Annotated in this window: 53 protein-coding genes, 1 tRNA gene and 1 pseudogene (2 of these 55 running past the window's edge); 41 read left to right on the plus strand and 14 right to left on the minus strand. The window is 73.0% G+C overall.

Annotated elements, in window-relative coordinates; translation table 11 throughout:
- Nucleotides 1-564 carry the 5' portion of a TetR family transcriptional regulator gene (locus ACVCAH_RS06380; protein ID WP_447135100.1) on the minus strand. It extends 126 nt beyond the left edge of the window, so the window shows 564 of its 690 coding nt (coding positions 1-564); its start codon is at nt 562-564; the stop codon falls past the left edge of the window.
- A gap of 226 nt (nt 565-790) precedes the next feature.
- Nucleotides 791-1,753 (minus strand): acyl-CoA desaturase, encoded by a 963-nt coding sequence (locus ACVCAH_RS06385; RefSeq protein WP_447135101.1) that lies wholly within the window; start codon nt 1,751-1,753, stop codon nt 791-793.
- Between the two features lie 136 nt (nt 1,754-1,889).
- On the opposite strand from ACVCAH_RS06385, the gene ACVCAH_RS06390 reads away from it, so the two are divergent.
- The 9 genes from ACVCAH_RS06390 (at nt 1,890) to cysN (ending at nt 10,479) form a co-directional block, all read left to right on the plus strand.
- Nucleotides 1,890-2,723: a helix-turn-helix domain-containing protein gene (locus ACVCAH_RS06390; protein WP_447135102.1), complete on the plus strand. Its 834-nt coding sequence runs from the start codon at nt 1,890-1,892 to the stop codon at nt 2,721-2,723.
- A 47-nt stretch (nt 2,724-2,770) separates the two neighbouring features.
- Nucleotides 2,771-2,842, plus strand: a tRNA-Gln gene (locus ACVCAH_RS06395).
- Nucleotides 2,843-2,946: 104 nt separating this feature from the next.
- Nucleotides 2,947-4,473 carry a bifunctional UDP-N-acetylglucosamine diphosphorylase/glucosamine-1-phosphate N-acetyltransferase GlmU gene (glmU, locus tag ACVCAH_RS06400; RefSeq protein WP_447135103.1) on the plus strand — a complete coding sequence of 509 codons (1,527 nt, stop codon included), beginning with the start codon at nt 2,947-2,949 and terminating at the stop codon, nt 4,471-4,473.
- Between the two features lie 60 nt (nt 4,474-4,533).
- Nucleotides 4,534-5,514 (plus strand): ribose-phosphate diphosphokinase, encoded by a 981-nt coding sequence (locus ACVCAH_RS06405; protein WP_447135104.1) that lies wholly within the window; start codon nt 4,534-4,536, stop codon nt 5,512-5,514.
- Nucleotides 5,515-5,832: 318 nt separating this feature from the next.
- On the plus strand, nt 5,833-6,522 hold the full coding sequence (locus tag ACVCAH_RS06410) for a 50S ribosomal protein L25/general stress protein Ctc (protein ID WP_447135105.1): 690 nt from the start codon (nt 5,833-5,835) through the stop codon (nt 6,520-6,522).
- A 92-nt stretch (nt 6,523-6,614) separates the two neighbouring features.
- Complete coding sequence (gene pth / locus ACVCAH_RS06415; protein WP_447135106.1) at nt 6,615-7,205, plus strand: aminoacyl-tRNA hydrolase; 591 nt, start codon at nt 6,615-6,617, stop codon at nt 7,203-7,205.
- Nucleotides 7,206-7,338: 133 nt separating this feature from the next.
- Complete coding sequence (locus ACVCAH_RS06420) at nt 7,339-8,172, plus strand: inositol monophosphatase family protein (protein ID WP_447135107.1); 834 nt, start codon at nt 7,339-7,341, stop codon at nt 8,170-8,172.
- 73 nt (nt 8,173-8,245) lie between these two features.
- Nucleotides 8,246-9,154 carry a sulfate adenylyltransferase subunit CysD gene (gene cysD / locus ACVCAH_RS06425; RefSeq protein WP_447135108.1) on the plus strand — a complete coding sequence of 303 codons (909 nt, stop codon included), beginning with the start codon at nt 8,246-8,248 and terminating at the stop codon, nt 9,152-9,154.
- Entirely contained in the window at nt 9,154-10,479 is a 1,326-nt protein-coding gene (cysN, locus tag ACVCAH_RS06430) for a sulfate adenylyltransferase subunit CysN (RefSeq protein ID WP_447135109.1), read from the plus strand. The genes cysD and cysN overlap by 1 nt, the downstream gene beginning before the upstream one ends.
- Nucleotides 10,480-10,798: 319 nt before the next feature.
- Here cysN and galK read toward each other — a convergent pair.
- Both galK and galE read right to left on the minus strand, forming a co-directional pair.
- A pseudogene (gene galK, locus ACVCAH_RS06435) lies at nt 10,799-11,916 on the minus strand (galactokinase).
- Nucleotides 11,913-12,935 carry a UDP-glucose 4-epimerase GalE gene (galE, locus tag ACVCAH_RS06440; RefSeq protein WP_447135110.1) on the minus strand — a complete coding sequence of 341 codons (1,023 nt, stop codon included), beginning with the start codon at nt 12,933-12,935 and terminating at the stop codon, nt 11,913-11,915. The pseudogene galK and the gene galE overlap by 4 nt, the downstream one beginning before the upstream one ends.
- Nucleotides 12,936-13,115: 180 nt before the next feature.
- On the opposite strand from galE, the gene ACVCAH_RS06445 reads away from it, so the two are divergent.
- From ACVCAH_RS06445 to ACVCAH_RS06475, 7 genes are all read left to right on the plus strand, one after another.
- On the plus strand, nt 13,116-14,099 hold the full coding sequence (locus tag ACVCAH_RS06445) for a hemolysin family protein (RefSeq protein ID WP_447135335.1): 984 nt from the start codon (nt 13,116-13,118) through the stop codon (nt 14,097-14,099).
- 33 nt (nt 14,100-14,132) lie between these two features.
- Entirely contained in the window at nt 14,133-15,158 is a 1,026-nt protein-coding gene (gene trpS / locus ACVCAH_RS06450) for a tryptophan--tRNA ligase (RefSeq protein ID WP_447135111.1), read from the plus strand.
- A 46-nt stretch (nt 15,159-15,204) separates the two neighbouring features.
- Entirely contained in the window at nt 15,205-15,768 is a 564-nt protein-coding gene (locus ACVCAH_RS06455; RefSeq protein WP_447135112.1) for a 2'-5' RNA ligase family protein, read from the plus strand.
- 78 nt (nt 15,769-15,846) lie between these two features.
- Complete coding sequence (locus ACVCAH_RS06460) at nt 15,847-16,773, plus strand: YihY/virulence factor BrkB family protein (protein WP_447135113.1); 927 nt, start codon at nt 15,847-15,849, stop codon at nt 16,771-16,773.
- Nucleotides 16,770-17,159, plus strand: a complete 390-nt coding sequence (locus tag ACVCAH_RS06465) for a GntR family transcriptional regulator (protein WP_447135114.1) — start codon at nt 16,770-16,772, stop codon at nt 17,157-17,159. Before ACVCAH_RS06460 ends, ACVCAH_RS06465 begins: the two co-directional genes overlap by 4 nt.
- Nucleotides 17,160-17,178: 19 nt before the next feature.
- Complete coding sequence (locus tag ACVCAH_RS06470; RefSeq protein ID WP_447135115.1) at nt 17,179-17,820, plus strand: SRPBCC family protein; 642 nt, start codon at nt 17,179-17,181, stop codon at nt 17,818-17,820.
- Nucleotides 17,821-17,877: 57 nt separating this feature from the next.
- Complete coding sequence (locus ACVCAH_RS06475) at nt 17,878-18,315, plus strand: hypothetical protein (RefSeq protein ID WP_447135116.1); 438 nt, start codon at nt 17,878-17,880, stop codon at nt 18,313-18,315.
- A 69-nt stretch (nt 18,316-18,384) separates the two neighbouring features.
- Here ACVCAH_RS06475 and ACVCAH_RS06480 read toward each other — a convergent pair whose 3' ends face one another.
- The 3 genes from ACVCAH_RS06480 to ACVCAH_RS06490 all read right to left on the minus strand — a co-directional run bounded on the left by ACVCAH_RS06480 (nt 18,385) and on the right by ACVCAH_RS06490 (nt 21,811).
- Nucleotides 18,385-18,753 (minus strand): VOC family protein, encoded by a 369-nt coding sequence (locus ACVCAH_RS06480; protein WP_447135117.1) that lies wholly within the window; start codon nt 18,751-18,753, stop codon nt 18,385-18,387.
- Nucleotides 18,754-18,956: 203 nt separating this feature from the next.
- The gene (locus tag ACVCAH_RS06485) at nt 18,957-20,591 is read right to left on the minus strand and encodes a glycoside hydrolase family 13 protein (RefSeq protein WP_447135118.1); all 1,635 of its coding nucleotides are present in this window, start codon (nt 20,589-20,591) and stop codon (nt 18,957-18,959) included.
- A gap of 128 nt (nt 20,592-20,719) precedes the next feature.
- On the minus strand, nt 20,720-21,811 hold the full coding sequence (locus ACVCAH_RS06490; RefSeq protein ID WP_447135119.1) for a LacI family DNA-binding transcriptional regulator: 1,092 nt from the start codon (nt 21,809-21,811) through the stop codon (nt 20,720-20,722).
- Between the two features lie 199 nt (nt 21,812-22,010).
- On the opposite strand from ACVCAH_RS06490, the gene ACVCAH_RS06495 reads away from it, so the two are divergent.
- The 7 genes from ACVCAH_RS06495 to ACVCAH_RS06525 all read left to right on the plus strand — a co-directional run bounded on the left by ACVCAH_RS06495 (nt 22,011) and on the right by ACVCAH_RS06525 (nt 30,517).
- Nucleotides 22,011-23,261 carry a sugar ABC transporter substrate-binding protein gene (locus ACVCAH_RS06495; protein WP_447135120.1) on the plus strand — a complete coding sequence of 417 codons (1,251 nt, stop codon included), beginning with the start codon at nt 22,011-22,013 and terminating at the stop codon, nt 23,259-23,261.
- Nucleotides 23,261-24,901 (plus strand): ABC transporter permease subunit, encoded by a 1,641-nt coding sequence (locus ACVCAH_RS06500; protein ID WP_447135121.1) that lies wholly within the window; start codon nt 23,261-23,263, stop codon nt 24,899-24,901. Before ACVCAH_RS06495 ends, ACVCAH_RS06500 begins: the two co-directional genes overlap by 1 nt.
- Nucleotides 24,902-25,014: 113 nt before the next feature.
- The gene (locus ACVCAH_RS06505) at nt 25,015-25,827 is read left to right on the plus strand and encodes a sugar ABC transporter permease (protein ID WP_447135336.1); all 813 of its coding nucleotides are present in this window, start codon (nt 25,015-25,017) and stop codon (nt 25,825-25,827) included.
- Between the two features lie 97 nt (nt 25,828-25,924).
- Complete coding sequence (locus ACVCAH_RS06510) at nt 25,925-27,733, plus strand: glycoside hydrolase family 13 protein (RefSeq protein ID WP_447135122.1); 1,809 nt, start codon at nt 25,925-25,927, stop codon at nt 27,731-27,733.
- Between the two features lie 238 nt (nt 27,734-27,971).
- The gene (locus ACVCAH_RS06515) at nt 27,972-28,679 is read left to right on the plus strand and encodes a glycosyltransferase family 2 protein (RefSeq protein WP_447135123.1); all 708 of its coding nucleotides are present in this window, start codon (nt 27,972-27,974) and stop codon (nt 28,677-28,679) included.
- Nucleotides 28,680-28,742: 63 nt separating this feature from the next.
- Nucleotides 28,743-29,114 (plus strand): hypothetical protein, encoded by a 372-nt coding sequence (locus tag ACVCAH_RS06520; protein ID WP_447135124.1) that lies wholly within the window; start codon nt 28,743-28,745, stop codon nt 29,112-29,114.
- Nucleotides 29,111-30,517 (plus strand): hypothetical protein, encoded by a 1,407-nt coding sequence (locus ACVCAH_RS06525; protein ID WP_447135125.1) that lies wholly within the window; start codon nt 29,111-29,113, stop codon nt 30,515-30,517. The genes ACVCAH_RS06520 and ACVCAH_RS06525 overlap by 4 nt, the downstream gene beginning before the upstream one ends.
- A 55-nt stretch (nt 30,518-30,572) precedes the next feature.
- Here the strand turns inward: ACVCAH_RS06525 and ACVCAH_RS06530 are convergent, their stop codons facing one another.
- Nucleotides 30,573-31,178 (minus strand): TetR/AcrR family transcriptional regulator, encoded by a 606-nt coding sequence (locus ACVCAH_RS06530; RefSeq protein WP_447135126.1) that lies wholly within the window; start codon nt 31,176-31,178, stop codon nt 30,573-30,575.
- 99 nt (nt 31,179-31,277) lie between these two features.
- On the opposite strand from ACVCAH_RS06530, the gene ACVCAH_RS06535 reads away from it, so the two are divergent.
- The 9 genes from ACVCAH_RS06535 to ACVCAH_RS06575 all read left to right on the plus strand — a co-directional run bounded on the left by ACVCAH_RS06535 (nt 31,278) and on the right by ACVCAH_RS06575 (nt 41,324).
- A complete protein-coding gene (locus ACVCAH_RS06535; protein WP_447135127.1) occupies nt 31,278-32,270 on the plus strand; it encodes a hypothetical protein in 993 nt (330 codons plus the stop codon).
- Nucleotides 32,271-32,335: 65 nt separating this feature from the next.
- Nucleotides 32,336-32,677: a hypothetical protein gene (locus tag ACVCAH_RS06540; RefSeq protein ID WP_447135128.1), complete on the plus strand. Its 342-nt coding sequence runs from the start codon at nt 32,336-32,338 to the stop codon at nt 32,675-32,677.
- Between the two features lie 277 nt (nt 32,678-32,954).
- Nucleotides 32,955-34,019: a BMP family lipoprotein gene (locus ACVCAH_RS06545; RefSeq protein WP_447135337.1), complete on the plus strand. Its 1,065-nt coding sequence runs from the start codon at nt 32,955-32,957 to the stop codon at nt 34,017-34,019.
- Nucleotides 34,020-34,280: 261 nt separating this feature from the next.
- A complete protein-coding gene (locus ACVCAH_RS06550; RefSeq protein ID WP_447135338.1) occupies nt 34,281-35,819 on the plus strand; it encodes an ABC transporter ATP-binding protein in 1,539 nt (512 codons plus the stop codon).
- Complete coding sequence (locus ACVCAH_RS06555) at nt 35,816-37,171, plus strand: ABC transporter permease (RefSeq protein ID WP_447135129.1); 1,356 nt, start codon at nt 35,816-35,818, stop codon at nt 37,169-37,171. The genes ACVCAH_RS06550 and ACVCAH_RS06555 overlap by 4 nt, the downstream gene beginning before the upstream one ends.
- Nucleotides 37,172-37,174: 3 nt before the next feature.
- A complete protein-coding gene (locus tag ACVCAH_RS06560) occupies nt 37,175-38,455 on the plus strand; it encodes an ABC transporter permease (RefSeq protein WP_447135130.1) in 1,281 nt (426 codons plus the stop codon).
- Nucleotides 38,456-38,469: 14 nt separating this feature from the next.
- Entirely contained in the window at nt 38,470-39,177 is a 708-nt protein-coding gene (locus ACVCAH_RS06565) for a cytidine deaminase (RefSeq protein ID WP_447135131.1), read from the plus strand.
- Between the two features lie 78 nt (nt 39,178-39,255).
- Complete coding sequence (locus tag ACVCAH_RS06570) at nt 39,256-40,536, plus strand: thymidine phosphorylase (protein WP_447135132.1); 1,281 nt, start codon at nt 39,256-39,258, stop codon at nt 40,534-40,536.
- 107 nt (nt 40,537-40,643) lie between these two features.
- Nucleotides 40,644-41,324, plus strand: coding sequence for a DUF4272 domain-containing protein (locus tag ACVCAH_RS06575; protein WP_447135133.1), 681 nt, complete (start codon nt 40,644-40,646; stop codon nt 41,322-41,324).
- 36 nt (nt 41,325-41,360) lie between these two features.
- Here the strand turns inward: ACVCAH_RS06575 and ACVCAH_RS06580 are convergent, their stop codons facing one another.
- Both ACVCAH_RS06580 and ACVCAH_RS06585 read right to left on the minus strand, forming a co-directional pair.
- The gene (locus ACVCAH_RS06580; RefSeq protein ID WP_447135134.1) at nt 41,361-42,233 is read right to left on the minus strand and encodes a putative RNA methyltransferase; all 873 of its coding nucleotides are present in this window, start codon (nt 42,231-42,233) and stop codon (nt 41,361-41,363) included.
- A gap of 1 nt (nt 42,234) precedes the next feature.
- Complete coding sequence (locus ACVCAH_RS06585) at nt 42,235-42,726, minus strand: MarR family winged helix-turn-helix transcriptional regulator (RefSeq protein ID WP_447135135.1); 492 nt, start codon at nt 42,724-42,726, stop codon at nt 42,235-42,237.
- A 58-nt stretch (nt 42,727-42,784) separates the two neighbouring features.
- Between ACVCAH_RS06585 and yczE the strand changes: the two genes are divergently transcribed.
- The 4 genes from yczE to ACVCAH_RS06605 are packed head-to-tail and all read left to right on the plus strand — an operon-like array spanning nt 42,785 to nt 45,514.
- Nucleotides 42,785-43,414 carry a membrane protein YczE gene (gene yczE / locus ACVCAH_RS06590; protein WP_447135136.1) on the plus strand — a complete coding sequence of 210 codons (630 nt, stop codon included), beginning with the start codon at nt 42,785-42,787 and terminating at the stop codon, nt 43,412-43,414.
- Complete coding sequence (locus ACVCAH_RS06595; RefSeq protein ID WP_447135137.1) at nt 43,402-43,971, plus strand: NADPH-dependent FMN reductase; 570 nt, start codon at nt 43,402-43,404, stop codon at nt 43,969-43,971. The genes yczE and ACVCAH_RS06595 overlap by 13 nt, the downstream gene beginning before the upstream one ends.
- Nucleotides 43,968-44,381 carry a PPOX class F420-dependent oxidoreductase gene (locus ACVCAH_RS06600; protein ID WP_447135138.1) on the plus strand — a complete coding sequence of 138 codons (414 nt, stop codon included), beginning with the start codon at nt 43,968-43,970 and terminating at the stop codon, nt 44,379-44,381. The genes ACVCAH_RS06595 and ACVCAH_RS06600 overlap by 4 nt, the downstream gene beginning before the upstream one ends.
- A 53-nt stretch (nt 44,382-44,434) precedes the next feature.
- On the plus strand, nt 44,435-45,514 hold the full coding sequence (locus tag ACVCAH_RS06605; RefSeq protein WP_447135139.1) for an adenosine deaminase: 1,080 nt from the start codon (nt 44,435-44,437) through the stop codon (nt 45,512-45,514).
- On the opposite strand, the gene ACVCAH_RS06610 is transcribed toward ACVCAH_RS06605, so the two are convergent.
- Nucleotides 45,515-45,970 (minus strand): ATP-binding protein, encoded by a 456-nt coding sequence (locus tag ACVCAH_RS06610; RefSeq protein ID WP_447135140.1) that lies wholly within the window; start codon nt 45,968-45,970, stop codon nt 45,515-45,517.
- A 342-nt stretch (nt 45,971-46,312) separates the two neighbouring features.
- On the opposite strand from ACVCAH_RS06610, the gene ACVCAH_RS06615 reads away from it, so the two are divergent.
- From ACVCAH_RS06615 to ACVCAH_RS06630, 4 genes are all read left to right on the plus strand, one after another.
- Nucleotides 46,313-49,921, plus strand: a complete 3,609-nt coding sequence (locus ACVCAH_RS06615; protein ID WP_447135141.1) for a nitrate- and nitrite sensing domain-containing protein — start codon at nt 46,313-46,315, stop codon at nt 49,919-49,921.
- Entirely contained in the window at nt 49,918-50,322 is a 405-nt protein-coding gene (locus ACVCAH_RS06620; protein ID WP_067370442.1) for a roadblock/LC7 domain-containing protein, read from the plus strand. Before ACVCAH_RS06615 ends, ACVCAH_RS06620 begins: the two co-directional genes overlap by 4 nt.
- 98 nt (nt 50,323-50,420) lie before the next feature.
- Nucleotides 50,421-50,798 carry a DUF742 domain-containing protein gene (locus tag ACVCAH_RS06625; RefSeq protein WP_447135142.1) on the plus strand — a complete coding sequence of 126 codons (378 nt, stop codon included), beginning with the start codon at nt 50,421-50,423 and terminating at the stop codon, nt 50,796-50,798.
- Nucleotide 50,799: 1 nt separating this feature from the next.
- Nucleotides 50,800-51,393 carry a GTP-binding protein gene (locus tag ACVCAH_RS06630; RefSeq protein WP_089011241.1) on the plus strand — a complete coding sequence of 198 codons (594 nt, stop codon included), beginning with the start codon at nt 50,800-50,802 and terminating at the stop codon, nt 51,391-51,393.
- Nucleotides 51,394-52,263: 870 nt separating this feature from the next.
- Here ACVCAH_RS06630 and ACVCAH_RS06635 read toward each other — a convergent pair.
- Nucleotides 52,264-54,627, minus strand: a complete 2,364-nt coding sequence (locus ACVCAH_RS06635; protein WP_447135143.1) for a transposase — start codon at nt 54,625-54,627, stop codon at nt 52,264-52,266.
- A gap of 40 nt (nt 54,628-54,667) precedes the next feature.
- On the minus strand, nt 54,668-55,609 hold the full coding sequence (locus ACVCAH_RS06640; RefSeq protein ID WP_447135144.1) for a DNA primase: 942 nt from the start codon (nt 55,607-55,609) through the stop codon (nt 54,668-54,670).
- A gap of 117 nt (nt 55,610-55,726) precedes the next feature.
- Here ACVCAH_RS06640 and ACVCAH_RS06645 point away from each other — a divergent pair, with 117 nt between their 5' ends.
- A complete protein-coding gene (locus tag ACVCAH_RS06645; RefSeq protein WP_447135145.1) occupies nt 55,727-56,068 on the plus strand; it encodes a PadR family transcriptional regulator in 342 nt (113 codons plus the stop codon).
- 28 nt (nt 56,069-56,096) lie between these two features.
- Here the strand turns inward: ACVCAH_RS06645 and ACVCAH_RS06650 are convergent, their stop codons facing one another.
- On the minus strand, nt 56,097-56,179 hold the end of the coding sequence (locus ACVCAH_RS06650; RefSeq protein ID WP_447135146.1) for a permease prefix domain 1-containing protein. 589 nt of this gene lie beyond the right edge of the window; only the last 83 of its 672 coding nucleotides appear in the window; its start codon lies beyond the right edge, outside the window; it ends in the stop codon at nt 56,097-56,099.

The following is a 56,179-nucleotide window of genomic DNA, read 5'->3' on the forward strand; positions in this document are numbered from 1 at the left end:
GCCGGTCAACGCCACCATGCCCACCAGCGCCTGGGAGTAGAGCTCGGCCAGCTTCGGGTCGTACCCCCGGCTGGAGAACTCGGCGCCCAGGATGTGCTCCACCTGGTGCGCCACGTCGTTCAACACGCTGCTGAAGTTGCCGGTCGCCGACATCAGCGGCGACTCGCGCACCAGCACCCGGAACCCGCTGGTCTCCTCCTCGATGTAGGCCAGCAGGGCCAGCGCCGCCTGCTCCAGCAACTCCCGCGGGTGCCCGGCGGTCAGCGCGGTGGTGACCCGGTCCAGCAGGGCGCGGACCTCCCGGTCCACCACCACCGCGTAGAGCCCCTCCTTGCCGCCGAAGTGCTCGTAGACCACCGGCTTGGAGACCTTGGCGCGGGCCGCCACCTCCTCGATCGAGGTGGCGTCGAACCCGCGCTCGGCGAAGAGTTGCCGGCCGATCAGGATCAGCTGCTCGCGGCGCTGGGCCGCCGACATGCGTACCCGCGAGGTGGGTTTGCCGGCGGCGGCGGGCACCGCCCGCCGCCGGCCGGTATCGCCGCCCTTGCCCGGGGCGTCCGCCATGTCGTCACCTCGCCGGCGCTCGGGGACGCCCTGTCGTGGAATGGAGCCTCCGCCGTGCGGGTTCACGCCGCCGCCCCCTCGGCCGGCGGCCCGCCGGCGCCGGTGCGCCGCTCGACCGTACCCGCGCCGGGCCCGGCCCCCCTGCCGCCATGCCGCCCGACATCTCCCGCGCTCAGCTCGGTCACCCGGCAATACTGCCAGGTAACCTGCACCGGCACTGCCCGGTTTACCGCTCCGCGGCCGGCTTCACGAGCTTCGCCGCGACCCGCTCGGGCTTCGGCCACCGCACGTCGTACGCCGCGCCGAGCTTCTCGAACAGCCAGATCACCCGGGCCGAGATGTCCACCTGACCGCGCAGCACACCGTGCCGGGCGCTGGTCGGGTCGGCGTGGTGCAGGTTGTGCCAGCTCTCGCCGAACGACAGGATGGCCAGCGGCCAGAAGTTCGACGCCCGGTCGCCTTGGCGCACCGCGAACGGGCGCTCGCCGTAGACGTGGCAGACCGAGTTGATCGACCAGGTCACGTGGTGCAGCAGGGCGATCCGCACCAGGCCGCCCCAGAAGAGCGCGGTCAGCGCGCCCTGCCAGGACCAGGTGAGCAGGCCGCCCAGCAGCGCCGGACCGAGCACCGAGGTGGTCACCAGCAGCGGGAAGAGCCGGTCCACCCGGTTGATGTCCCGGTCGGCGAGCAGGTCCGGCGCGAACCGTTCCCGGTTGGAGAGTTCGCGGCCGAAGAGCCAGCCCACGTGGGCGTGGAACATGCCGCGGGCCAGGCCGCCGAGGCTCTCGCCGAACCGCCACGGCGAGTGCGGGTCACCCTCCTGGTCGGAGAAGGCGTGGTGGCGCCGGTGGTCGGCGACCCACTGGATGATCTCGCCCTGCACCGCCAGCGAACCGGAGACCGCCAGCGCGACCCGCAGCCAGCGCCTGGCCTTGAACGAGCCGTGCGTGAAGTAGCGGTGGTAGCCGACCGTGATGCCGAGCCCGGACACCACGTACCAGACCAGCGCGATGGCGACGTCGGTCCAGCTCAGCCAGCCACCCCAGGCGACCGGGACGGCGGCGATCAGGGCCGCGAAGGGGATCACCACGAAGGCCCAGAGGGCGATCAGGATGCCCGGGGACTGGGTCCCCTGGGTGAGTGGTTTCGGGCCGGCGCTGTTGTTCGGTTCGAGCAGAGCGGTCGACATGGCACCTCGCAGAGGGGACGGGCAAGATCGCAAAGTTACGCCTACGTCACCGTAACTTGCGGGGTTGTGGTTCGCACGGGAGAGTTTCGCGAATGAATGCCTGAGAACGTCGTACGCGCGTTCTAACCTGCTGCTCATGGTCGATCCGCTCGCCGCCGAGGTGCGTCGCCTGCGCACCGTCGAACAGCTCTCCGTCCGCGAGATCCGGGCCCGCACCGGCCTCGGCCGGAACAGGGTGTACGAGTTGCTCCGCGGCGTGCCGGCACCGGAGCGGACCCGCCGCCCCAACGCCAAGGACGAGTTGCGTGCCGAGGCGGTCGAGCTGCGCGGGCTCGGCCGCTCGGTGAACGACATCGCAAGCCAGCTCGGGGTGGCCAAGTCCACCGCCTACCAGTGGGTGAAACACCTGCCGCTCGACCCCGACGAAAAGGTCGCCGAACGCCGCCGCGCCGACGTGGCACGGATGACCCAGGCGCGTTGGGCGGCTCATCGGGAGGCCCGCGACGCCGCGCAGGCGGTCGCCCGGCAGCGCGCGGCCGACACGGTGGGCACACTCGACGAACGCGATCTCCTGCTGCTGGGCGCGGCGATCTACTGGTGCGAGGGCACCAAGTCGAAACCGTGGCGGCGCGACGACCGCGTGCAGTTCATCAACAGCGATGTTCGGCTGCTCCGCCTTTTCCTGCGCTTTCTGGAGATTTCCGGCGTGGACCGCGGCGTTCCGACCTACCGGGTCAGCATCCACGAGTCCGCCGATGTGGTGGCCGCCCAGCAGTGGTGGGCGCGAGCGCTCGATCTGCCGGCCGAGCGATTCCGGCGGGCGACGCTGAAGGCGCACCGCCCTACCACGGTCCGACGCAACACTCAGGGCGACTATCACGGATGTCTGATCATCGACGTGCCGCAGAGTCGAGAGTTGTACTGGCGCATCGAAGGGCTCGTCGCGGGACTTCACGACATGATCACGTAGGGGATGGGGCGGTCACCGCAGAGGCGCTAAGCTGTCTTGCGTCACGATCGGCCGTGGTGTAATTGGCAACACCCAAGATTTTGGCTCTTGAGTTTCAGGTTCGAATCCTGGCGGCCGAGCTTTCCTCGATGCCCCGCGTGAGAGCAAGGTATCGGGCAATCCACCCACTCCGTCTGGTTAGCATGACCGCGAGACTGTCCGTCGTCCCGACTGGAGCCGCGTCGTGTCCCAGCCCCACACCCGCACCGTCGTCGTGCTCGCCGCCGGTGAGGGCAAGCGGATGAAGTCGGCGCTGCCCAAGGTGCTGCATCCGCTGCTCGGCCGTACGCTGCTCGGCCACGTGCTGACCGCCGCCGCGCCGCTGGCCGCGGAGCGCACGGTGGTCGTGGTCGGCCACGGCGCCGACCAGGTGCGCGGGCACCTGACCGAGATCGCGCCCGAGGCCACCCCGGTGCTCCAGGCGGAGCAGCTCGGCACCGGCCACGCGGTCCGGATCGCGCTGGACGCGGTGCCGGACGCCACCGGCACCGTCGTCGTGATCAACGGGGACGTGCCGCTGCTCCGCCCCGAGACGGTCGCCGCGCTGGTGGCGGCGCACGAGGACGCGCGGGCCGCGGCCACCGTGCTCGCCGCCGAGGTGCCCGACCCGACCGGCCTGGGCCGGATCGTCCGGAACTCCGACGGCCGGTTGGAGCAGATCGTCGAGGAGCGCGACGCCACCCCGGCGCAGCGCGCGATCCGCGAGATCAACGCCGGGATCTACGCGTTCGACGTGGTCCGGCTGCGGGACGCGCTGGGCAAGCTCTCCACCGACAACGACCAGGGCGAGGAGTACCTCACCGACGTCTTCGCCCTGCTGGGCTCCGCCGGCGAGCCGGTGGCGGTGCACGTCGCCGCCGACCACGTCGAGACGCTGGGTTGCAACGACCGGGTCGAGCTGGCCGCGCTGCGCCGGCTGCTCCGTGACCGGGTGAACGAGGCGTGGATGCGGACCGGCGTCACCCTGCTGGACCCGGACACCACCTGGATCGACGTGACCGTCGCGCTGGACCGGGACGCCGTGGTGGACCAGAACACCCAGCTGCGTGGCGGCACGGTGGTCGGCACCGGCGCGGTGGTCGGGCCGGACGTCACCCTGATCGACACCGTGGTCGGCCCGGGCGCCACCGTGCTGCGCAGCCACGCGGTGGGCGCCGAGGTCGGTCCCGGGGCCAGCGTCGGCCCGTACGCGTACCTGCGGCCGGCCGCGCGGCTGGCGGAGAAGTCGAAGGTCGGCACGTTCGTCGAGGTGAAGAACTCCGAGGTCGGCGAGGGCGCCAAGGTGCCGCACCTGTCGTACGTGGGTGACGCGACGATCGGGGCGAAGGCCAACATCGGCGCGGCGACGATCTTCGTGAACTACGACGGGGTGAACAAGAACCGGACGATCGTCGGCGAGGGGGCCTTCGTCGGCTGCGACACCAGCCTGATCGCCCCGGTCGAGGTGGGTGCCGGGGCGTACGTGGCGGCGGGCAGCGCGATCGCCCAGGACGTGCCGCCCGGCGCGCTCGGGGTCACCCGGGCGCCGCAGCGCAACATCGAGGGCTGGGTGGCCCGCAAGCGGCCCGGCACGGTCTCCGCGGCGGCGGCCGAGCGGGCGGCCGAGGGTGCGTCGGGCGAGCCGGCAGCCGCAAGCGAAGGTGAGGCAATCCACGGGGAGGCCGATGCGGTGGGCCCCGCGTCTGGCAGGGGAGATACTGCAACCGAATAGCCCCCGGCCCACCACCACCGCGTGCCGGGTACCACCGACCACAACGGGAGCAGACGGGCCATGGGCAGCATCGTCGCCGAAAACCGCAAGAGCCTGATGCTCTTCTCCGGACGGGCCTTTCCGGAGCTGGCCAGGGAGATCGGCGAGGTGCTCGGCGTCGCGCCGACGCCGGCCGACGCGTACGACTTCGCCAACGGCGAGATCTTCGTACGGTTCAAGGACTCGGTACGTGGTTCGGACGCCTTCGTGGTGCAGTCCGTCACGCACGGGGTCAACACCTGGGTCATGGAGACCCTGATCATGATCGACGCGCTGAAGCGGGGCTCGGCGAAGCGGATCACGGTCGTCCTGCCGTTCTACCCCTACTCGCGGCAGGACAAGAAGCACCGGGGTCGGGAGCCGATCTCGGCCCGGCTGATCGCCGACCTGCTGAAGACCGCGGGTGCGAACCGGATCCTCACCGTCGACCTGCACACCGCGCAGATCCAGGGCTTCTTCGACGGCCCGGTGGACCACCTCTTCGCGATGGACGTGCTCGCCGAGTACGTGCAGCACCGGTACGCCGGCCGGCCGATGACCGTGGTCGCGCCGGACTCGGGCCGGGTGCGGGTGGCCGAGCGGTGGACGGACCGGCTGGGCGGCTGCCCGCTGGCCTTCATCCACAAGACCCGGGACCCGTTGAAGCCGAACCAGGTGGTGGCGAACCGGGTGGTCGGCGAGGTCGAGGGTCGGGTCTGTCTGATCGTTGACGACATGATCGACACCGGTGGCACGATCTGTCGGGCGGCGGACATCCTCAAGGAGTCCGGCGCGGCGGACGTGGTGGTCGCCTCCACCCACGCCCTGCTCTCCGACCCGGCGACCGAGCGGCTGAAGAACAGCCCGATCAGCGAGGTCGTGGTGACCAACACGCTGCCGCTGCCGCCGGAGAAGCAGCTCGACAAGCTCACCGTGCTGTCGATCGCGCCGCTGCTGGCGCGGGCGATCCGTGAGGTGTTCGACGACGGTTCGGTGACCACCCTCTTCGGTGGCCTGAGCTGAGCGACCGGCGGGGGTCGGGCGCCGCCCGACCCCCGCCGCGAGCGCCGTCGCGGCTGTGGCCGGGCGGCGACGGACGGGCCGCTGGAGGCGGCCCGGGTGCGGACCTGGGGACTGCCGGAGAGCACGGATTCCGCTCGGGTAGACTGGTGCGGTTGCCACGGCGAGGGTGCCCGGCGGGCCGCTGACAAGCGCCGCACGGAGGCACCGTGATCGACGCGGTGCTCCGGGCAGTCGTTCATGACGCATGAGCCCCAGCGAGCCCCTCGCCCCAGCACCGCAAGACGACAAGCCGCCGCGCGAAGCATCAGGAGTTTCCCCGTGTCCGAGGTAAAGATCAGCGCCGAGCCCCGCACCGAGTTCGGCAAGGGTGGTGCCCGTCGTACCCGCCGGGCCGGCAAGGTGCCCGCCGTGCTGTACGGCCACGGCGAGAAGCCCAAGCACATCGCGCTGCCCGCCCGCGAGTTCGCCGCGGCGATCCGCAAGGGTGGCGCCAACCAGCTCTTCGCGATCGAGGTGAGCGACGGCACCCAGGCGCTGGCGCTGCCCAAGGCGATCCAGCGTGACGCGATCAAGGACACCTTCGAGCACGTCGACCTGCTGCTGGTCCGTCGCGGCGAGAAGGTCACCGTCGACGTCCCGGTCCAGCTGACCGGCGAGGCGGCGAGGGACACGCTGATCGTGCACGACCACGACACCCTGTCGGTGACCGCCGACGCCACCAAGGTGCCGGATCACCTGGAGGCCTCGATCGAGGGCGCCGTGCCGGGTGTCCAGATCACCGCTGCCGACGTCGCGCTGCCGGCCGGCGTCGAGCTGGCCGCCGACCCGGAGCTGCCGGTCGCCACGGTGACCGCCGCGCCGACCGCCGAGCAGCTCGAGGCCACCATGCCCGAGGTCGAGGAGGCCGCCGAGGAGGCCGAGGCCGAGGTCGGCGAGGTCACCGAGGGCGCCGAGGAGGCTCCGGCCGCCGAGGGCGCGGAGAGCGCCGAGGCGCCCACCGAGGCCTGATCGGTTCGCAGCTGCGACAGGCGTCCCCGACGGTTGGGGGCGCCTGTCGGCGTATCGGGGCCGGGTGACACGGACAGCGGGAGGGGCGGGTCGTGACGGACGAGACGGGGCCGTGGCTGGTGGTCGGCCTGGGCAACCCGGGCCGGGAGTACGCCGGCAACCGGCACAACGTCGGCTTCATGGTGGCCGACCTGCTGGCCGGGCGGATCGGCGCGAAGTTCGGCCGGCACAAGCGGGCGGTGGCCGAGGTCGCCGAGGGGCGGCTCGGCTTCGGCGGGCCGAAGCTGGTGCTGGTGAAGCCGCTGACCTACATGAACCTCTCCGGCGGGCCGGTGGCGGCGCTGGCGCAGTTCTACAAGGTGGCGCCGGGCCAGGTGGTCGCGGTGCACGACGAGCTGGACATCGGCTACGGGCAGCTGCGGGTGAAGTGCGGCGGCGGTGAGGGCGGGCACAACGGCCTGCGCTCGATGTCGAAGTCGCTGGGCACCAAGGAATACGTCCGGGTGCGGTTCGGCATCGGCCGGCCGCCGGGGCGGCAGGACCCGGCGGACTACGTACTGTCGGATTTCAGCGCGGTGGAGCGCAAGGAGCTGGACTTCCTGGTGGACCGGGCGGCGGACGTGGTGGAGTCGGTCATCACCCGCGGCGTGGAGCCGACGCAGAACCTCTACCACGGCTCCTGAACCGGGCGGGGTGGCCCGGGTCGGGCGCCGCGGGCCGGTAGTCTGCGCCTTCGACGTGGCGTTGGCCGGGCGGCGCGGCCGTCGACGGCGGTCGGGCGGCGTGGCACGTGGCGAGGCGACGGGAGCGGAAGTCATGGGCAGTCCTCCGATGATCGACGGCGCGTTCGCCCGGTGGCTGGCGGTCCGGGCCGGTCAGGCGCTGCTGGCGCTGCGGGCCGAGCTGGGGTTCGCCGACGCCGGGGCGCTGAAGTCGGCCGGGGACAAGGTCTCGCACGACCTGATCCGTACCGAGCTGGCGAAGTGGCGGCCGGGTGACGCGGTGCTCTCCGAGGAGGACGAGGGCTCGCGGCTGGCCTGGGCGGCGGAGGTGAACACCGGGGCGGTGTCCCGGTTGACCGCCGACCGGGTGTGGATCGTCGACCCGTTGGACGGCACCCGGGAGTTCGCCGAGGAGGGCCGGTCGGACTGGGCGGTGCACGTGGCGCTCTGGGCGCGTGGCGCGCCGACGCCGCACGGGCTGGTCGCCGGGGCGGTGGGGCTGCCGGCGCAGCACCGGGTGCTGGCCACCGACTACCCGCCGGCGTATCCGCCGCTGACGGTGGAGGCGGCGGCCGCGGGCGGGCGGCGGACCATCCGGTTGGCGGCCAGCCGGAGCCGGCCGCCGGTCTTCCTCACCGACCTGGCCGAGGACGTCGGGGCGCACCTGGTGCCGATGGGATCGGCCGGCGCCAAGATCGCGGCGGTGGTGACCGGCGAGGTGGACGCCTACATCCACGCTGGCGGCCAGTACGAGTGGGACTCGGCGGCGCCGGTGGCTGTGGCGACGGCCACCGGACTGCACGCTTCCCGGATCGACGGTTCTGCGCTGGAATACAACGAGGCGGATCCGCGCCTGCCGGACCTGCTGGTCTGCCGTGCGGATCTCGCTTCCCGGTTGCTTGCGGCGCTGCAGAGACATTCCGGGTAGCCTGAGCGTCTTCCTGACGTACCCGACCGGAAAGGTCTGGAAATCGGATGAGCGAGCGAATCGAGTCCCGGTCATGACCGGCCCCGCCTACCAGGTCTCGCACCTCGACGCGCTGGAGGCCGAGAGCGTCTTCGTGATGCGTGAGGTGGTCGCCGAGATGGAGCGGCCGGTGCTGCTCTTCTCCGGCGGCAAGGACTCGATCGTGATGCTGCGGCTGGCCCAGAAGGCGTTCGCCCCGGCCAACATCCCGTTCCCGGTGATGCACGTGGACACCGGCCACAACTTCCCCGAGGTTCTCGAATACCGGGATCAGCGGGTCGCCGAGCTGGGCCTGCACCTGGTCGTGGCGAGCGTGCCGGAGGCGCTGGCCAGTGGGCTGGTGCGCGAGTCGGCCGACGGGATGCGCAACCGGATCCAGACGCCGGTGCTGCTGGACGCGGTGGAGAAGCACCGCTTCGACGCGCTCTTCGGCGGCGCCCGTCGGGACGAGGAGAAGGCCCGGGCCAAGGAGCGGGTGTTCAGCTTCCGCGACGAGTTCGGCCAGTGGGACCCGAAGAACCAGCGTCCCGAACTGTGGTCGCTCTACAACGGCCGGCACCACCCGGGCGAGTCGATCCGGGTCTTCCCGCTGTCCAACTGGACCGAGCTGGACGTCTGGCACTACATCGCCCGGGAGCGGATCGCCCTGCCGTCGATCTACTACGCGCACGAGCGCGAGGTGATCGAGCGCGACGGGATGCTCTATGCGGTCAACGAGTTCTTCCGCCCCCGCGCCGGTGAGGAGCGGTTCAAGGTGCGGGTGCGCTACCGCACGGTGGGCGACGCGTCGTGCACCGCCGCCGTCCGCTCGGACGCCGACACGGTGGAGAAGGTCATCGAGGAGGTCGCCGCCACCCGGATCACCGAGCGCGGCGCGACCCGGGGTGACGACCGGGTCAGCGAGGCCGCCATGGAGGACCGCAAGCGGGAGGGCTACTTCTGATGACCACCGAGACCGCGGCCCCGGCCGGCGCGAACACGACGGACGCCCGGGCCGCCAGTGAGGCCCGGCCCATGGACCTGCTGCGCTTCGCCACCGCGGGCAGCGTGGACGACGGCAAGTCGACCCTGATCGGTCGGCTGCTCTACGACACGAAGTCGCTCTTCACCGACCAGCTCGCCGCCGTCGAGGCGGTCAGCGCGGCGCGCGGCGACGAGTACACCAACCTGGCGTTGCTCACCGACGGCCTGCGGGCCGAGCGGGAGCAGGGCATCACCATCGACGTGGCGTACCGCTACTTCGCCACGCCGCGGCGGAAGTTCATCATCGCCGACACCCCCGGGCACATCCAGTACACCCGGAACATGGTCACCGGGGCGTCCACCGCGGACCTGGCGCTGATCCTGGTCGACGCCCGCAAGGGTCTGGTCGAGCAGTCCCGCCGGCACGCGTTCCTCTGCTCGCTGCTGCGGGTGCCGCACCTGGTGCTCTGCGTCAACAAGATGGACCTGGTCGACTTCTCGCAGGAGGTCTTCGAGCGGATCGCCGACGAGTTCACCGCGTTCGCGGCGAAGCTCGAGGTGCCGGACCTGACCGTGGTGCCGGTCTCCGCGCTCAAGGGCGACAACATCGTCAGCCGGTCGGCGAACATGCCCTGGTACGAGGGGCCGTCGCTGCTGCACCACCTGGAGCGGGTGCACATCGCCAGCGACCGCAACCTGGTCGACGTCCGGTTCCCGGTGCAGTACGTGATCCGTCCGCAGTCGACCACCGTCACCGACTACCGGGGCTACGCCGGTCAGGTGGCCTCCGGGGTGCTCAAGCCGGGCGACGAGGTGATGGTGCTGCCCTCCGGCTTCACCAGCCGGATCGCCGCGGTGGAGACCGCCGACGGGCCGGTCGCGGAGGCGTTCCCGCCGATGTCGGTGACCGTACGCCTGGCGGACGAGATCGACATCTCCCGGGGCGACATGATCTGCCGGCCGAACAACGCCCCGGCAGTGGCCCAGGACATCGAGGCGATGGTCTGCTGGATGGACGAGACCCGCCCGCTCCAGGTGGGCGGCAGGTACGCCATCAAGCACACCACCCGGTCGGCCCGGGCCATCGTGCGCGGGCTGCACTACCGGCTCGACATCAACTCGCTGCACCGCGACGAGTCGGCGGGCGAGCTGCGGCTCAACGAGATCGGCCGGGTGCGGCTGCGCACCACCGTCCCGCTGCTCGCCGACGAGTACCGGCGCAACCGCACCACCGGCGGCTTCGTCATCATCGACGAGACCACCAACCGGACGGTCGGCGCCGGCATGATCGTCGAAGCCTCCTGACGCCGACTCTCCCGTGATCGGCGCCCTGAGGCGGCGGCCCCGGGCGGCCGGGGGTGCCGGCCGGGGGCCGGCAGCGGGGACGGCGCAGGCGGCTGCGCCCACCGCGACCAGACCGGGTGCGTCTGTTGTCGTCCCAGCGACAACAGACGCACCCGAACCGCGCGTCGGGACGGGCAGGGCGGCGGCGGGACCGGAAGCGGCCGGCGATGTGCGGCGGCGGACCGGCGCGGCGGGAGCGGAGGCGGCGGATCGCCGGGGTGTGGCGGCGGGTGGACGCTGTGGAGGTGGCGGATCGGCGAAGTGGTCGCCGGGTGGTGGCTCAGTCCAGGCGGGTGGCGCCCGGGCCGGGCAGCACGGTGACGTGCCCGGGGGCGGTGAAGCCGCGCTCGGCGTACGCGGCGGTGACGGCGGCGGCCACCGTCTCGGCGGCCGCGGCGTCGACCAGGGCGAGGACGCAGCCGCCGAAGCCGCCGCCGGTCATCCGCGCGCCGAGCGCCCCGGCCGCGAGCGCCGCCTCGACCGCGGTGTCGATCTCCGGCACGGTGATCTCGAAGTCGTCCCGCATCGAGGCGTGTGAGGCGGTCAGCAGCGGGCCGATCTCCCGGATCCGGTCGGCGCGCAGCAGCGCGACGGTGTCCAGCACCCGCTGGTCCTCGGTGACCACGTGCCGGACCCGGCGGCGGGTCTCGTCGTCGTCGAGCCGGGCCAGCGCGTCGTCGAGCCCGGCCACGTCGACGTCCCGCAGCGCCGGCACGCCGAGCAGGTCGGCGGCCCGCTCGCAGGACTTCCGGCGGGCCGCGTACTCGCCGTCGGCGTGCCGGTGCGGTGCCCGGCTGTCGACCACCAGCATGGCGAGCCCGGCCGCGTCCAGGTCGAACGGGATGTGCTCGACCGACTCGTCCCGGCAGTCGAGGAAGAGCGCGTGCCCGGCCCGGCAGCGGATGGCCGCGGACTGGTCCATGATCCCGGTCGGCGCGCCGACGTAGGCGTTCTCGGCCCGCTGGGCCAGCCGGGGCTGCCGCTCGGCGGGCAGGTCGAGCCCGCCCAGGTCGACCAGGGCGGCCAGCACGGCCGACTCCAGCGCGGCCGAGGAGGAGAGCCCGGAGCCGAGCGGCACGTCCGAGGCGATGGCCAGCCGGGCGCCGGGCACGGCGTGGCCCGCCTCGCGCAGCGCCCAGACCACCCCGGCCACGTACGCCGTCCAGCCGGTGACCCGGCCCGGCGCGGCGACCTCGTCGGCGCCGAAGGTGACCGTCTCGCCGGTCAGTTCCGACCAGACCGTCCAGGTCTCGCCGGGCTGGGCGGCGGCGGCCGCCACGGTGCGCAGGGAGAGCGCGAACGGTTGGCCCGCCCGGGAGCCGCCCAGCGGCCCGCCGGCTCCGCCCCGTACGCCGACCGGAAGCCCGCGGTGGCGCGGGCCGCGACGTCGTCGGTCACCGCTGCTCCAGGACGTGCGTGCGGTAGAACGCCCAGGCGTCGCCGACCATGTCGTGCAGGGTCGGCTTCTGCGGCACCCAGCCGAGTTCCGCGCGGGCCAGCGCGGCGGAGGCGACCAGCTCGGCCGGGTCGCCCTCGCGGCGCGGCGCCACCTCCACCGGCACCGGGTGCCCGGTGACCTCGCGGACCACGTCGACCACCTGGCGGTTGGTGAACCCGCTGCCGTTGCCCAGGTTGTAGATCCGGTGCTGGCCGGGCGCCGCCGCGTCGAGCGCGAGCAGGTGGGCGCGGGCGAGGTCGGCGACGTGGATGTAGTCGCGCACGCAGGTGCCGTCGACGGTGGGGTAGTCGTCGCCGAAGAGCTGGAGCTTCTCCCGCCGGCCGGCGGCCACCTCGAGCGCGATCGGGATCAGGTGGGTTTCCGGGTCGTGCCGCTCGCCGAGCGCGACGTCGCCGTCGAGGTGCGCCCCGGCGACGTTGAAGTAGCGCAGCGAGACGGCGGCCAGGTTGTGGGCGACCGCCTCGGAGGTGAGCGCCATGTCGACGGCGAGCTTGGTGGCCCCGTACGTGTTGGTGGGGGCTTTGACCGCGGTCTCCGGGATCGGCAGCTCGGTCGGGTTGCCGTAGACCGCGGCGGTGGAGGAGAAGACCAGCCGGGGCACTCCGGCGGCCCGGACCGCGTCGAGCAGCGCCAGCGTGCCGACGGTGTTGGTGTGCCAGTAGAGCTCCGGCTTGACCATCGACTCGCCGGCGGCGATCAGGGCGGCGAAGTGCAGCACCCCGTCGAAGCCCGCCTCGGGGGTGAGCACCCGGGCCGCGTCGCGGATGGACGCCTCGACGTGCGTCGCGTCGGGGGCGAGCGCCGCCCGGTGGCCGGTGCGCAGGTCGTCGAGGACGACCACCTGGTGGCCGGCGTCGAGCAGCATCCGGGTCACCACGCTGCCGATGAAGCCGGCGCCGCCGGTGACGAGCAGTTTCACGTCGGTCTCCTCCTGCCTGGCCGTCGCGGCCGCGACCATGTGGTGATCACCCTACGGCCGCCGGTGGGGGCGCGCTCCGCGTCCGCGACGCGCCACCATTCCATCATAAACTCTCACGATTAAACAGAGCCGAACATGCGCGGCTGCCGGTGCCGGCGGTTCCCGGTGTCTACCATCCAAGGCATGCGGGAAGCGGGTGGTCCCGGGCTCCGGCGGCGGATGCGGGAGCGGCCACGACGCGAACCGGGTCCGCTCGCCCGGGCGGTCGCCCGGGTCGTGGTGCGCGCCGCGGACGGCGCCACCCGGCTGGTGACCGACCTGCTCGGCGCCAGCCCGGCGGCCGGCCGGGAGCGGATCAGCGAGGCTGATCTGCGCGACCTGGTCGCGGCCAACACGGTGCTGGACCCGGAGGAACGCCGGATCATCGACGAGGTGCTGGTGGCCGGGGCGAGCCTGGTCCGCGAGGTGATGATGCCCCGCACCGAGGTGGTCTTCCTCTCCGCCCGGCTGACCATCGCCGAGGCGGCCGGGTTGGTCCGCGCCGAGCCGCACACCCGCTACCCGGTGGTGGACGGCACCCACGACGACGTGGTCGGCTTCGTGCACCTGCGGGACGTGCTGCTGCGCCCGGAGGTCGACCCGTGCACCACGGTCGGCCAGCTGACCCGCGAGGTGAAGCGGCTGCCCGGCAGCAAGCGGGTGCTCGCCGCGCTGACCGAGATGCGCCGGGAGGGGCACCACCTGGCGGTGGTGGTCGACGAGTACGGCGGCACCGCCGGCATCGTCACCTGCGAGGACCTGATCGAGGAACTGGTCGGGGAGATCCACGGCGAGTACGACGGTCCGCCCGAGCCGGTCCGTGCGGGCCTGCCCGCGGTGGTGGACGGCCGGCTCAACCTGGCCGACTTCGCCGAGCGCACCGGTGTGCACCTGCCGGCCGGCCCGTATGAGACGGTCGGCGGGTACGTGATGGCGGCGCTGGGCCGCCTTCCGGTGGCCGGCGACGAGGTGCCGGTGGCCACCGAGCCGGAGGGCGCGGCCGGGCCGGGGGAGCCGTCCGGCGGGTGGCTGCTGCGGGTGCTGGCGCTGGAGGGGCGCCGGGTGGCCCGGCTCGCCGTGTCCACGCTGCGCCTGCCCGAGCAGCGTCGCGAGGTGGGCGCGCCCACCGCGCCCGGCCCGGGCCGACCCGCGGGGCCGTCATGACGTCCGCCCGGCGTTGCTGACAGAATTGCCGGCATGTCCGACGTTCCCGCCCGCCCCCGTGTCTTCTCCGGCATCCAGCCGACGGCCGACTCGTTCCACCTCGGCAACTACCTGGGCGCGGTGCGGCACTGGGTGGCGTTGCAGGACACCCACGACGCCTTCTACTGCGTGGTCGACCTGCACGCGATCACCGCGGGGCACGACCCGAAGGTGCTGAAGCAGCGGTCCCGGCTGGCCGCCGCGCAGCTGTTCGCGGTCGGGCTGGACCCGGAGCGCAGCACGCTCTTCGTGCAGTCGCAGGTGCCCGAGCACTCGATGCTGGCCTGGGTGCTGGGCTGCATCACCGGCTTCGGCGAGGCCAGCCGGATGACCCAGTTCAAGGACAAGGCGCAGAAGCAGGGTGGCGAGCGGGCCAGCGTCGGCCTGTTCACCTACCCGATCCTGCAGGCCGCCGACATCCTGCTCTACCAGGCGCACGCGGTGCCGGTCGGCGAGGACCAGCGCCAGCACCTGGAGCTCTCCCGCGACCTGGCCCAGCGGTTCAACTCGCTGTTCGGCCCCACCTTCACCGTGCCGGCGCCGCACATCGTGAAGGACACCGCGAAGATCACCGACCTGCAGGACCCGACCGCCAAGATGTCCAAGTCGAGTTCCTCGCCGGCCGGCATCATCGACCTGCTGGAGGACCCGGCCCGGTCGGCCAAGAAGATCCGCTCCGCGGTCACCGACACCGGTCGGGAGATCGTGTTCGACGCCGAGACCAAGCCCGGCATCGCCAACCTGCTCACCATCTACTCCGCGCTCGGCGGCCGGAGCATCGACGACCTGGTGGCCGCGTACGCGGGCAAGGGCTACGGCGACCTGAAGAAGGACCTGGCCGAGGTGGTGGGGGAGTTCGTCCGCCCGATCCAGGAGCGCACCCGCGCCTACCTCGACGACCCGGCCCAACTGGACAAGCTGCTCGCCGCCGGCGCGGAGAAGGCCCGTGCGGTCGCCGCCGAGACGCTGCGCGTCGCGTACGAGCGGGTGGGGTTCTTCCCGCCGGTGCGCGGCGAGTAGCGCCGCGCGGCGCGACGGTACGGGTGACGGGTCGGCGGTCGGAGGGGTGGCGCGGAGCGTGGACGGCTGGGACGGGGCGCCCGGGGTGGACGACACCATCCAGATCGGGGTCGCGGTGGACATCCCCGAGCCGTGGGGGGCGATGCTGACCCGACGCCGGGCCGAGGCCGGCGACCCGCAGGCCGCCGACATCCCGGCGCACGTGACACTGCTCGGGCCGACCGAGATCCCGGTGGCGACGCTGCCCGCGGTGGAGCGGCACCTCGGCGCGGTCGCCGCCGCCCACCTGCCGTTCACCCTGCACCTGCGGGGCACCGGCACGTTCCGGCCGGTGACCCAGGTGGTCTTCGTCGCGGTGGCCGCCGGGATCAGCGAGTGCGAGCTGCTGGCCGCCGCGATCAGGGCCGCCCCCGAGCTGCGCCGGGAGACCCGCTTTCCCTACCACCCGCACGTCACGGTGGCGCAGGACGTCGCGCCGGAGGCGCTGGACAAGGCGTACGAGGACCTGGCCGACTTCTCCGCGATGTTCGAGGTGGAGGCCTTCACCCTCTTCTCGCACAGCGGGCAGGCCCGGTGGCAGCCGCGCCGGGACTTCCGGTTGGGCGGCTGACCCCGCCGGTGGCCGGACGAGGGCGCGGCGGCGGGTCGGATACCCGCACGGTGGCCGGGGATCGGCGAGGATGAACGCGTGAACGTCTTCGGCCGCCTGGAGGCGGGCCTCGAGCGGCGGGTGAACGCCGCGCGCCGCCGCTCCGGTGTGTTCGACCACGTCTGGCGGGCCGGCGTGCGTTACAACGACGTGCTCGGCGGGCGGCTGGCCGCCGCGATCGCCTACTACGGCTTCTTCGCGGTCTTCGCGCTCGCGCTGGTCGCGTACTGGATCTTCGGTGCGATCCTTCAGGACAACGACGAGGTCAGCGCCGCGGCGGCCGACTTCCTCCGGGAGAACCTGCCGTTCCTCGACCCGGTGCAGATCGCCGAGAGCAGCGGCACGGTCGGGGTGGTCGGCCTGGTCATCCTGGCCTTCACCGGGATCGGCTGGGTGGAGGCGATCCGCTCCTCGCAACGGCTGATGTACGGCTTCAACCAGCAGCCGGGCAACCTGGTGGTCCGCCGGCTGGTCGACATCGGCGTGCTGCTCGTCATCTTCGTGCTGCTCGGCGTCTCGGTGGCCGCGGTCGACGCGCTGGAGTCGCTGCTGCGCTTCCTGCTGCGCAGCACCGGCTCGATCGGCCTCACCACGATCAGCGCGGTGCTGAGCGTGCTGGTCAACGCGGTGCTGGCCGCCCTGCTGCTGGTCGCCGTGCCCCGGCTGCGGATGAGCCGGGCCCGGCTGCGCCCGGTGGTGGTGCTGGTCGCGGTCGGCATCACGCTGCTCAACACCGTCGGGCGCTACTACGTGGTGCGCACCGAGCGGAACCCGGCGTACACGGTGGTGGCCGGGGCGGTCGGCCTGCTGCTCTACCTCTACCTGCTCAACCAGCTGGTGCTCTTCGGCGCGGCGCTCGCCGCGACCAGCCCCCGCGGACGGGTGGTGGACCTCGCGGCGGGCGGCCCGCCCCCCGGTGACCTCGACGTGGACACCGATCCCGGCACCCCGGGCGGGGCCGGATGAGCGGGAGGGAAAAGTTGGTGCTGATCACCGTCGACCAGGACTCGTCGGTGCCGCCGTACGAGCAGGTGCGCGGGCAGCTCGCGGAACTGGTCGGGGACGGCCGGCTGCCGGTCGGCACCCGGCTGCCCACGGTCCGGCAGCTCGCGGCGGACCTGAACCTGGCCGCGAACACGGTCGCCCGCGCCTACCGGGAGCTGGAGGCGGCCGGCCTGCTGGAGACCCGGGGCCGGCACGGCACGTTTGTCGCACCCGGGCGGGACGATGCCATGGACCGGTTGCAGCGGGTGGCGGCCGACTACGCCGCGCAGGCCGTCCGGCTGGGGGTGCCGCCCGCGGCGGCGCTCGCCCTGGTCCGCGCCGCGCTGGAGGCGGCGCGGCCGGGTTGACGACAGCAGGAGGAGACCGATGATCGAATCGAGCGCGACGGTGGTCGAGGTCCCCGTGTCCGCGCCGCCCGAGCGGATCTGGCCGGCGCTGACCGTGCCGGACGAGATCCGGGAGTGGTTCGGCTGGGAGTACGACGGCCTAATCGACGAGATCCACTACATCTTCGTCGCCCACGCCGAGCCCTTTCCCCCGGACCGGCTGGCGATGGCCGACGGCTCCGAGCTGCGGGTCGTCCCGGACGGTGACGGGGCGCTGCTGCGGGCGGTCCTGCCGGCACCGGCGGACGTCGACGGCGCGGCGGAGCGGGACGCCATCGCGGAAGGCTGGCGCACCTTCTTCGAGCAGCTGCGCTTCCTGCTGGAACGGCGCCCGGGCGGCCGCCGCCGGACGCTCCACCTGACCGACACGGCGACCGGCGGGCAGCTGCTCGCGGTGCTCGACGCGGCGGGTGCGGCCGAGCAGTGGCACGCCAGCCGGCACCAACGGATCGTGGTCGACTCCGAGGGCCGGCTGCTGGCCGCGCTCGCGGAGGCCCCGCTGGACAGCGACACGGCGTCCCCGGTCAGCCTCACCGTCAGCGGCTACGGACTGGACGACGCCACCCTGGCCGGGTTGCGCGAGGAGTGGACGGCTCGCTGGCGCCCCCTCTCCGGTGTGTGAGGCGTGAATAGGGCGATTGCCGCCCAGGGTTCCGGCGCGACGGACCATGATGAGCCGGTGGGCGCACTCGTGACGTTGGACCTGCCGGACGACTCGCCGATGCTCGGCCTGCCCTGGATCATCACCTTCGGCCCGCTCGGCGACGCCGACGAGTGGGAGCCGGTGGTCTGCGGCCCGTACGAGCGGCCGCACGCGCTGGCGCTGGCGGAGGCGGTGGTGGCCGAGGAGCAGCTGATGGCGGTGGTCGAGCCGCTGCTGCCGGCGGTCTCCGCCGAGCAGATCCGGGGCGAGATCGCGGCCGCGCAGATCGCTGCCGAGGACGAGGTCGCGCAGATCGAGGAGGCCGACCTCTACGGCGACTTCGAGGACACCATCGACGAGGAGCTGGAGGCGGCCGCCGAGGCCGACCTGCGCACCGAGCCGACCGCCCCGCCCAGCGAGGCCGAGCTACGGGAGGGCTTCCGCCGGATCGCGGCGAAGCTCACCGGCTCCTGACTGGGGCGCGGCCGGCCCGGGTCTGACGGGGGCGCGGCCGGCCCGTGTGGGCCGGCGAAGTGCCGCCGGTCAGGGGCGACGCACCGGGCCGTCCAGCACGCAGAACTCGTTGCCCTCCGGGTCGGCGAGGACGACGAATCCCTCCTCGCCGGTCTGCCCCACGTCGGCGTGCCGGGCGCCCAACTCGACCAGCCGGCGCACCTCGACCGCCGGGTCGCCGTCGGCGACCAGGTCCAGGTGCAGCCGGTTCTTGTCCCGCTTCGGGGTGCCGGAACCCTGCAACCAGACCGTGGGAGCGCCGACCGCGTCCGGCGGCGGGTACAGCTTGGCGCTGCCGTCGCCGCCCCGCTCGACGGTGTAGCCGAGCGCCGCCGACCAGAACGCCGCCATCAGATCGAGGTCCGTCACGTCGAGGGTGTACTGGGCCACGTGTGCCATGGATTTCACCTCCGGGGGGGCCGTCGTGGAGAGTCCTACCCCTGCGGGCCGCGGCGACACGTCCGGGATGGACGCCGGCGCCCCGCGGAGCGGACTCCACGAGGCGCCGGCGCCACCTCACCCCCCACCACAAGGGGTCGGTGGCCCAGCCGCCCGTCGGCGCGGGGCACAACGGACGACCAGGTCGATGACGGGTTACCCGCTCAGCGCCGTTCGAACCAGGCGGCCGCGTCGACCGGGAGCAGGTGGCCGGAGCCCTGCCCGGTGAGCGCCTCGCTGGCGGCGATCGGCTCGCCGTACCCGTCGATCAGGGCCGGCGCACCGCTGATGTTGACCACACAGGTCAGCACGGTGTCGCCGGCGGCGCGGCTGAACGCCAGCACGCCCGGCTCGGTCTCCAACCAGGTCACCCCGCCGGCGTCGGCCGACAGCGCCGGGTGCTCGCGGCGGATCCGCAGCGCCGTGCGGTAGAGCTCCAGGGTCGAGCCGGGCACGTCGATCTGGGCGGCGACCGAGAGGGCCTGCCAGGTCGCCGGGGCCGGCAGCCAGCTCAGCTCGCTGCCCGCCGGCCCGAAGCCGTACGGGGCCAGCTCGCCGCTCCACGGGATCGGCACCCGGCAGCCGTCCCGGCTCTCCCCGGTGCGCAGGAACGCCGGATCCTGGCGCAGCTCGTCGGGGAGGTCGAGCACCTCCGGCAGACCCAGCTCCTCGCCCTGGTAGAGGTAGGCGCAGCCGGGCAGGGCGAGCATCAGCAGGGTGGCCGCGCGGGCCCGGCGCAGCCCCTCGGGCCCGTCGCCGTAGCGGGTGACGTGCCGCTGCTTGTCGTGGTTGGAGAGCACCCAGGTGGTCGGCGCGCCGACGATGGTGGACTCGGCCAGCGCGGTGTCGATCACCTTGCGGAACGAGTCGGCCGACCAGGTCGCGTCGAGGAAGTCGAAGCTGAACGCCTGGTGCAGCTCGTCCGGGCCGATGTAGCGGGCCAGCCGCTGCGGCGTCTCGGCCCACGCCTCCGCCACCGCCATCCGGCCGCCGGGGTAGCTGTCCAGGATCGGCCGCCAGGCGCGGTAGATGTCGTGCACCTCGTCCTGGTCGAAGTAGGGGAGCCGGCCCTTGCCGAGCAGTTCCACCTGGCGCTGCCCGGTGGTCATGCTGCTGAAGCCGACGTCCGGCAGTCCCTCGGCCTTGATCATGCCGTGGGCCACGTCGATCCGGAACCCGTCCACGCCCCGGTCCAGCCAGAACCGCAGGATGTCCTCGAACTCGGCGCGCACCTCCGGGTGCCGCCAGTCGAGGTCCGGCTGGGCCGGGTCGAACAGGTGCAGGTACCACTGGCCGTCCGGCACCCGGGTCCAGGCCGGGCCGCCGAAGATGCTCTCCCAGTCGTTCGGGGGCAGCTCGCCCTGCTCGCCCTTGCCGTCGGCGAAGAGGTAGCGCGCCCGCTCGGCGGAGCCCGGGCCGGCGGCCAGGGCTGCCTGGAACCACGGGTGCGCGCTGGAGGTGTGGTTGGGCACCAGGTCGACGATGATTCGCAGGCCGAACGCGTGCGCGTCGGTGATCATGGCGTCGAAGTCGGTGAGGGTGCCGAACATCGGGTCGACGTCGCGGTAGTCGGCCACGTCGTAGCCGCCGTCGACCATCGGCGAGGTGTAGAAGGGGGTCAGCCAGAGCGCGTCCACCCCGAGGTCGCGCAGGTACGGCAGTCGCTCGCGGATGCCGCGCAGGTCGCCGATGCCGTCGCCGTCGCTGTCGGCGAAACTGCGCACGTAGACCTGGTAGACGACGGCGGAGCGCCACCAGTCGGCGTCGGAGGTCTGCGGGGTGGGGTGGCTGGCGGTCATCGAGGCGTTCCCCGTTCTGTGGCGCGGGACGGCGGCACCCGGTGGGCGGGTGGGTGCCTGAGCAGGATGCCGCCCCGGCGTTGCAAGAGTCAAGCAGTTCTTGCGCAAGAAATGGCGTCGATCACCGGTCAGGCCGGTACGGCGAGCGCCGGCGGCGCCGGTCGCTGCCCGGTCACCCCGCCGGCGCCCGGCCGCCGCCCGCCGGCCGCCGGGGCGACCGCGGTGGAGCCGCGCACCACCAACTCGGGGCGGAACAGGTACTCCGAGTGCGGGGCCGCGTGCCCGTTGATCTCGTCGACCAGGGCCCGCACCGCGGCCACCGCCATCGCCGTCACCGGCTGGCGCATGGTGGTCAGCGGCGGGTCGGTGAACGCCATCAGCGGCGAATCGTCGTAGCCGACCACCGAGAGGTCCGCCGGCACCGACAGGCCGCGCTGCCGGGCCGCCCGGATCGCGCCGAGCGCCATCAGGTCGGAGCCGCAGACGACGCCGGTCACGCCGCGGTCGAGCAGCCGCCCCGCGGCGGCCTCGCCACCCTCCACACCGAACAGCGACAGCTCGGCCAGCTCGTCCAGCTCGGCGGCGGGCAGCCCGGCCAGCCGGCTCATCGCGCTGCGCCAGCCGGCCACCTTCCGCTGCACCGGCACGAACCGGTCCGGGCCGGTGATCAGGCCGATCCGGCGGTGCCCGAGCGCCACCAGGTGGGCCACGGCCAGCTCGGCGGCCTCGCCGTCGTCACAGGAGACGAAGGGCGCGGCGATGCCGGGGACGTAACCGTTGATCATCACCACCGGCAGCGGGCGGGCGATCAGCGCCCGGTAGCGGTCGTGGTTGGCGGCGGTGTCGGCGTGCAGACCGGAGACGAAGGCGATCCCGGAGACCTGCCGGTCCAGCAGCATCTCGACGTACTCGTCCTCGGTGACCCCGCCGGCGGTCTGGGTGCACAGCACCGGGGTGAACCCGCTCTGCGCCAGCGTCGACTCGATCACCTGGGCGAAGGCGGGGAAGATCGGGTTGTCCAGCTCCGGGACGACCAGGCCCACCAGGCCGGCGCTGCGCTTGCGCAGCCGGGCCGGGCGCTCGTAGCCGAGCACGTCGAGGGCGGTCAGGACGGCCTGCCGGGTCTCCGGGGCCACTCCCGGGCGGTCGTTGAGCACCCGCGACACCGTGGCCTCGCTGACTTCGGCCTGTTGGGCGATGTCGGACAGTCGAGCGCGCATGGCGGCACTTTAGCTCACGGGCAAGATCTTGCGTACACTCCTGCAAGCCCTTCCATTCTCTGCAACGTCTTGCTAACGTCCCCGCAACATGCGAGAGCAGCGGCGCAGCACCCTAGCGCCGGTTGGCAAGAACTTACAGAGGTTTTCCACTGGCGGGCCGCCCTTCCCCCGGCGGACCGCCATGACGACAGGAGTACCGATGCGCATCCGTACCGCGGGTGTGGTCGCCGCCTTCGCCCTGGCGCTCGCCGCGTCCGGCTGTGGCGGCGGCAGCGACGAGCCGGCCGCCAACGAATCCCCCAAGGCTGCCGCCGGCGGCAAGCTGGTGATCTGGGCCGACGACAAGCGGACCGCGGCCCTCAAGCCGTTCGCCGAGAAGTTCGGCCAGGAGAACGGCGTCACCGTCGAGGTGCAGGCCGTCTCCAAGGACCTGCAGACCAACTTCGTCACCGCCTCGCAGCAGGGCAGCGGCCCGGACGTGGTGGTCGGCGCGCACGACTGGATCGGCAACCTGGTGCAGAACGGCGCCATCGACCCGGTGCAGCTGACCGCCGAGCAGAAGAGCGGCTTCAACGAGACCGCCGTCAAGGCCGTCAGCTTCAACGGCCAGCTCTACGGCGTGCCGTACGCGATGGAGAACCTCGCGCTGATCCGCAACACCGCGCTGGCCCCCGAGGCGCCCAAGACCATCGAGGAGCTGGTCGCCGCCGGCAAGAAGCTCAAGGCGGAGAAGAAGGCCAGCGAGATCCTCTGCCTGCAGTCCGGCCAGAACGGCGACGCGTACCACATCTACCCGCTGTACACCTCGGCCGGCGGCTACCTCTTCGGCACCGCCGCCAACGGCGACTACGACCCGAAGGACCTGGGCGTGGGCAAGCCGGAGTCGATCGAGGCGTTCAAGAAGATCGCCGCGCTCGGTGAGAAGGGCGAGGGCGCGTTGAAGCGCTCCATCACCGCCGAGAACTCGATCGCCAACTTCGGCGCCAAGAAGTGCGCCTTCCTGGTCTCCGGCCCGTGGGCCATCGCGGACGCCAAGAAGGCCGGCATCTCCTACGACATCTCCCCGGTCCCCGGCTTCGCCGGTGGCAAGGAAGCTCAGCCGTTCGTCGGTGTCCAGGCGTTCTACGTGGCGTCCAAGGGCAAGAACAAGGCGCTGGCCCAGGAGTTCGTGGCCAACTACGTGACCACGCCGGAGCTGGCCGTGGCGCTGTACAACGCCGAGCCCCGGCCGCCGGCGCTGACCGCCGCGCTAGAGCAGGTCAAGGGCACCGACCCGGACCTGGCCAAGTTCCAGGAGGCCGGCAAGAACGGCCAGGTGCTTCCGGCGATCCCGGCCATGGCCGCGATCTGGGACCCGTTCGGCAAGGCGCAGGCCGCCATCATCGGCGGCGCCGACCCGGCAAAGACGATCACCGCGGCTGGCAAGACCATCTCCGGCCAGATCAAGTAATGAGCACGCCGCTGTCCGGCCCGGGACCTGCCCAGCAGGTCCCGGGCCGGGAGCCCGTCGGCTCCGGGCTCCCGCGCTCGTCCCGTACCGCGCGGCACCGCGCGCCGATCACCGCGACCGGCCTGCTCGTCAAGGTGATCCTGCTCGGCCTGACGGCCGGCATCGCGATCTGGGCGGCCTTCCCGCTCGTCGAGGCCGAGATGTGGGTCGGGCTGGCCCTGCTGGCGGTCACCACCGCCGGACTGTTCTACCTCTACCTCACCCGCCGGCACATCCCGGCCAAGTACCTGGTCCCCGGCACGCTCTTCCTGATCGCCTTCCAGGTCTTCCCGGTGCTCTACACGGCGAGCACCGCCTTCACGAACTTCGGCGACGGGCACCGCGGCAGCAAGGACGAGGCGATCGTCGCCATCCAGACCGCTTCGGTGCAGCAGGTGCCCGGTTCCACCGAGTACGCCCTCTCCATCGCCACCACCGGCGACCCCGCCACCGGCCCCCTGGTCTTCCTGGTCACCGACCCGGCCAGCGGCGTCGTCTCGGTCGGAAACGCCGAGGGGCTGCGCCCGCTCGACCCGGCCGACGTCACCGTCGCCCCCGGCGGCAAGGTCACCGCCGCCGACGGCTACACCGTGCTGAACTTCGGCCAGGCCGGCGCCCGCAGCCAGGAGATCACCGACCTGGTCGTGCCGACCGCCGGTGGCGCGATCCGGTCCACCGGTCTCACCCGCGCCTACGAGGGCAAGGCCGTGCGCGCGTACGACGCCGGCTGCGACTGCGTCCGGGACGCCGAGACCGGGAAGACCTGGACCGCGGACGAGGCCAGCGGCTCCTTCGTCGCCGCCGACGGGGACCGGCTGGCGCAGGGCTGGAAGGTCACCGTCGGGCTGGACAACTTCGCCCGGGTGCTCACCGAGCCGGCCATCTCCGGTCCGTTCTTCGGCACGCTGATCTGGAACTTCGCCTTCGCGATCGGCTCGACCGGGCTGACCTTCCTGCTCGGCATGGCCATCGCGCTGGCGCTGCACTCGCCCCGGATGCGCGGCACCAACCTCTACCGGGTGCTGCTGATCCTGCCGTACGCCATGCCGTCCTTCGCCATGCTGCTGGTCTGGCGGGACATGTTCAACACCGACTTCGGCCTGATCAACAACCTGTTCGGGCTCGGCGTGGACTGGTTCGGCCAGGACTGGTCGGCCCGGGCGGCGGTGCTGCTGGTGCAGCTCTGGCTCGGCTATCCGTACATGTTCCTGGTGGCCACCGGCGCGCTCCAGGCCATCCCGCGGGAGCTGACCGAGGCCACCTCGGTCGACGGCGCGTCGCCGTGGCAGTCGTTTCGGGCGGTCACCCTGCCGCTGCTGTTGGTGGCGCTCTCCCCGTTGCTGATCGCGTCGTTCGCGTACAACTTCAACAACATCAACGCGATCTGGCTGACCACCGAGGGCGGGCCGTTCCCGGCCGACAACCCGACCAACGGGGCGACCGACCTGCTGATCACCTACACCTACCGGTTGGCGTTCGGCGCGCAGGGCGCGGAGTTCGGCATGGCCGCGGCGGTGTCGGTCTTCATCTTCGCGATCGTCGCGATCGTCTCGGCGATCAGCTTCCGGCGCACCCGCAAGCAGGAGGAGGTGTACGCGTGACCACGCTCAGCGGTGTCCCGGTCGCACGCGAGACGGGCGGCACGCCGGTCGCCAACCGCAACGCCCGGGGCGGGCGGCGCAGCCGCTGGTTCCGCCAGGTCGGCTGGCGCCACCTGGTCGGGGTGCTGGCGGTGGCGTTCAGCCTCTTCCCGATCCTGTTTGTGCTCTCCGCGGCGCTCAACCCGCGCGGCACGCTCTCCTCCACCAGCCTGGTGCCGACCGAGGGGGTGTCGCTCGAGAACTTCGGCAATCTCTTCGAGAAGTTCGCGTTCGGGCACTGGTTCCTAAACAGCCTGCTCATCGCCGGCACGGCCAGCTTCGTGTCGATCTTCCTCTCCGCGCTGGCCGCGTACGCCTTCTCCCGGATGCGCTTCGCCGGCCGCCGGATCGGGCTGCTCACCCTGCTGCTGATCCAGATGTTCCCGCAGTTCCTGGCGATCGTGGCGATCTTCCTGATCTTCACCACGGTCACCGACCTGTGGCCGGGCATCGGTTTCAACACCCCCTGGGGGCTGTTCCTGCTCTACATGGGCGGTGCGCTCGGCGTGAATACCTGGCTGATGAAGGGCTTCTTCGACACGCTGCCCCGGGAACTGGACGAGTCGGCCACCATGGACGGTGCCAGCCACGCCCAGGTCTTCTTCCGGATCATGCTGCCGCTGGTGGCGCCGATCCTGGCGGTGACGGCGCTGCTCTCCTTCATCGGCACGATCAACGAGTTCATGATCGCCAATGTGTTCCTCACCGACACCGAGTCGAAGACCCTGGCGGTCGGCATGTTCGGCATGGTGGCCGGCGAGCGGAACAACAACTTCGGGATGTTCGCGGCGGGCACCCTGCTCACCGCGATCCCCACCGTGCTGGTGTTCCAACTCCTCCAGCGCTACATCGTCTCCGGCCTGACCGCCGGGGCCGTCAAGGGGTGAATCGGCGGGGTGGCCGCTCGCCGTCCTGCGGGAGGCGAGCGTGCCGCTCCGCGCCGACACCGGCGGCCCCCGGCCGACCAACGCGAAAGGTCCCATCATGTCGTCCCGGCCGCACCATGACGGGTCCGAGCTGTACGTCCCCGAGCAGCAGCCGTCGCTCGGCGACACCGTCGACGTCTTCGTCCGGATGCCGGCCGGCGCCGACGTCCGGCAGGTGCACGTGCGGACCACCGGCGACGGGGAACCCCGGTTCATCGAGGCGGTGGTCGACCGGACCGCCGGCGGCGACGTCTGGTGGCGGGCCGCGGTCGAGGTGCGCAACCCGGTCAGCAACTACCGGTTCATGCTCACCGGTGCGCGCGGCCACCGCTGGCTGAACGCGGCCGGGCTGGTCGGTCACGACGTGCCGGACAACGGCGACTTCCGGCTGGTGTCCTACGACCCGCCGCCCGCCTGGGCCCGGGACGCGGTGATCTACCAGATCTTCCCGGACCGGTTCGCCCGCTCGGCCGCCGCCGACGGCCGGCCGCTGCCCGACTGGGCGATCCCCTGCGACTGGGACACCCCGGTCGTCGGGCGCGGCCCGGAGACCCCGCGCCAGTTCTACGGCGGCGACCTGGACGGCGTCACCGAGCGGCTGGACCACCTGGCCCGGCTCGGCGTCAACACCGTCTACCTGACCCCGATCTTCCCGGCCCGCTCCAACCACCGCTACGACGCGGCCAGCTTCGACACCGTCGACCCGCTGCTCGGCGGCGACGCGGGGCTGGCCCGGCTCGCCGACGCGGTACGGGCCCGGGGCTGGCGGCTGCTCGGCGACATCACCAGCAACCACACCGGCGACGCCCACCAGTGGTTCACCGCCGCCGCCTCGGACGTGCACGCGGCCGAGCGCGAGCTGTACTACTTCGACGAAGTGACCGGCGACTACGAGTCCTGGAACGGGGTCAAGTCGCTGCCGAAGCTGAACTGGGGCAGCGCCGAGCTGCGCCGGCGCTTCGCCACCGCCGACGACGCGCTGCTGCGCCGCTGGCTGCGCCCGCCGTACGGGTTGGACGGCTGGCGGGTGGACGTGGCCAACATGACCGGCCGGCGGGGCGCGGACGCGTACACCCACGAGGTGGCGGCGCTGCTGCGCCGGGTGGTCGTGCAGACCCGGGCCGACGGGCTGCTGATGGCCGAGCACGGCCACGACCACACCGGCGACCTGGACCGGGACGGCTGGCACGGCACCATGAACTACGTCGGCTTCACCGACCCGGTCTGGTCCTGGCTGCGGCACGGCGACCAGCCGGTGCCGAACTTCCTCGGCACCCCCGGCGGGGTGGTGCGCCGGGACGCCCACTCGGTGCTCGCCACCATGAACACCTACCGGTCGCTGATCTCCTGGCGGTCGTACGTCCACTCGTGGCAGCTGCTCGGCTCGCACGACTCGGCGCGGATCCGGACGGTGGTCGGCGACGCCGCCCGGCACGAGATCGCCGCCGGGCTGCTCGCCACCATGCCCGGCACCCCGATGGTCTTCGCCGGTGACGAGCTGGGGCTGACCGGCGACAACGGCGAGGGATCGCGGACCCCGATGCCGTGGCACCGGCCGGAGAGCTGGGACGCGGGCACGTTCGCCGCCTACCGGGCGCTGATCGCGCTGCGCCACGCCGAGCCCGCGCTGCGCCGCGGTGGGCTGCGCTGGCTGCACGCCGACGCCGACACCCTGGTGTTCCTGCGCGAGGCGCCGACCGGGACGGTGCTGGTGCTGGCCCGCCGCGCGGCCGGGGCGCCGGTCCGGCTGGTCGGCCTGCCGGCCGGCGAGAACGTCTACGGCGGGGCGCCGGCGCTGCGGCCGGACGCCGACGGCGCGTCCACCCTGCCGGGTGACGGTCCGACCTTCCAGGTCTGGCGCCTCTGACCTCCGCCGCACCGCCGATTTCCACGGCGGGATGCGGTGAGGTGCGCCCACGGGAGAGACGCCGGATGACGCGCGGGAACGGGCGTCGAGAGGTGCCGCCGGCGCGGCGATGCCTCCCTTATGGAATGGTTTGGTCACCGGGACACCAACGCCCGCCTCCGATCTGCTTCACTGGCGCGTCATCGGCGAGGCCACCCGCGTGCCCTGCGCCCGCGCCCGTTGATCACTGGAGAATCCCGTGAAGCTGTCGATCCTCATGCCGGTCTACAACGAAGAAGCGCGCGTCGCGGACGCCGTGAAGCAGGCGCTGGCGGTGGAGTACCCGTGCGAGATCGAACTCGTGGTGGTCGACGACGGGAGCCGGGACGGCACGGGGGAGATCCTGGGCCGCACCGATGACGCCCGGTTGCGGGTGGTCACGCATCCCCGCAACGCGGGCAAGGGTGCCGCGATCCGGACGGCGGTGGAGCACGCCCGGGGCGATTACCTGGTGATCCTGGATGCGGATCTGGAGTACGACCCGCAGGACATTCCGCAGTTGCTCGCCCCGGTGCTCGACGGCCGGGCCACCGTGGTGTACGGCAATCGGACCTTCGGCAGCCACAGCGCGTACAGCTTCTGGTACGTGATGGGCAACAAGGGCGTCACGACGGCGGCGAACATGTTGTTCAACTCGTACATCGGTGACCTGGAGACCTGTTTCAAGTTGATGCCGGTCGCCCTCTACCGGTCGTTGGAGATCCGCTCCCGCGGGTTCGGGATGGAGGCGGAGGTGACCGGGAAGCTGTTGCGGCGGCGGATCCGGCCCTACGAGGTGCCGATCAGTTACCGGGCGCGGGGCCGCGAGGACGGCAAGAAGATCACCTGGCGGGACGGGATCGAGGCGTTGTGGATCCTGGGCCGGGAGCGCGTCCGCCGCCGTCCCGCCGGCACCCCTGCCAGCTGACCGGCGCCGGTCGTGATGGCGGGAGAGCGTGGTTCGGGGGCCGTCGGCCGCCTCGTCGTCCGGGTGGTCGTGGCAGCCGTCGGCGTCGGTTGCCTGGTCGTGACCGGCGAAGGGGCCTGGCGGGCGACCGGTTACGGGGTCACGTACCTGCGCGACCCCGGGTACAACGTGGAGGGTCGGCGCGACCAGGTGGACTTCGAGTCGCTGCGCCGCGAGTTCGCCGACCAGGTGCCGCCGGGCAGCCGGGTGTACCGGGTGCCGGCGACCGGTGACAAGTCCCTCTGGCGGCAGCGGTTGGCCGAGTTCGCCGCCCTGGCCGGCAGCGTGGTCGTCGCGCGGCCGGACGCCGCGGACTACCTGGTGGGCGTCGTCGACGTGGCGCAACCCGGGCCGACCGGCCCACGGGTCCGGCTGATCGTCCGGAGGGCCGGTTGAGGACGCCTGTGACCGCCGGCCTGTCGCTCGTGCTCGGCGGGTTTCCGCTGGCGTACGCGCTGCTGCGCAGCCCGTACCTCGCCGTGCTGCTCGCGCCCCTGGTGGCGGCGCTGATGAGCACCGCCGCGGTGATCCTGATGATCCTCGTCGGCGGGCCGCTGGTGCTCTGGCTCGCGCTGGTGCTGCCCGCGGCGGCGGTGCTGGCCTGGTGGCTGCTACGCCGGCCCGGCGCGCCGGCGCCCTACGGCGGTTGGTCGCACGCGCTGCTGACCGCTCTCCCGCTGCTCCCACCGATGCTCTTCGTCCTCGAACCGGCCACGCGCTGGGACTCGCACTCGATCTGGTGGCTGCACGCCGGCTATTTCGGGCAGGACGGCGGGTACGCCCGGGAGGCCATCGGCAGTGCCGGTTTCGCCTTCTCGCACACCGACTACCCACCGCTCGCCTCGGCGCCGGTGGCGGCGGTGTGGAGTGTCTCCGGGCCGGACTTCCGCACCGCACAGGCGATCGGGGCGCTGATCAGCTTCTCGGCGGTCGCGATGCTGGTGCATCTCGTGCGCCGGGTGCTCGCGTGGGCCCCCGCCCCGGCCGCCTGGGCGCTCGCCGCCGGGGTCGGCCTCGCCAGTTGGTCGACCGCGCCGCACGCGGTCACCAGCGGCTACGCCGATCCGCTCTGGTCGGCCGCCCTGGCGGGTGCCGTGGTGGCGCTGCTCCTGGCGGCCGACCCGCTGCGTCGACCGGCGCTGGCCCTGCTGCTGCTGACCGTGGCGGCGTTGACCAAGAACGAGGGCCTGGTCGTCGCGGGCGCGGTCGCGGTTCTGGTCACGGTGCGGGCCCGGGCCCAGCTGCGCCGGGCCTGGCTGGTCTGGCTTCCCGTCCTGGCCGGGGGCGGTTGGGCGCTGCTGGCCCGGCTGCTGGGTGCCCGCTCCGACATCGCGGAGGGCGCCGGCCCAGGCACGGCGCTCGGCTGGAACCCGGAGACGCTGGAGCGCTACCGGGTGACCCTGCGGGCGCTACGCGATCTGGTCGGTCCGGTGGTGGTGGGCGCGCTGGTCGTGGCGGTGCTGGGGGCGCTGTTCCTGCGGGGACGACGCCGCAGGGCCGGCCTCGGGTCGGACGGGTGGCTCTGGGCGGTCTGCGGGTTCTACCTGGCCGTCCTCACGTTGACCTACGTGCTGGGGCCGAACGACATCGAGTGGTGGCTGCGCACCTCGATGTACCGGGTCGCCGTGCTGGTCGTCCTGCTGGTGGCGGTGAGCTGCGCCGGATGGGTCGCGGTCGCCGTCAGTGCCGACCGGAGCGACGAACCGGCGGCAGGAGAGCCGACGCCGGACGAGGTGGCCGGGCCGGCCGGCGGCGCTTCGGAGCTCCCGGCGGCCGACTTGCGGGTGCCGAGCGGGTGACCCGCCACCCGGACCACCTCGCCGATCTCCGACCTGCCGGCGGGCGTGGCCGGAGCTAGCCCCGCGACGGGGTCGCGCCGAGCAGGGCCCGCACCCCGGCGAGGTAGGTCCGCCGGTCCGGCGCGCCGGTCAGGATGCGTTGGGTGAACCAGCCCGGGACCAGAGCGAAGAGCGCCGCGGCGATGGCGTCCGGGTCGGCGTCGGCGGGCAGCTCGCCGGCGTGCTGGGCCCGCCGGACCAGCACTCCGAACTGGGTGCGGAAGCCGCTGTACTTCTCCGCGACGAACGCGGCCAGTGCCGGGTCACGCTGCGCCTCACCCCAGACCTGGATCGCGATGCGGAGCACGCCGTCGGGCCCGAGCTGGGTCTCCACGTACGTCAGGATGCGGTCGAGCGCCTCGACCAGCGGCAGCGGCGGGTCGTGCCGGGCCAACTCGGCGAGCACCTCGCCGGCTCCGCTGACCGCCTGCTCGGCGATGGCGTTGATCAGATCGGTCTTGCTGGGGAAGTAGCGGTAGACCGCGCCGACCGAGAGGCCCGCCTCGGCGATCACGTCCTGCATCGAGGTGCGGTGGAAGCCCTCCCGCAGGAAGCAGCGGCGGGCCGCGTCGACGATCTGGCGGCGGCGGGCGGCGAGGTGTTCGGCCGAGACACGTGGCACGGATACATCGTAAAGCGAACGTTCGCTCTTGACAGCCGCCCCGTTCGGGAGGAACCTGAGGCTTATAAAGAATGAGCGTTCGTTTTAGGAGTGGGATCAATGTCGACCCGTACCCGGTCGCCCCTGCTGCTGGCCGTGCTGGCCGCCGTCCTGGTGGCGGGCGTGCAGGCGCTGCTCGTACCGCTGTTCTCGGCGCCGGCCGCGAACCTCGCGCCGCGCGACCTGCCGGTCGCCGTCGCCGGCCCCGCCCCCGCCGCAACCGAGCTGGCCGGCCGGCTCGCCGCCGCGCGGCCCGGCGCGTTCGAGGTCACCACCCTGCCGGACGCGGCGGCGGCCGACCGGGCGCTGCGCGACCGCGAGGTCTACGCGGCCTTCGTCGCCGGCCCGGGCGGGGTCGCCCTGCACACCGCCCCGGCCGCCAGCCCGACGGTGGCGGCGCTGCTCACCGAGGCGGCCGGCCAGCTCTCCGCCGGACGGCCGGTGCCGGTGGTCGAGGTGGTTCCCGCCGACCCGGACGACCCGCGGGGCGCCGGGTTCGCCGCCGGCTTCCTGCCGCTGGCGCTGACCAGCATGCTCGCCGGGGTGCTGCTCGCCCTGCTGGTCACCGGCCGGGCGGCCCGGCTGGCCGGGTTGGCGGCGTACGCCGTGCTGGCCGGCGGGATCGGCGTGGCGGTGCTGCACGGCTGGCTCGGCCTGCTCGGCGGCGACTGGCTCGCCGAGGCGGCCGCGATCGGGCTCTTCGGGTTGGCCACCGCGGCCATCGTCACCGGCCTCGGCGCACTGCTCGGCCGCCCGGGGATCGGGCTGGGCGCCCTGCTGGTCTTCCTGGTCGGCAATCCGCTCTCGGCGGTCGGCGCGGCCCCCGAGCTGCTGCCGCAGCCGTGGGGGGCGGTGGGGCAGGCGCTGCCGGTCGGTGCCGGCGGCACGCTGCTCCGCTCGGTGGCGTTCTTCGGCGGCGCCGGCGCCGGCACGCCGCTCGCCGTGCTCGCCGGCTACGCCGCGGTCGGCCTCGCCCTGGTGCTGCTGGCCCGGCGCACCCCGGCCCCGGCCGGCGAGCCGGTCGCCGCGCGGCCCGCGGAGGTCGCCGCCTGACCCCGCGTCCCGATCCGCCCCGCGCCCCTACTACAAACTGTCGTTGATAGGGGAAGATGGTCGCCGTGGAAGCTCTCAGACTGATATTGCGCTACGTCCACCTGATCGGGTTCGCGCTGCTGCTGGGCGGGGCCGTCGTCCAGTACGTCAGCGGCCGGCTGCGGATCAACCCGGCCATGCTCTGGGGCGCGGTGATCATGCTGCTGACCGGCATCGGCCTCGCCGCGCCGCTGCGCGACGGCGACGAGCCGGCCCCGGCCAAACTCGTTACCAAGTTGGTGCTCGCGCTGCTGATCTTCGTCATGGTCTTCTTCTCCCGGAAGCGTGACGTGGTCAACCGCGGCCATTTCCTCGCGATCGTCGCTCTGACCCTGGTCAACGCGGCGGTGGCGGTTTTCTGGCGGTAACGTCCCCGACAGGGGGACGGCCCCGGAAAGCGGACGTTGACGACGTCGGGACGCTCGCCTACCAGCATCGAGAGTGACTTGGCCCACCCAAGGGTTACGTAGGGGTAACAGCCACTCAACAGTCGTGCACGATTGTCGGCCGGTGGGTGGGCGCGGGCGTACGCTCCCGTCCGTAACGTGGGACGCCGGCGGCAAGTCGCCAGGCCGGCTAATGGGCTGCCACCGCGCGACCCGCGGTGTGCACTGGGAAGGAGACGTCTTGCGCTCGGTGCGTGGGATGCGGATCGCCTCGGTCCTCGCGGTGGGTGGGCTCGTACTGAGCGCCGCCGCGTGTGGTGAGGCCCCCGAGGAGAACAACGGCGCCGGTGACGGCGGCAAGAAGTACAGCGCCTGCATGGTGACCGACGTCGGCGGCATCGACGACAAGTCGTTCAACACCTCCGCCTGGAAGGGCCTGGAGGCCGCCAAGGCCGAGAACGACAACATCGACATCAAGTACGTGGCGTCGAAGGCCGAGGCCGACTACGAGCCGAACCTGACCCAGTACGTCAACCAGAAGTGCGACTTCATCCTCGCGGTCGGCGGCCTGATGGGCGACGCCACCTCGAAGATCGCCAAGGCGAACCCGAACCAGCAGTTCGGCATCGTCGACGCGAAGCTGCCGGAGAGCAACGTCTACCCGATGCAGTTCGACACCGCCCAGGCCGGCTTCCTGGCCGGTTACCTGGCCGCCGGGATGACCAAGTCCGGCACGGTCGGCACCTACGGCGGCCTGAAGATCCCGCCGGTGACCATCTTCATGGACGGGTACGCCGACGGCGTGGCCCACTACAACAAGACCAAGAGCAAGAGCGTCAAGGTCCTGGGCTGGGACAAGGCCACCCAGAACGGCTCCTTCACCAACGACTTCGTCAAGCAGGACGAGGGCAAGAAGGTCAGCGACGCGCTGGTCGCCCAGGGCGCCGACATCATCATGCCGGTCGCCGGCGGCGCCGGCCTCGGCACCACCGGTGCGGCGAAGGCCTCGGGCGGCAAGTACAACACCATCTGGGTGGACGTCGACGGCTGCGAGAGCACCCCGGACTGCCCGGCCATCATCACCACCGTGGTGAAGAACATCCCGGACGCCGTCAAGGAGGCCGTGCTCAAGGCCGCCGGTGGCGAGAAGCTCAGCGCCAACCCGGGCTTCCTGGGCACGCTGGCCAACAACGGTGTCTCGCTCGCCCCGTACCACGAGTTCGACAGCAAGGTTCCGGCCGAGCTGAAGGCTGAGGTCGACAAGCTGAAGGCGGACATCGCCGCCGGCACGGTCACGGTCACCTCCAAGGCCCAGCCGAAGTGACGCTCCGCCGGCTGCCCGCGGTGAGACGATCACCCGGATAGGCCGGCGAGCGGTACAGCACGACGAACCGGCCGCCCCGGCGCCGCGGGTGAACTCCCGCGGCGGCCGGGGCGGCCGATCCGCTCCACCCGACGACCGGCCCCGCGCCGCGACCGGCCGGCAGCTACGCTGCACCATCGCTTCGCACTCCAGGAGGTTGCGCTGAGACTCGAACTGCGCGGCATCACCAAGCGGTTCGGTGATCTGGTCGCCAACGACCACATCGACCTGACGGTGGAGCCTGGAGAGATCCACGCCCTGCTCGGCGAGAACGGCGCCGGCAAGTCGACCCTGATGAACGTGCTCTACGGGCTCTACCAGCCTGACGAGGGCGAGATCCTGGTCGACGGCCAGCCGCTGAAGCTGAAGGGCCCGTCGGACGCGATCGCGGCCGGGATCGGCATGGTGCACCAGCACTTCATGCTGGTGCCGGTCTTCACCGTGGCGGAGAACATCATGCTCGGCGCCGAGCAGGTGCGCGGCGGCCTCGCCGGCTTCCTGGACCGGCGCCGGGCCCGGCGTCAGGTCACCGAGGTCTCCGAGCGGTACAACCTGCGGGTCGACCCGGACGCGGTGATCGAGGACCTGCCGGTCGGCATCCAGCAGCGGGTGGAGATCGTCAAGGCGCTCACCCGCGACGTCGACCTGCTGATCCTGGACGAGCCCACCGCGGTGCTCACCCCGCAGGAGACCGAGGAACTGCTCGCCGTGATGCGGTCGCTCAAGGCCGCCGGCAAGTCGATCGTCTTCATCACCCACAAGCTCGGCGAGGTCAAGGCGATCGCCGACCGGATCACCGTGATCCGGCGCGGCAGGACCGTCGGCACCGCGTCGCCGGAGGCGAGCCGGGACGAGCTGGCCGCGCTGATGGTCGGCCGGAGCGTCCGGCTCACCGTGGACAAGACCCCCGCCACGCCGGGCCGGCCGGTCCTGGAGGTCGCCGGCCTGGTCGTCGACGACGACCGGCAGGTGCGCGCGGTGGACGGGGTGGACCTCACCGTGCACGCGGGCGAGGTGCTCGGCATCGCGGGCGTGCAGGGCAACGGCCAGACCGAGCTGATCGAGGCGATCATGGGTCTGCGTCCGCTGCTGGCCGGGACGGTCACCCTCGACGGGCAGCCGGTGCACGGCTGGTCGACCAAGAAGGTGCTCCGCGCCGGCGTCGGCTACGTGCCCGAGGACCGCAGCGTCGACGGCCTGGTCAAGGAGTTCAGCGTCGCGGAGAACCTGGTGCTGGACATCTACGACCGGCCGCCATTCGGCGCCGGGCTCGCGCTGAAGCCGGACGAGATCGCCAAGTCGGCCAAGGAGCGGATCGCGCAGTTCGACGTCCGTACCTCCTCCGCCGAGGCGCCGGTCGGCACGCTCTCCGGCGGCAACCAGCAGAAGGTGATCGTGGCCCGGGAGCTGTCCCGGCCGCTGAAGCTCTTCATCGCCGCCCAGCCGACCCGCGGCGTCGACGTCGGCTCCATCGAGTTCATCCACAGCCGGGTCATCCGCGAGCGGGACATCGGCACCGCCGTCATGGTGGTCTCCAGCGAACTCGACGAGGTGATCGGCCTGGCCGACCGGATCGCCGTGATGTACCGCGGCCGGATCATCGGCGTGGTCGGCCCGGACACCCCGCGTGAGGAGATCGGCCTGCTGATGGCCGGTATCACCCCCGACGCGACCGGTGGTCCGACGGCGGGCAGCGACCCGACGGCGGCCGCCGACGGTGCGGCGGCTCCCGAGGGCCCAGGTAGCGAGGACAAGGCATGACGAACCAAGATCCCCGGTCGGGCTCCCCGGACAAGGAGCCGGCGACCGAGGCGCAGGCCGCGCAGAACGCGCTCGGCAACACCGAGCGGGCCGAGACGGCCACCACGCCGCAGCAGCCGGGCGACGGGGGCCGGCCGTCGCTGGGGCGGCTGTTCCTGGACAACCTCTGGGCCGCCAACACGTTCACCGTGACCCTGCTGTCGCTGGTGCTCGCGATGATCGTCGGCGCGGTGCTGATCATCGTCTCGGACCCGGACGTGCTGGCCACCTACAGCTACATCACGGCCCGGCCGTCCGACGCGATCAACGCCAGCTGGACGCTGGTCAGCGAGGCGTACGCCAACCTTTTCAAGGGCGCGGTCTTCGACCCGGAGGCGTTCTCCGGCTGGCTGGACGGCAGCAACGGCTGGGAGGCGGTCCTCGCGCCGATCTCCGAGACGCTCACCTACACCGCGCCGCTGGTCTTCACCGGGCTCTCGGTGGCGCTGGCCTTCCGCGGCGGCCTGTTCAACATCGGCGCGCAGGGCCAGGCCACCGTCGGCGTCATCCTGGCCGCGCTGGCCGGCTTCCTGCTGCCGCTGCCGCCGGGCCTGCACCTGCTGGTCGCGGTGCTCGCCGGTGCGCTCGGCGGTGCGATCTGGGGCTTCATCCCGGGCATCCTGAAGGCCAAGGCCGGTGCCCACGAGGTGATCAACACGATCATGCTCAACTACATCGCCACGTACTTCCTGACCTGGCTGATCGTGCAGAACGGCATCCAGGACCCGAACCGGACCGACGCGATCAGCCGGCCGGTGGACGTCTCGGCCCAGCTGCCCCGGCTGCTCGGTGACAACCTGCGGGTGCACGCCGGCATCCTGCTCGCAGTGCTGGCCACCTGGGCGGTCGCCTGGCTGCTCAACCGCTCCACGCTCGGCTTCGAGCTGCGCGCGGTGGGCGCCAACCCGGACGCCGCGCGGACCGCCGGCATCAGCGTCACCCGGACGTACGTGCTGATCATGGTCTTCTCCGGGATCCTGGCCGGCCTCGGCGGCTCGAACATGGTGCTCGGCTCCACCGCCAGCGCGCTGACCCCGCTGGTGGTCGCGCAGATCGGCTTCGACGGCATCCTGGTGGCGCTGCTCGGCCGGGTGAAGCCGTGGGGCGTGGCTCTGGCCGCGCTGCTCTTCGGCGCGCTCCAGGCCGGCGGCAACCGGATGCAGTCGTACTCGGGGATCTCACTGGAGCTGGTCACCGTGCTCCAGGCGTTGATCGTCATCTTCATCGCCGCGCCGGCCCTGGTGAAGGCGATCTTCCAGCTCCGGGCCGCACGCGCCGCCCGGTTGCAGACGAGCCTGGCGAAGGGCTGGTAACTCATGTCCACCATGGCTGTCCCCGACATCGCGGTCGCCCCGGTCGACGAGGGCTTCTGGACCCGTACCCGGAAGATCGGCCTGACGCTGCTGGGCCTCGGCCTCATCGGGGCGGTGCTCTTCGGGGCCCTCGCCACCGACCAGCAGGCCCGGTTCACCTTGAGCGAGGACGCCGCCGGCGCCGCGCTGGAGATCAACGGCACGTTCGGCGCCATCCTCTTCGGCGTCGTCGCGATCGCCGCCGGCGCGGCCATACTCGCCGGGCTGCCGAAGCGCTGGTTCGTCCTGGTGCTCGGCGTCGGGCTGGTCGGCTTCGTGCTCTCCTTCCTCTGCTGGCAGGTCTCCGCCGCCCCGGCCGGGCAGAACTTCATGCCGCTGGTCAACATGGTCCGCGGCACGTTCATCCTGGCCCTGCCGCTGATCTTCGGCGCGCTCGCCGGCGTGCTCTGCGAGCGCTCCGGCGTGGTCAACGTGGCGATCGAGGGCCAGCTGCTGATGGGCGCCTTCAGCGGCGCGCTCTTCGGCAGCATCTCCGGCAACGTCTGGGTGGGCCTGGTCGCGGCGGCGATCGGCGGCGCGTTCATCTCGCTGCTGCTGGCCATCTTCGCCATCCGCTACCTGGTCGACCAGGTGGTCATGGGCATCGTGCTCAACCTGCTCGCGGTCGGTGTCACCGGCTTCCTCTACGAGCGGCTGATGCAGACCAACGCGCAGCGGTACAACAGCGCACCGCGGTTCACCAACTGGGAGATCCCGCTGCTCAAGGACATCCCGGTGCTCGGCCCGGCGCTGTTCCGCGGCAACATCTTCCTCTACCTCGGCCTGCTGCTGGTGCTGGTGATCCACATCGCGCTGTTCCGGACCCGCTGGGGGCTGCGTACCCGCGCGGTCGGCGAGCACCCGACCGCGGCCGACACCCTGGGCGTCCGGGTGCTCGGGCTGCGCTACCGCAACGTGCTGCTCGCCGGCGTGGTCGCCGGCATCGGTGGCGCCTCCTACACGCTGGCGCTCTACTCGTTCACCAAGAACATGATCGGCGGTAAGGGCTTCATAGCCCTGGCCGCGCTGATCTTCGGCCGGTGGAGCCCGACCGGGGCCCTGCTCGCGGCGCTCTTCTTCGGCTTCGCCGACCAGCTCGGCACGTACCTCGGCGCGATCAACAGCGTGATCCCGAGCCAGTTCCTGGCCATGCTGCCCTATCTGGCGACGATCCTGGCGGTGGCCGGGCTGGTCGGCCGGGTCCGGGCGCCGGCCGCGGACGGCAAGCCGTACATCAAGGGCTGACGGGAGAGCGCGTCATGGAGATCGACTGGGCCCGGCTGCGGGCCGCCGCCACCGAGGTGATGCGGCACGCGTATGCGCCGTACTCGAAGTTCCCGGTCGGGGCGGCCGCCCTGGTCGACGACGGCCGAGTGGTGGTCGGCTGCAACGTGGAGAACGCCGCGTACGGCGTGGTGCTCTGCGCCGAGTGCGGCGTGGTCTCCTCGCTGCACGCCACCGGCGGCGGGCGGCTGGTCGCGCTCTCCTGCGTGGACGCCACCGGCGAGCCGCTGATGCCGTGCGGCCGGTGCCGGCAGCTGCTCTGGGAGAACGGCGGCCCGGACTGCCTGATCGAGGCGAAGGGCCGGCCGCTGCGGATGGCCGAGCTGCTGCCGCACGCCTTCGGCGTGGAGGACCTGGAGCAGGTGGTCGGCGAAACCCCGCTGCCGGTGGTGCCGGAGCGGCTGGCCGCCTGGCGCGGCCGCGGCACCGTCTTCGTGCACCCCGATCTCTCCGCCGGCCAGCAGGTGTGGACGGCGTACTGGGAGCGGTCGGCCGGGGACGATGCCGGCGCCGAGACCGGGGTGCTGGAGGAGGGCCCGAGCTGGGACGACCCGGCGGAGGCGATCACCTGGGGGCTGGCCCGGACGCCCCGGGTGGTGGTGGTCGACGCGGCCGGCACCATCTTCTGGGCCGGCGAGGGCGAGCCGCCGATGGAGATCCCGGTTCGTTGGCCCGGTGCCTGAGCTCGGATCCGATCGCGCCGGCTCTCGGGCCGGCTGGGCTTCAGGGCCGGTCGCACAACGACTGATAGGAACTTCAAGGTGAGTACTTTTGCTGCCGTTGACGTCATTCGGACCAAGCGGGATGGCGGGGTGCTGTCGGACGGGCAGATCGACTGGGTGGTGGACGCGTACACCCGGGGGCTGGTCGCCGACGAGCAGATGTCGGCGCTGGCCATGGCGATCCTGCTGCGCGGCATGACCCCGGCGGAGATCGCCCGGTGGACGGCCGCGATGATCGCCAGCGGGGAGCGGCTGGACCTCTCCGCGGTGGACCGCCCGACCGCCGACAAGCACTCCACCGGCGGCGTCGGTGACAAGATCACCCTTCCGCTGACCCCGCTGGTGGCGGCCTGCGGCGCGGCCGTGCCGCAGCTCAGCGGGCGCGGCCTGGGGCACACCGGCGGCACCCTGGACAAGCTGGAGTCGATCCCGGGCTGGCGGGCGGCGCTCAGCAACGACGAGTTCATCGCCCAGTTGCGGGACGTCGGCGCGGTGATCTGCGCGGCCGGCGAGGGGCTCGCCCCCGCCGACCGCAAGCTGTACGCGCTGCGCGACGTCACCGGCACCGTCGAGGCGATCCCGCTGATCGCCAGCTCGATCATGAGCAAGAAGATCGCCGAGGGCACCGGCGCGCTGGTGCTCGACGTCAAGGTCGGCTCCGGCGCGTTCATGAAGTCCGTCGACGACGCCCGCGAGCTGGCCCGGACCATGGTGGAGCTGGGCGGCGCCCACGGGGTGCGTACGGTCGCCCTGCTCACCGACATGTCCACCCCGCTCGGCCGGGCCATCGGCAACGCGGTGGAGGTGACCGAGTCGGTCGAGGTGCTGGCCGGCGGCGGCCCGGCCGACGTGGTCGAGCTGACCCTGGCGCTGGCCCGGGAGATGCTCGACGCGGCCGGCCTGCCGGACGCCGACCCGGCGGCCGCGCTGCGCGACGGCCGGGCGATGGACGCCTGGCGGGCGATGATCCGGGCCCAGGGCGGCGACCCGGACGCCCCGATGCCGACCGCGAACGAGGTCGAGGTGGTGCGCGCGGACGCGGACGGCTTCGTCGCGGCGGTCGACGCGTACGCCATGGGGGTGGCCGCCTGGCGGCTCGGCGCCGGCCGGGCCCGCAAGGAGGACCCGGTCAGCGTGCCGGCGGGCGTGCTGCTGCACAAGCGCCCGGGCGATGCGGTGCGGGCCGGCGAGCCCCTCTACGAGCTGCGCGCCGAGCACGCCGGGCGGATCCCGGCGGCGCTGGCCGAGGCGGAGCGGGCGGTGCGGATCTCCCCGACCGCCCCGGCCGCGACCCCGCTGGTGATCGAGCGGATCGGCTGAGCGGCCCGCCGGGGCGGCATGGTGCTGGTCACCTGGGAACGCTATTCTCCCAGGCCAAGGGGGAACACCGGCGCTGAGCCGTCGCGAGCAGACAGGAATTTTCCGCCGTGATCGTTGCTGCCCCCGACCCCCGTGAGGTGCGCGAAGCCAGCCTGGACGAGCTGTCCCGGTTGCGCCTGCCCCTGCCGCCGCCGCAGTTCCCGCTGGTCTGGGAGCCCGGCGACCAGATCAAGCTACGCCCCACGGCCGAGATCGAGGCGCGGGTGGCGGTGCTGCACCTGATCCTGGCGCGCTGCTTCGGGATGCCGCCGCAGGCCGCGATGAGCTGGCTGCTCGCCTCGCACCTGGTCGAGATGGTCACCCCGCCGGAGTGGCAGTTCGTCACCGGCGGCCGGGGCGACCACCGCTCGTTCGTGCTGCACCACGACGCGCTCTTCGCGCTGGCCTGGGTGCTCGGGCTGACCAAGCAGCTCGACCCGACGCTGCCGGTGGACGAGCGGCTGGTGGAGCGGATGCCGTACATCGCCGGCGGGGAGACCTTCGGGCAGTGGCGCACGCGCATCCTGGCCGCCCCGCAGCACCCCGCCGACGCGGCGGCCCTGCTCGACCTGCACTACTGCCTGGACTGGGCGTACCTGGACGTGCAGCGGGCCGGCCGGACGCCGCCCGGCCTGGTGGACGCCAACGCGATCGGGCAGCGACGGTGGGCGCTGGAGTGGGCGGTGATCCTGCGCGGGCCGTACCACGACGAGCCTCCGGGCTGGGAAGAGGTCGACCTCTCCACCTGAGCCGACGGCTCCGGGTCAGCGCGGACGCCAGACCGGTCAGCGCGGACGCCAGACGGTCAGCCGGACCGACACGGTCACCCGTACCGGTTCGGGCAGGGCGGTCACCCGGGCGGCGAGCCCGGCCGGGTCGGTGTGCCAGGCGCTCGGCCCCATGCCGACCAGCGTCGCCACCTCCGGGCCGGTCAGCGCCAGCTCCCGCCGCAGGCCGGTCTCGGTCTCCAGGCTGAACCGGTCGCCGAGGCTCTCCGCGACCCGGTCCGGCTTGGCCGGGTCGACCCGGAGCAGGCCGAGCGCGCCGACCAGTTCGGCGAGGTGGTCGTCGGCCGGGGTGACCACCAGCAGCGCTCCGGCCGGGTCCAGGACGCGGTGGAACTCCGCGCCGTTGCGCGGGGCGAAGACGTTCAGCAGCACCGAGGTCGAGGCGTCGGCGAGCGGCAGCCGCTGCCAGGTGTCGGCGAGCGCCGCCGCGGCGCGCGGGTGGGCCCGGGCCGCCCGGCGCAGCGCCGGCTTCGAGACGTCCAGCGCCAGACCGACGGCGTCCGGCAGCGCCGCCAGCACCGTCGCGAGGTAGCGGCCGGTCCCCGCTCCGGCGTCCACCACCAGCGGGTACGCCCCGGCGCCCGGCGCCGCCCCGACCCGGGCCGTAGCCTCCGTCGCCGCCTCGGCGAGGGCGGCGGAGATGACGTCGTAGTGCCCGGCGGCCAGGAAGTCCGCCCGGGCGGCCACCATCTCGGCGGTGTCCCCGGCGTGCGGGGCGCGGCCGGCGAGCAGGTTCACGTAGCCCTGCCGGGCCACGTCGAAGCTGTGCCGGCGTGGGCAGCGCAGCGCGCGGGCGGTGCCGGCGGTCGCCTCGGCCAGCGGCTGGCCGCAGACCGGGCAGCGCAGCTGGTCGACGATGCGGGCGTCCACGTCAGGCGCCCGGTGCGGTCGGCGCCGCGCGGCGGTCGGGATCGGTCAGGCGGGCGATCACCCGGTGGGTGAGCGCGTCCAGGGCGGCGATCTCCTCGGGCGTGCACAGGTCGATGAGGTGCCGCCGGACGGCCGCCACGTGGCCGGGGGCGGCGGCCTCGATCGCCTGCCGGCCCGCGGCGGTCAGCGTGACGATCGCGCCCCGGCCGTCCGTCGCGCACTCCTCGCGGGTGACCAGCCCGCGTTGCTGCATCCGGGTCAGGTGGTGGGAGAGCCGGCTGCGGGACCAGAGCATCCGGTCGGCCAGTTCGCTGAGCCGCAGCCGCTGCCCGGGGGTCTCGGAGAGATCGGAGAGGACGTCGTAGTCGGGCTCGGAGAGCCCGGCGTCCCGCATCAGCTCGCGGGCCAGTTCGAGGTCGAGCAGGCGGCGCATCCGGCGGTAGCCGCGCCAGGCGCGCTGCTCCCGCTCGTCGAGCCAGCGTGGTTGCTCCATGCCGGTCATCGTAGTCATCTGGTTGACACGTCACCAACCCGCTCCTAGGGTGAGTGACATGTCAACCAAACTTCCGGGGCGGCTGCTCCGGCTGTTCACCGGTCTCGTGCTCTTCGGCGTCAGCGTGGCCCTGATGGTCCGGGCCGACCTCGGCCTCGCGTCGTGGGACGTGTTGCACCAGGGCCTGGCCGAGCGGACCGGGCTGCCCCTCGGCCAGGTGGTCAACCTGGTCGCGGTCGCCGTGCTGCTGCTCTGGATCCCGCTGCGGCAGCGCCCGGGGTTCGGCACGGTGGCGAACGCGGTGGTGGTGGGCGTGACCGCCGACGCCGTGCTCGCCGTCCTGCCCCCGGTCGGGCCGGTCGCCGCCCGGGCCGGCCTGCTGGTCGCCGGCATCCTGCTCAACGGGCTGGCCACGGCCCTCTACCTCGGTGCGCGCCTCGGCCCCGGGCCGCGCGACGGCCTGATGACCGGGCTGGCCGCCCGGGGCCTGCCGATCCGCCGGGTACGCACCGCCATCGAACTGGGCGTACTCGCGCTCGGCTGGGCGCTCGGCGGCACCGTCGGGCCCGGAACCCTGCTCTACGCGGTCAGCATCGGGCCGCTGGCGCACCACCTCATCCCGAAGTTCACCGTGCCGGCCGCCGGCCGGCCCACCCCCATCGGAGTGACCCCGCCATGCCCTGCCTGACCGTCATCGTCGCGAGCACCCGGCCCGGCCGGGTGGGCCGCCGGATCGGCGACTGGTTCACCGAACTCGCCACCCGCCACGGCGCCTTCGACGAGGTGCGCCTGGTCGACCTCGCCGAACTCGACCTTCCCTTCCACGACGAGCCGCACCACCCGTCCGAGGGGCGCTACCTGCACCGGCACACCCGCGAGTGGAGCGCCATCGTCGACGCCGGGGAGGCCTTCGTCTTCGTCATGCCGGAGTACAACTACGGCTTCAGCGCGCCGTTGAAGAACGCCGTCGACTACCTCTACACCGAGTGGCAGTACAAGCCGGTCGGCTTCGTCAGCTACGGCATGACCTCCGGGGGCCTGCGTGCGGTCCAGATGATCAAGCAGGTGGTGACCACCCTCAAGATGGTGCCGGCGAACGAGGCGGTGACCGTGTTCCTGCGCCAGGCGCTCGACGACACCGGCGCGCTGGTGCCGGACGCCGGTCGGGACGTCGCCGCCGAGGCGATGCTCGACGAGGTGGCCCGGCTCGCCGCCGCCCTCGCGCCGCTGCGGGTGCCCGCGTGAGCGCCCGGCTCTGGGAGCTGTTCGGGCGGCGCGGGCGGGGCGTCCTGGTCACCCTCCGCCGGGACGGCCGACCCCAGCTCTCCAACGTCGACTACCTCGCCGAGCCCGGCCTGATCCGGTGCTCGACCACCGCCGACCGGGCCAAGGTACGCAACCTGCGCCGCGACCCGCGGGCCAGCTTCCAGGTCAGCACGGCCGACGGCGGGGCGTACGCCGTCGCGGAGGGGCTGGTCACCCTGAGCCCGCCGGCCGCCGCCGAGGACGACGCCACGGTCGAGGAGCTGGTCGAGGTCTACCGGGAGATCCGGGGAGAACACCCCGACTGGGCCGACTACCGGGCGGCGATGGTCGCCGACGGCCGGCTGGTGCTGCGACTCGCCGTCGAGCGGGTCTACGGCTGGCGTCCCTGACCCGTTGCGCCGGTCGGATCGGCCGGCAGGCGGGTGCCGACTAGGGTCTGGGCATGGTCGCGACAATCCGGTACGAGGACATCGTCAAGGTTCCGAAGGCGCTGCTGCACGACCACCTCGACGGCGGCCTGCGGCCGGCGACGGTCGTCGAGCTGGCCGCCGAGGTCGGCCACGAACTGCCCACCACCGACCCGGTGGCGCTGGGTCGCTGGTTCGTCGAGGCGGCCGACTCGGGTTCGCTGGAGCGCTACCTGGAGACGTTCGCGCACACCGTCGCCGTCATGCAGACGGCGTCGGCGCTGCGCCGGGTGGCCCGGGAGTGCGCGCTGGACCTGGCCGCCGACGGGGTGGTCTACGCCGAGGTGCGGTTCGCCCCCGAGCAGCACCTGGAGCGGGACCTGTCGCTGGACGAGGTGGTCGAGGCGGTGCTGGCCGGCTTCGCCGAGGGCAGCGCCATGGCGGCCGAGGCGGGCAGCCCGATCCGGGTCGGCACCCTGCTCACCGCGATGCGGCACGCCGCCCGCTCGCAGGAGATCGCCGAGCTGGCGGTGCGGCACCGGGACGTCGGGGTGGTCGGCTTCGACATCGCCGGCGCCGAGGCGGGCTTCCCGCCCACCCGGCACCTGGACGCCTTCGAGTACCTCCAGCGGGAGAACTTCCACTTCACCATCCACGCCGGCGAGGCGTTCGGGCTGCCGTCGATCTGGCAGGCGATCCAGTGGTGCGGGGCGGACCGGCTCGGCCACGGGGTGCGCATCGTCGACGACATCACCCCCGGCCCGGAGCCGAAGCTCGGCCGGCTGGCCGCGTACGTGCGGGACAAGCGGATCCCGCTGGAGCTGTGCCCGTCCTCGAACGTGCAGACCGGCGCCGCCGCGTCGATCGCCGAGCACCCCATCGGGCTGCTGCGGGACCTGCGCTTCCGGGTCACCGTGAACACCGACAACCGGCTGATGAGCGGCACCTCGATGTCGCGCGAGATGGCCCTGCTGGTGGAGGCGTTCGGCTACGGCTGGCGCGAGTTGCAGTGGTTCACCATCAACGCGATGAAGAGCGCGTTCATCCCGTTCGACCAGCGGCTGCAGATCATCGACGAGGTGATCAAGCCGGCGTACGCCAAGCTGCTGCCCTGATCACCGGCGGTGCGGGTGGCCGGCGAGCAGGCCGGACACCCCGCGCAGCACCTCGCGGGCCCGGGCGGCCTCCGCGCCCAGGCCGGTCTGCCGGCGCAGCACCGCCGGCTCCGCGCGCAGCAGCGCCACCCCGCGCCGGATCAGCACCCGGGGCGCCTTGCGCTGCTCGGCGAGGTCGCGGGCCAGCCGGCGGACGAAGGTGGCGCCGCGCGGCCGCCGCAGGGCGTACGCCCCGGCGAGCAGCCCGCGCCGCCGGCACTCCTCGACGATCTCGGCGGCGAAAATCCCTTCGGCCACGAAAAGTGGCGAACCGGCGATATCAAATGGCCGGGTGGCCACCCGGCGGTCGGCGTCGATGGCGTAGACCGGCACGTCCGCCCGACCCTCCCGGGCCAGTCGGGCAATTGTCTCGACGGCCGCGACGGCGTCCCAGGAGAGCGGCGACTCCCAGTCCACCTGGCCGTTTTGCCGTGGCAACGTAGGGTCATCGCCGTCCTTGTAGAAGTCGTCCAGGCACAGCACCGGAAGCCCGGTTCGCTGCGCTATGTACGACTTTCCGGACCCTGAGGGGCCCGCGAGCAGCACAACGCGGTGGGGGTGATCCATTACCTTCAGTGACTCCGGCCAGACGGATTGCTATCAAATCGCATCAACATCTCATCACACCTTCGGCGAGGGCCAACCTGGGCTTTCTTCTTGCGGGGCGGCGTGATGGAATCTCGGATGGTCCGACCCGCCGGGTCGGCCGCTGGGCGTTGCCCGAGGGCAACGCGGACGCTGAATCGCGAGGGCGGTGACGTGAGCAAACGGCCAAAGACGGCGGGCTCTTTCCTGTCGCGGCTGCGCCGGCCGGCCGGTCGGCTCCGCGACATGCCGATCTGGTCCAAGCTCGGTCTCATCATGATCGTGCCGACCATCGCCACGGTCGTCGTGGGTACCAGTGGTCTGATCGACCACCTGCAGACGCTCAACAACGCCAACCGGGCCGGCGACCTGGCCAGCCTCGTCGGCTACTCGGGTGACCTGGTCGACAACCTGCAGGACGAGCGGACGGCCGCGCTGCGGCTGCTGGGCGCGCCGCCGGCCCAGGCGGACCCCTACAAGGACGCGTACAACCAGGCGAACGGCCGGGTGGACCAGGCCCGGGCGCCCTACTCGCAGCAGCGGGCCGAGGTCGAGGACCTGCCGACGAACTTCGAGCGGCTGCTGGACGAGATCGACGGGGACCTCAAGGACCTGCCCGCCACCCGCAGCCAGGTGCTCAACGGCAAGTACGGTCTCGTCCCGGCCGTCCAGCAGTACGACGAGATCATCAACCGGCTGCTGGCCGTCCGCGACTCGGCCACCCAACTGGCTGGTGACAGCGACCTGAGCGACCGGATGCGCGCCGCCACGGCCGTCGCCCGCCACAAGGAGTTCCTCTCCCAGCAGCGGAACGTGGTGCACCGGGTGCTGATCTTCAAGAAGATCACCCCGGCCCTGCGCACCGACTACATCTCCAGCGATACCGGTCAGGAACAGGCGCGCCAGAGCTTCGGAGTGGTCGCCAACCAGGCCGAGCGGGACCTCTACCAGGGCACCGTCGCCGGTCCCGACCTGCGCGAAGCCAACACCTACCGGGCCTGGCTGCGCGACACCAACACCAGCGACACCCTGGCCGGCGCGCCGTTCGACGCCAACCAGTGGGACGCGGCCATCGTCGCCAACGCCGACCTGATCCGCATCGTGGAGTCGAAGTTCGACCGCGACGTGGTCGCCAAGGCCGACGACATCCGCTCGGGCGTGCAGCGCCAGGTGTTCCTCGAGTCCGGCCTGCTGCTGAGCATGCTGCTGCTGGCCATCCTCTTCGCCTACCTGGTCGCCCGCTCGATGGCCCGCTCGCTGCGCGACCTGCGCCAGGGCGCCCTCTCCGTCGCCCAGTACGGCCTGCCGCAGGCGGTGGCCCGACTGCGTGACCCGCAGGTCACCGGGCAGCTCTCCCCGACCCAGCTGGCCAACCAGATCGCCGAGCCGCTGCCGGTGCGCAGCAAGGACGAGTTCGGCCAGGTGACCGAGGCGTTCAACGCCGTCCACCTGGAGGCCGTCCGGACCGCCGCCGAGCAGGCCGCGCTGCGCGCCTCCGTCGCGACGATGTTCGTCAACCTGGCCCGCCGGTCGCAGATCCTGGTCGACCGGCTGATCGGTCACCTGGACCGGCTGGAGCGCGGCGAGGAGGACCCGGACCGGCTGGCCGAGCTGTTCCAGCTGGACCACCTCGCCACCCGGATGCGCCGCAACGACGAGAACCTGCTGGTCCTCGCCGGTGCCGACTCGACCCGCGTGCAGCGGGAGCCGGCCGCGCTGATCGACGTGCTCCGGGCCGCCCAGTCCGAGGTCGAGCACTACACCCGGATCGAGTTCGGGGTCATCGACCGGGACATCGAGGTCGCCGCGCACGCGGTCAACGACCTGGTCCACCTGGTCGCCGAGCTGTTCGACAACGCGACCGCGTTCTCGCCGCCGGACTCGCAGGTGATGATCGAGGCCCGCCGGGTCGGCGACCGCGCCTCGCTCTACGTCGAGGACCGCGGCATCGGCATCAGCCCCGACCAGCTGTACGAGCTCAACGAGCGGCTCGCCACGCCGCCGCAGGTGGACGTGGCCGTCTCCCGGATGATGGGCCTGGTCGTGGTCGCCCGGCTGGCGTCCCGGCACGGGGTGAAGGTCGAGCTGCGTCCCGGCGCCGACCGGGGCACCGTGGCGGACGTCACGCTGCCGCCGTCGGTGCTGGTCCCCCGGGCGTTGGCCGGGCGGGCGCAGTCGGCCCCGGCGCTGCCCGCCGGCAACCCGCAGTCGTCCGGCCCGGCACCCGCCTTCGGTGCGCTGCCGGCGCTCGGCAACCTGCCCAACAGCCCGCGGACGAGCGAGTCCGGCAACCAGGTCACCCTGGGTGGCCGCCCGTTCGAGCCGGCGCCCCGCAACGGCACCGGCAGCCCGGCCCCGGCCGGCGCCGGGCGCGGCATGCCGGCCTGGTCGGACCTCACCGGCGCGACCGGGGCCAACGGCGGCGACGCCTTCGCCCCGCGCACCACTAACGGCCAGCCGATCGACCCGCTGCCGCAGCGGCGGGCGACCGACGCCGACCCGGGCACCACCGGCCAGCAGTCCGGCATCCCGCGGCAGCTGCCGAGCAGCCCGGAGGCGCGGCCGTACTTCCCGCCGCCGGTCTCCGCTCCGCCGGTGCCGCCGCACTCGGCCCCGCCGTACTCGGGGTCGGCGCAGTCGGCGCCGCCGTACTCGGGGTCGCCGCAGTCGGCGCCGCCGTACTCGGGGTCGCCGCAGTCGGCTCCGCCGTACTCGGGCTCGCCGCACTCGGCTCCGCCGTACTCGGGGCCGCCGGTTTCCTCCCCGCCGGTCTCGGGCATGCCGGTCTCCTCGTCCCCGGTCTCCGGGATGCCGGTCTCCGGTCAGCCGGTCTCGTCGGGTGGCCAGCTGCCGCAGCGCCCGGTGACGCCGCCGAACACCTCGGCGCCGCCGGCCTGGCCGCCGGTCGCCGGGGCGGACCGGGACCCGGCCACCCCGCCGGTGCCCGAGCGGCTGGCCGCCGCGCTGGACATGACCACCGAGCTGCCGCGGATGCCGCGTACGGACCAGCCGGCCCCGAACCCGGCGCCGACCCCGATGGCCCGACCGGCCGCCACCCCGGCCGCACCGCCCGCGCCGGCCCGACCGACGACCCCGCAGGCGCAGAACCGGCAGCGGTACGCGGACGAGACGATGGAGCTGCCGATCTTCCGGGAGCTCGAGTCCGCCTGGTTCCGTACCCGTCGACCGGGTCCCGAGGAGGCGGCCGGCGCCGGGCAGGCGGCGGCGACGAACGGCTCCGCCGCGACCCAGCAGTTCGCCAGGGTCGACGCCGCGGGTCGCGCCGTGCAGCAGACACCACCCGCAACGACAGGTAACGCACCGATGGCACAGACACCGACGGCCGGAGGAGCGCCGCGCGAGAACGGGGCGACAGCGAACGGCGGGGGCCGCCCCGCCGCCGCCGAGGGCCTCGCCAGCCGGCGGTCGCCGCAGCCGGGCGAGAGCGGTTGGGAGACCGCGGCCGACGAGGGCTGGCGGGCGGCGTCGGCCGCCAGCGCGGTGCCGGTGGCGGCCACCACGCCCACCGGGCTGCCGAAGCGCACCCCGATGGCGCAGCTGGTGCCCGGCGCGGTGGAGAAGCCGACCACCTCGGTGCAACGGCGGACGCCGGAGTCCGTCCGTGGCCTGCTCTCCGCCTATCACCGCGGCGTCCAGCGAGGGCGTAGCCACCCGTCCGACAGCAACCCGACCAGCCCGGAGGAGACTCCGGGAGGGCAGCAATCCTCGCAGTCTGGCTCAGGCCCGATGGCCGGGAGCGGGCAGAAGGAGCAAGAAGGATGACAACTACGCAGGATCTCGGTTGGCTGCTGGCCAACTTCGCCGACCGGGTGCCCGGTGTCGCGCATGCGGTCGCCGTCTCCGCGGACGGCCTGCTCCTCGCGTCGTCACGGGATCTCCCGCGTGACCGGGCCGACCAGTTGGCCGCGATCGCGTCCGGCCTGGTCAGCCTGACCCAGGGCGCGGCCCGCTGCTTCGAGGGAGGCGCGGTGCTGCAGACGGTGGTGGAGATGGACAATGGCTTCCTGTTCCTGATGTCCATCTCCGACGGTTCCTCGTTCGCCGTGCTCGCCGCGCGCAGTTGCGACGTCGGGCAGGTCGGTTACGAGATGGCCCTGCTGGTCGACCGGGTGGGCGACGCACTGACCCCGCAGCCGCGCGCGGCCGCGGGCATGTTGGGCTGACGTCCTGCTGACCTCGAGGTCGGCGGCGCAGCAACGACAAGAGAGACGGGCTCCATCGGATGGAGCCGGTGCCGGGTACGAAGGAGGTGAGCGGCGACATGGTTGATCGTGACGAACCGACCGGAGCGTTGGTCCGTCCCTACGCCGTGACCCGTGGTCGTACCCGCCCCCGACTCGACATCGCGCTGGAGGCGCTCGTCGAGACGACGGTGCGCGGCAGGGCCGCTGCCAACGGCAGCAGCGGCCAGGGCCGCGAGCACCAGTACATCGCCGCGCTGTGTGACGGACGCGTGCAGTCGCTAGCCGAGATCGCGGCGCGGATGCAGCTCCCGCTCGGTGTGGCCCGGGTGCTCATCGCCGACATGGCGACGGACGGCCTGGTCGCGGTCCACGAGCCGACCATCCTGGACGACTCGGACGACGCGGTGGGCACTGAACTGCTGGAGAGGGTGCTGAGTGGACTTCGCAGGCTCTGACATGTCGCACCGCCCGCCGACCCCGAGCGGGCGCGTGACGTCGGCGAAGATCGTTATCGCCGGTGGATTCGGCGTCGGCAAGACGACGCTGGTCGGCTCGGTCTCGGAGATCACGCCGCTGACCACCGAGGCCATCATGACCTCCGCCGGCGTGGGCGTCGACGACACCCGGCAGGTGCCGGGCAAGACGACGACCACGGTGGCGATGGACTTCGGCCGCATCTCGATCGACCGCGACCTGATCCTGTACCTGTTCGGTACGCCGGGTCAGACCCGCTTCTGGTTCATGTGGGACGAACTGGTGCGCGGGGCGATCGGCGCGGTCGTGCTGGTGGACACCCGCCGGCTGGCCGACTGCTTCGCGGCGATCGACTTCTTCGAGCACCGGCGGCTGCCGTACCTGGTGGCCATCAACTGCTTCGACGGGATGCAGTACCACGACCCGCAGGACGTCCGGGACGCGCTGGCGATCTCGAGCGACGTGCCGGTGGTGGCCTGCGACGCCCGGAATCGGGAGTCGACGAAGCACGTGCTGATCTCGCTGGTCGAGTACGTGCTCACCATGCGCCGTTCGCGCGCGGTCGCGCCGGCCTGATCGTCCGCCCAGCGCCCGGTGGCCCCGTGCCACCGGGCGCTGGTTGCTGCCCTGGTGCGGGCCGACGTCGCCGCCCCGCACCCGGTGGCCCCCGTCGCCCTCGGGCGTCCTGCCCTGTCCCCGCTCCGGCCGCCGCGTCGTCCACCGTGGTGCGCTGCGCCCGTCAGCGACGCCGCCACCCACCCGACTCGTTCTGCGGCACGTCTAGTGATCCACGGTGGACGTCGAGCACTGAGCGGGCGCCGACCACCCGACGCACGCCGTCGGCCGCTCCGCGGTACACGGTGGACGTCTACCGCCGTGTGGGCGTCGCCCGCATCCGGCCCGCCTGGCGCGTCGGTCGGTACGCCGTCGACGGTGGACACCGTAGGGCTGTGTGCGGGCGTCCGTCGTGACATCGGCGGCCCGTCTGACTCATGCGGGCGATCGGCATGCCGTCTACGGCGGACGCCGCAAGCGCGGCCGGCGCGTCCGCGTGACCGGAGACCGCGTGCCGGAGCGCCTCGGGGTGCCGGGGGCAGCAGATGGGACGGGAGCGGTGCCGACGACGGGCTCAGGGCGGCGTCCGGGCCCGTGTACCGCCCGCTGGCGGACGAACGTGGGCACCGGTACCGCGGGGAGGCGGGGCCGGCACGGTGCAGGCTGAAAGACCAACGGCGGCCGCGTGTCTCTGAGGACCGGCGGGGGCGTCGCTGGCCGCGCTTTGGCCAGGCCGTAGGGGCGGGCGTCGACGATGACGGGGGTCGAGGGCAACGCCGGCGCGGGCCGCGTCGTCGCCGGACCTACGGGCAGACGACAGCGCCCCTGGCCACCGAGGACGACGAGCGTCCGGTGACCAGGGGCGAGGTGCCTGGTGGCGTGCGCCGCCGATCAGGAGCGGTAGCCGGCGGACCGGTACTCGTACTCCCGCTCGTCGTCGCGGTCGCCGGTGTCGCGGCTGAAGTCCCAGCCGCCGGCGGCTTCCCGGCCCGGCCGGCCGCCGACCGCGAACCCGCCGATCTCCTGGCCGCGCCGCCAACCCCGGAAGTACCCGGTGGTGTTCTCGGCGAGGCTCGCCGCGTCCCGGACGATCCGGAGTGGACGCTCCTCGCGCAGCGGGGAGCCGGGGACGAGGTTCGCCTGCGGAACGCGCTTGGGCAGCCCGGCCTTGGTCTCGGCACCCACCGCCGGGCGGGCCGCCTGCTCGGCCGCCTGCCAGCCCGTGTCGGCCGTGGTCGACCACTCCAGGTCGGTCGACTCGGTGTGCCCGACGAACCAGGCGGACTTCGCCTGGGCGAAGATCAGCAGGTCGCCGTCACCCTCGTCGGAGACCGGCGGGGGACGACGCTCCACCGGCGGCGGCGGCCGGTGCTCGGCGGCCGGGCGCTCGGTACGGGCAGGGGCCGGCCGGCCGTTGCGCGGGGCGTCCTCCCGGTCGACCAGGCGCAGCGGCGGCGTCTCGAGCTGCGGGTCGGTGGGCGGGTTCAGCCCGTCGCGCAGTGCCCGGTCGGCCATCGGCGGGGGCTCCACGAGCCGCAGCATCGGCGGCTCCTGGGGCAGGTCGTCGGCGAGCCACGGCGGGGTGACCCGACGCTCGACGCCGGGATCGGTGGGTGCGTCGACGCCGCGCCCACCCCGGTCGCCGTACGAGCCGACGACGGGGTTGTTGGCGGAGCTGTCGGCCGGATCCTCCGGGTTGTTCACCAGCGGCCAGTTGGCGCGGGAGCCCGGCGGGGCCGACGGCTCCTGGTCCGGCCGGGGCGTGGGCACCGGGATGCTCAGGTCGGTGGCGCTGAAGCCGCCGGTCGGCGCCTCGCCGTTGGTCTTCGGCCGGGGCGGGATGACGGTGCGCTGCCGCTCGGCGCGGGCGCTGTTGATCGCTGCGGTGGTCAGCGTGGGCCGGAAGGGCTCCCCGGCCTCGGCCGGGGGCACCGTGCCGCGCTGCGCCGGCGCGATCGGGGTGATCCCGGGCGGCGGTGGCGGCGCGGAGACCGGCCGGTTGGTCGGGCCGTCGACCCGGCGCGGGGCCGGCTCGGTGTGGGCCGGCGCGCCGGAGACCGGCGTACCGGCCGCCGCGGCCGGGGTGACCGGCCGCGGCGCCACCGGCGGCGGGGTGACCGGCGCCGGCGCGACCGGCGGCGGGCCGAGCGGGCGGGGTGACGGCGGGGGAGTGCCGCCGGAGACCGGTTCGGGACGGCTGCGCCGGCCGCCGGACGCCGCCGGCTGATGCTCGGCGGGCCGGATCGTGCGCAGCCCGGCGGTGCTGGTGGTCAGGCCGGGCAGCTCGCCGACCGACTCACCGCGCCGGGCGGCGGCGCGCCGGCCGGGCGCCGGGGGCGCGGGCGTGCTGACCCGGGCGCTGAGCGCACCGACCAGCGCGTCGCAGCCGGCGTCACAGGCCCGGACCGAGGCGACGGCCTGGCGCACGGTCTCCGCCACGGCGGTGGTGAGGGCACGGTTGACCGCCGCCCGGCGGGGGGTCTCGGAGATGGCCACGCGCAGCGCGGTCACCGCCTCCTCGATCTCCTCGGCATCGGCCACGCCGTCCGTCGCGAGGTGGGCCGCGATGGCGTCGGCGGCCACCGAGACCTCGCGGCCGCGGGAGACGGTGCCGGTCAGCATGCCCGGCTCCGGCAGCGCGTCGAGGACGGCCAGCGGGACCGGCTCGGCCGGGTCCGGGTAGGCGCGTAGCGCGGCCGGGTAGAGCTCGCGGAGCACCTCGCGCAGCGCCACGGCGGCCGAGTGCCGGCCGCTGGCCAGCGCGGCGTGCGCGGCGAGCACCTGCTTGTAGCCGGCGAGGTCCCGGGGTGCCGGCAGGGTGACCGCGGAGAGGGCGCCGGCCTGCAGGGCGCGGGCCAGGCCGACCGCGCGTCGCTCGACGGGCGGGGACTGCATCTCCTCCAGCGAGTCGTCGTCGGCGAACCGCTCGGCGAAGTCGTCGACGGAATCGTCGTCGGCAATCGCCAGTGGGCGACCCGCGGCGCTGAGCAGCGACGTGACCGTGTGGTCGTCGCTGTCCGCGGCGATCGCCGCACCGCTCGGCCCGCCCGACCGCTCCACGAGCAGCGCGACCAGTCGGGCGTAGCCCGCCGCATCGTCGCCGACCTCGCAGACATGCAGCAGACGGCCTGCGTCGTCGACCACAGCGGACGTCAGCGTCGAACCGGCCGAAACCGGTCGGTCGGCCGGATCCGCCGAGGCCAGACCGCAGTACACGCGCACGAGCGCCACGGCGTCGTCCTCCTCCCGGGACACAGGTCTTTCTCTGCCAGAGACTGATGCTCCCTGGAACGCGTCAGTCGCGCCAGTCCACGACCGCAGAGATCTTGCCGACAATGGTGCGCCAACCCAGACTTGCGGTTTGTGCCCCGATTTTCTTCAGCCGCCGACGGCCGAGGAAACCGCCGATGCCGCCGTCGACCGTGGCCCGCAGCGCCTCGTCCAGGTCGTCGAGGCTGGAGCCGGCGGAGAGCATGTCCAGCACCGCCGGCAGGCGCAGCGCGTACGCCAGGTCACGGGCGATCTCGCCGGCCTCGATCAGCAGGGTGGTGTCCCAGGCGTCGTGCCCGCCCCGCAGGTTCTCGACGACCAGGTCCAGCTCGTAGATGTCCTCGTCCAGCGGGGCGATGTCGGCCGGCTCGACCCGTTCGGACAATTCATTCCAGCTGTCCAGTTGGGACAGATCGTTCGGCGCGCCCGAGCGGACGAAACTGACCAGCGACTCCGGGGTCTTGAACAGCAGCAGCCGGCCCCGGTGGCTGAGGAAGACCGGGACCTCCTCGTCGCCCGCCTCGTCCTCGGTTTCGTCCTCCTCGGCCTCGGCGTCCTCGTCGTCCTTGCCGCGGCGACGGGACTTCGCCTCCTCCTCGTCGCTCTCGGCGAACTGGTGGGCGACGTCCTCGTCGAGGATGACGACGGACTCGTCGTCATCCTCCTCCTCGATCACCTGGCGGCGGGCCAGGAACGGGTCGTCCTGGTCGCGCTCGGCGACGTCGGTGGGGGTCAGCTCCCGGGCCGGCCGGTACGCCCGCAGCGTGTAGCCGGTGCCGGCCGGCAGGGCGATCTCCACCGGGTCGATCCGCAGCTCGTCCCAGAGCGCGCGGGCGGCCTCGGCCGACGCGGACGTGGTGTCGGGCTCGACAGGGCCGTCGGTCTCGTCGAGCTCCGGCTCGTCGGCGTCGGGCCGTTGGGGCGACTGACGGGCCACGCTGACCTCCGTGTGCTTCGGGTTGCCCACCCGTCGGCGTCCCGTGCCGGCGAGTGACTCTGGGCACATACCCTAGTGGGCGGCTCCGGGAGGCCGTGCCCGCACCCCGGTGGCCATTCCGCCGACGGACAAGTAGCGTAGCTACACATGAAGGCCCAGGCGCTGCACGGACACCTCGACGCACTCCTGCTGGCGGTGCTGGAGCAGGGCGCCCTGCACGGTTACGCGATCATCGAGGCGCTGCGCACCCGCAGCGACGGCCACCTGGACCTGCCCACCGGCACCATCTACCCGGCGCTGCGTCGGCTCGAGCGGGCCGGGCACGTGGCCAGCAGCTGGAGCACGGTCAACGGGCGGGAGCGCCGGACGTACCAGCTCACCGACGCCGGCCGGCGCGCGCTGGCCGGAGAGCGCTCCGGCTGGCGCGAGTTCAGCTCGACCGTCGGGCGTTTCCTCGACCCCGAGACGCCGCCGGGCGCCCCGGCCTGACCGTCGGCCGTGCGCGGGCGCGGGATGGTCAGCGGGCGGCGGTCAGCCAGGAGCGGGCCGCGCGGCCGATCCAGAGCTGCGCGGCGCCGACCAGCACCGCGCCGACGATCA

Source organism: Micromonospora sp. LZ34, assembly GCF_052981855.1.

Excerpts from the sequence above, each read along its gene's own strand:
- ACVCAH_RS06385 (WP_447135101.1), bottom strand. The coding sequence starts at position 1,753 with ATGTCGACCGCTCTGCTCGAACCGAACAACAGCGCCGGCCCGAAACCA.
- ACVCAH_RS06390 (WP_447135102.1), top strand. The coding sequence starts at position 1,890 with ATGGTCGATCCGCTCGCCGCCGAGGTGCGTCGCCTGCGCACCGTCGAA.
- ACVCAH_RS06405 (WP_447135104.1), top strand. The coding sequence starts at position 4,534 with ATGGGCAGCATCGTCGCCGAAAACCGCAAGAGCCTGATGCTCTTCTCC.
- ACVCAH_RS06420 (WP_447135107.1), top strand. The coding sequence starts at position 7,339 with ATGGGCAGTCCTCCGATGATCGACGGCGCGTTCGCCCGGTGGCTGGCG.
- cysD (WP_447135108.1), top strand. The coding sequence starts at position 8,246 with ATGACCGGCCCCGCCTACCAGGTCTCGCACCTCGACGCGCTGGAGGCC.
- cysN (WP_447135109.1), top strand. The coding sequence starts at position 9,154 with ATGACCACCGAGACCGCGGCCCCGGCCGGCGCGAACACGACGGACGCC.
- galE (WP_447135110.1), bottom strand. The coding sequence starts at position 12,935 with ATGGTCGCGGCCGCGACGGCCAGGCAGGAGGAGACCGACGTGAAACTG.
- ACVCAH_RS06445 (WP_447135335.1), top strand. The coding sequence starts at position 13,116 with ATGCGGGAGCGGCCACGACGCGAACCGGGTCCGCTCGCCCGGGCGGTC.
- trpS (WP_447135111.1), top strand. The coding sequence starts at position 14,133 with ATGTCCGACGTTCCCGCCCGCCCCCGTGTCTTCTCCGGCATCCAGCCG.
- ACVCAH_RS06465 (WP_447135114.1), top strand. The coding sequence starts at position 16,770 with ATGAGCGGGAGGGAAAAGTTGGTGCTGATCACCGTCGACCAGGACTCG.
- ACVCAH_RS06470 (WP_447135115.1), top strand. The coding sequence starts at position 17,179 with ATGATCGAATCGAGCGCGACGGTGGTCGAGGTCCCCGTGTCCGCGCCG.
- ACVCAH_RS06480 (WP_447135117.1), bottom strand. The coding sequence starts at position 18,753 with ATGGCACACGTGGCCCAGTACACCCTCGACGTGACGGACCTCGATCTG.
- ACVCAH_RS06485 (WP_447135118.1), bottom strand. The coding sequence starts at position 20,591 with ATGACCGCCAGCCACCCCACCCCGCAGACCTCCGACGCCGACTGGTGG.
- ACVCAH_RS06490 (WP_447135119.1), bottom strand. The coding sequence starts at position 21,811 with ATGCGCGCTCGACTGTCCGACATCGCCCAACAGGCCGAAGTCAGCGAG.
- ACVCAH_RS06495 (WP_447135120.1), top strand. The coding sequence starts at position 22,011 with ATGCGCATCCGTACCGCGGGTGTGGTCGCCGCCTTCGCCCTGGCGCTC.
- ACVCAH_RS06500 (WP_447135121.1), top strand. The coding sequence starts at position 23,261 with ATGAGCACGCCGCTGTCCGGCCCGGGACCTGCCCAGCAGGTCCCGGGC.
- ACVCAH_RS06510 (WP_447135122.1), top strand. The coding sequence starts at position 25,925 with ATGTCGTCCCGGCCGCACCATGACGGGTCCGAGCTGTACGTCCCCGAG.
- ACVCAH_RS06535 (WP_447135127.1), top strand. The coding sequence starts at position 31,278 with ATGTCGACCCGTACCCGGTCGCCCCTGCTGCTGGCCGTGCTGGCCGCC.
- ACVCAH_RS06545 (WP_447135337.1), top strand. The coding sequence starts at position 32,955 with ATGCGGATCGCCTCGGTCCTCGCGGTGGGTGGGCTCGTACTGAGCGCC.
- ACVCAH_RS06555 (WP_447135129.1), top strand. The coding sequence starts at position 35,816 with ATGACGAACCAAGATCCCCGGTCGGGCTCCCCGGACAAGGAGCCGGCG.
- ACVCAH_RS06560 (WP_447135130.1), top strand. The coding sequence starts at position 37,175 with ATGTCCACCATGGCTGTCCCCGACATCGCGGTCGCCCCGGTCGACGAG.
- ACVCAH_RS06565 (WP_447135131.1), top strand. The coding sequence starts at position 38,470 with ATGGAGATCGACTGGGCCCGGCTGCGGGCCGCCGCCACCGAGGTGATG.
- ACVCAH_RS06585 (WP_447135135.1), bottom strand. The coding sequence starts at position 42,726 with ATGGAGCAACCACGCTGGCTCGACGAGCGGGAGCAGCGCGCCTGGCGC.
- yczE (WP_447135136.1), top strand. The coding sequence starts at position 42,785 with ATGTCAACCAAACTTCCGGGGCGGCTGCTCCGGCTGTTCACCGGTCTC.
- ACVCAH_RS06595 (WP_447135137.1), top strand. The coding sequence starts at position 43,402 with ATGCCCTGCCTGACCGTCATCGTCGCGAGCACCCGGCCCGGCCGGGTG.
- ACVCAH_RS06605 (WP_447135139.1), top strand. The coding sequence starts at position 44,435 with ATGGTCGCGACAATCCGGTACGAGGACATCGTCAAGGTTCCGAAGGCG.
- ACVCAH_RS06620 (WP_067370442.1), top strand. The coding sequence starts at position 49,918 with ATGACAACTACGCAGGATCTCGGTTGGCTGCTGGCCAACTTCGCCGAC.
- ACVCAH_RS06625 (WP_447135142.1), top strand. The coding sequence starts at position 50,421 with ATGGTTGATCGTGACGAACCGACCGGAGCGTTGGTCCGTCCCTACGCC.
- ACVCAH_RS06630 (WP_089011241.1), top strand. The coding sequence starts at position 50,800 with ATGTCGCACCGCCCGCCGACCCCGAGCGGGCGCGTGACGTCGGCGAAG.
- ACVCAH_RS06645 (WP_447135145.1), top strand. The coding sequence starts at position 55,727 with ATGAAGGCCCAGGCGCTGCACGGACACCTCGACGCACTCCTGCTGGCG.